Below are 57,671 nucleotides of genomic sequence, written 5' to 3' on the forward strand. Positions count from 1 at the left end.
ACGTTGTTTGACGAGTCGATTAATCAAAGCACCGTCTGCCTTGCCTTTAAGCTGTGGCATGACGACACCCATTACTTTCCCCATATCCGAAGGAGCAGAGGCACCCGTCTGCGCAATAGCTGCGTCGACGATTTCCTGTACTTCTTCCTCGGAAAGCTGTTTTGGCATATAAGCTTCGAGCACGACAATCTCTGCTTGAATTTTCTCGACGAGATCGTGACGACCAGCGCTTTCGAATTCTCGGAGGGAGTCGTTGCGCTGCTTCATTTCACGTGAAAGAATAGTTAATTCTTCCTCGTCCGTCAATTCTTGCTTACCGAGTTTGATCGTTTCATTTTGCAGCGATGATTTCACCATGCGAATCGTCGTAAGACGATCTTTTTCGCGAAGACGCATGGCATCTTTCATATCCGCTGTCAAACGCTCCTGAAGACTCATGAGGATACACCCTCTCTAACGTTAGAACTTCTTACGCTTACGCGCAGCCTCCGATTTAAGCTTACGTTTTACACTTGGCTTTTCGTAGTGTTTACGTTTACGAACTTCAGCAAGCGTACCATCTTTTGAAACACCACGTTTGAAGCGACGAAGTGCGTCTTCAAGTGATTCATTTTTACGTACACGAGTTTCCACTAGTTTTCCCTCCCTCCGATATTACCGACTAAAGGAAACGTGTCAGACACGTCATACAACATTATAGTAGGAATATACAATTTGGTCAACAGTTGATTCAAGCGACTTTTCTGTACCCTACGCTGTTCCTTTTTGTTCCTTTCTATCCTCTCATGGTTGCACCCTTTTGACAACAAAATCTAATCATTCCTGCATCAAAATTCAGAAACTTCTTTGTAAGCGTTATCATTAATTTTTAAAATGTTTTGTCAAAATGGGTGATGATGTGTCAAAATATAGACAATTATCAAAAAAAGGAGTGTGACATCACTTATGAAAGAAGCAAAGCGCATCATCTGGGGATTGATTCTCGGGGTGATCCTCGGAATCATTCTTGCAACCTTACCGGATAAGTCGATCTATGAGGGATTGAATAAATATGCTTTACAACCCATCGGGACGATTTTCCTAAACTTGATTAAGATGCTCGTCGTACCGATCGTCTTCTTCTCGATCACTCTTGGCGTCATGGGTCTTGGTAATCCAAAAGAGCTCGGTCGTGTCGGCGGAAAGGCAATCGGCTACTTCATGACGACGACGGCTGTCGCGATTGTCATTGCTCTCGGTTTGTCATTACTGATTAAACCGGGTACGTTCGGAACGTTTGCTACAAACAATCTGGAATATGATAGCGGGAACCTTCCTGACACAAGCTTGATCAATACAATTGTCGGTATGTTCCCGACGAACCCGATCACTTCGATGGCAGAAGGCAATATGTTGCAAATCATCGTCTTCAGTGTCTTTATCGGTTTTGGAATTACGTTCCTCGGTAAAAAGGTTTCGACGTTACGGACGTTCGTCGAACAAGGAAACGAATTGATGACGTACCTCATTACACTCGTCATGAAGATGGCACCACTTGGAGCATTTGCTTTGATTGCTTCAGCAGTTGGTTCACAAGGATTTGATTCGTTAAAAGCGATGGGACTTTACATGGGTGTCGTTATCTTATCCCTGTTCGTTCACTCCATATTGACGTACGGTTCGACTGTTTCACTGCTCGGAAAGATGAACCCCTTCTTCTTCTTTAAAAAGTTTGCACCCGTCATGCTGTTCGCTTTCTCGACGTCTTCGTCGAACGCAACGCTCCCTGTCGCGATGCAAACGGCTCAAAAAGAGTTGAAAGTACCACGCTCCGTGTCAAGTTTCGTCCAGCCACTCGGTGCGACAATCAATATGGATGGAACAGCAATCATGCAAGGGGTCGCGACCGTCTTCATCGCGCAAGTCTATGCTGTTGATTTAACACCAGGACAACTTGCAACTGTCGTCCTGACAGCCGTTCTTGCATCAGTCGGAACTGCCGGTGTACCAGGAGTCGGACTCGTCATGCTGACGATGGTTCTTCAATCGGTTAATCTACCGGTCGAAGGGATTGCTTTGATCATCGGTGTCGATCGTCTTCTTGATATGATGCGGACGGCAGTCAACATCACAGGTGACGCAGCATGTGCCGTCATCGTCTCGAAATCAGAAGAAGGTAATATTAAAGAAGAAGAGGAAACGGATGAGCGTTACGCTTAATTCGCGTTTCTCGCCTAACGAAAAGGACGTTCCGCCAATCGGCAGAACGTCCTTTTTCGATACGTTCAGTTATTTCGCTAAGACGAACGAGCTGAGTCCCTCAACACGAACCGTACCTGAAACAGTGCGGATCGCTTTTGTTCCTGCTTGTTTACCATCTACGAGAAGCTTCCATTTTCCTTTCGGTAGCTTCATGTCAACTACTGTTCGATTTGCATTGTGAATGACATATAAATCGTTCTTCTGTTGTGGCGCGTCGTCATCTAGTCGATACGCAACGACTTGTGCCGGCGCTGCTTCAAACGTCAAGTAACGACGGATATCTTTCGCTGTTGCTAAATGAAGCACTGGATTCTTCTTACGTAATGCAATTAATCCCGTCATATAATCGACGTCTTGTTGACGATCCATCTTCCGTTTCCAATCGAGCTGGTTGACAGAGTCCGGTGATTTATATGAGTTATGATCGCCGCCTTTTGTCCGCATGAAGTCCTGACCTGCATGGATGAACGTCGTCCCTTGTGACGTCAGCAAAATACTTGAAGCTAGACGGTGCATCTTCGTCTTCGTTGCATCATTATCCTGCGGATTCGTCAGGTTCAACTTATCCCATAACGTATGGTTGTCGTGTGCTTCAACGTAAGTGATGGCTTGATCCGGTTCTTGCGTAAATCCTTGGATGTCTTTATCGTAAGCAATCTCACCAACGATGCCGCGTTTAATCCGTTTTTCAAGACCATTCGCTCCATTAATGAAACCAGCATCTGAATCGACGAAGACACTACCTTTGAGTGCATCGCGCAAGTTGTCGTTGAAATGACCGATTCCTGGCATTTGCTTCGTGTTCGTCTGATTCGCCTTGTCAGTTTCCGGAAGTGGCGTACCAAGGCTCCATCCTTCTCCGAATACAAGAATCGACGGATCAATGCGTTTTGTCGCTTGTTTGACGGCATTCATCGTCTTGACGTCATGAATTCCCATCAAGTCAAAGCGGAAGCCGTCCCAGTGGTATTCTTTCGCCCAGTATGAAACGGAGTCCACGATCAGTTTGTGCATCATTTGACGCTCAGAAGCTGTATCGTTTCCGACACCAGTTCCGTTCGCTAAATCGCCGCCTTCCGTATAGCGGTAATAATAACCCGGTACGATTTTATCAAGATTTGATGCCTTGGCGTCAAACATGTGGTTGTAGACGACGTCCATGACGGCACGAAGTCCATTGTCATGGAGTCCTTGAATCATCTGCTTCATTTCTGTAATCCGGACTTTCGGATCATATGGATTTGTCGCGTACGATCCTTCTGGAGCGTTATAGTTCTTCGGATCGTAACCCCAGTTGTAGCTCTTAAGTGGATTCGTCTCATCGACGGACGCTGTGTTGAAGTCGTAGACTGGGATAAACTGAACATGCGTAATACCAAGTTCCTTTAAATGATCTAGTCCTGTCTTCGTTTTCGTTTTCTTGCCGTCCTTCGTCAAACGAGTACCTGATTCAATGACACCAAGATACTTCCCTTTTTGTCTGATGCCGGAATCGTAACCGGAGTTCTTCACATCAAACATTGATAAATCACGGACGTGGGATTCATAGATGATCGCGTCTGTTGCATGACGAAGTGGTATTTTTCCATTCGTCCAACGTTTTGGATTCGTCTCACGTAAGTCGACGACGACACCTTGATCTCCGTTAACAGCAACTGCAGTCGCATACGGATCAACGGCACGTGTCGATTCTTTTGCGTGTTTGACTTCGTATGTGTAACCGACACCGTCAAGGTCGCCCTTGACCGTCACTTGATACACACCACGATCCGTCCGTTTCATCTGAATTTCTCGAGTAATATCTTTTGTCGTAGCTGCTTGTTGTTTTGGTAAACGATATAGTTCAAGTTCAACAGCTTGCGCTGTCGGTGCCCAGACCTTGAATGTCGTCTTCGATTTCTGATAATCGACGCCAAGCTTGCCATCGTAGGCATATTTTTGGTCAAACGCTTTCGAACGCAGTACCTTCCCTGCTTCAAGAACTGCTTCTCCAAAAGCAGGATGCGTCACGCGGACGACTTTTGCTAGATCAATATCAGAAGCGACTTCGACTTTCGCCGTCTTGGCATCGATCGTTGTGACGACTGGATTCGTTAGACCTTCAAAGGTAAATGCCTTTAAATCTTCTTCTGTCATCGGTGTATTCGTTTTTAACGTCACCGTCCGGAAATCATCTGCTAAAAAGCTCGTAATTTTCGGTGTCCGATCGATTTCTGGTTTACTGTAGTACACTGTCTGGTCACCTTCGATCAACCAGATGTCTTTCGCACCTGCATAGAAGAAACGATCGGCTCCATCTTTTTCCGACCATCCCTCAAGATGAGGAATGACGCCTGCAAGACGTGCTTTCGTTGGGTTATCAAGCGTTACCTTGGCAAAGGCACCGAATTCATCCTGCTGATCGAATTCGAATCGTTTGCCATCTTGCGCTTCCGGCCAAGACCAGACGCCGTATTTGTCATAATCATTGTCATATCGATAATAGTGGATGTTCGTGTCGATTTTTTCAACATCTGCTCCATTGCTTGGATTGACCGTTGAGATGTCCTTACTTCCCGACTCGATCCAAATTTCGGCAACACCATTTTTAATCATGTCTTTCGTGATGAAGCGATCATTCTCAGATCCTCCATCCTTGTTCCAGTTATCATCTCGCACGATGAAGCCGACTTTTTCCGGCTGATCAACTGGAAATTCATAAGCTGCGACTTTGCCGTAAGCATCCTCGCCATTAAAGGCATGTGCTTTATTCGGAAAATAATCCGGGCCATTTGCCCATAACCACAGGTTCCAATCCTTCGTGGCATTCGAGTCTTCCTTGTAGTGAATGATGACCAATGTAGACTTTCCTTTTTCCAGTGCTTGACCGGATAAAGACAGTCCACTAAATATTAGTGCAAACGTTAGCGCAACGATACAAACGAGTCTTATGCGTTTCATACGATAGCCATCTCCTTTGTTATGTAATCGTTTTCATTCTGCATCCGTTTACAAGTCCTGTCAAAGCCTATTTGATGATTCAAAAGGAAAATAAGACTTTTGAACCAAAGTGATTCGATTGGATGGAGCACGACAAAAAAGAACTATCCGTGTGGTAGACAGTTCTTTTTTGTCGATTTTAAGAAGACGCGAGGATGGCGTGAAGTGTAGCTTTCATTTGTCGCATGGATTCATCCGATGCAAAGAAGTACCATACCCCATCGTTTGCGATGTAGCCTTCTCCGTCTAACTTTAATGGTTTCAGCTGTTTGAATCCCGGCTGATTTTCTTGAGCAAGTTGTGCCGCCACTTCAAAACCGATGTTCGTCGCGAAATTATGCTTCATGACATTCGTGATTTCTTCCATCTTGGTCAGTAAACGAGGTCCCGCCAGTTTAGCACCGACGGCTTCTAAAACTTGACGTTGTCGAATCTGTCTGCCCATATCGCCGAGTGGATCCTGTTTTCGCATACGTGCGTAACCACTCGCTTCTAGACCGGTCAAATGAATTTTGCCTTTCTCATACTCCTTTTGTAGACGGCGGTCGTTCCAGCTGAAGGCGGATGGATTATCCACTGTGACACCGCCAACAGCATCAACCAATTCAATCAAACCATCCATATTAATCTTAGCGTAATATGGAATATCGACATCAAACGTCTGTTCCACCGTTTCGACCGTCTCCTTCACTCCACCATAGGCATACGTATGATTGATCTTCGTCTTTTCACCCGTCGGTATTGTGACTTGCATGTCGCGTGGAATGGACAACGAAGTCGCTTGCTTCGTTTTCGGATTAAACGAGAGTAGCATGATCGCATCTGCCCGTCCCTTATCATTCTTACGCTCATCCACACCGATCAATAGGACATTGACTGGCTTCATCGATGCGAGCGGCTTTGCTTGTTTTCCATCCAACGGCTGTAAAAAGGAATGTGCCGTTTGTTGGATTTTTAAAAATGCCAGTCCCGTCGAAGCGCTAGCAACCAGGACGACCACGAGCAGAAGCGCACTGATGACGCGCCATATGATCGGAGGTCTTCGTTTATCGATGCGTGATTTCATACTCTGTTCTCCTTCACAATTTGTCCTCGTACGTCTTCATCAAACCAGCAATGTTCGAGTTGTGCAGAAACAGCACCGAATCGATTTGCTTTTGTTTGGCGAATCGGGAAACGTCAAATGATTTTGGAACGTATCGGATGTCCACGACTTCTAAGTTGGCACTTTTCGCAAGCAACGGTAACACAGGATTCGCAAACGAATCCTTTAAGACCAAGATCGTCGGACGATTTTGATTCGCCGCTGATTTCATTGACATGATACCATGATTTCCACGAAGGAATACCTCGTACCGATCGACGTAATCACCTTCTTGTTTGACGAATGATTCATCGATGACAGGACGTCCACATTTCCCTTCATAACAAACATCAATGCCGTTGAAGAACGCAGGATCATAGTAATCCAGACGATCACCTGACGCCGCATAGGAGAGCGTCGTTTTTCGAGCTAAAGATCCGTAGTAGGCATGTTGATCCTCTTTCCGCCACTTCGTCTCAGGTAACGCTGTTGACAGCCCTATCCCTTTTGTGATGACTCGGTAGGCTTCTGTTGCACCATCGATGTTCCAGTGATGATCCGTCTTGAAGTAGTCATTTAACTTCAGTTCCTGCAAAGAAAGATTGGTCATCCCCGCTGCTTTAAAGTCTCGTACCATTCCTTCATAACGTACACTCGCATTGGAAGCGACATAAGACGGAATTAGTTTGTCCCGTTCCGCGATGACGGTTTTAGACGGTGCTAATGCCATATAGACCGGACGATCGACTTCTTCAACGAATTGTTTGAAGGCTAGCGGAATTTTTACGTTTCCTGATGCACTCGGTTCAATCATATAATCGTTTTTTGCCGTATAAATGCCATTGCGAAACGGCTGTCGAAAAACATCTTTTGATAAAAGTGCCTGTATCTCGACGAACGTTCCTCGCAACAGTAACTGATCCGTGAAATAGGTCTCCATCTTGAGCATATCTTTCCCTGTGGCAATTCCTTCGACGGTCGGATCGACAGATTGGGCAAGTGTCCGGTTCTCAAGCTGGGACCGGACACGGTCTTCCCGGACAATCGTTCCGAGTCCGATCGCCAGTAACACAACAATGAAACTGATAATCGTCATCCACATCATGATTCGTTCGAAAGAAGGTTTTTTATTCGTATGCTGTTGCGTTTTCATCAATGGCTGTTCCATGGATAGACCTCCTTTTTAGAACCGGAAATAGATGAACGGATTAAACGTACTCGCAACGAGTGCCGATGTCGCAAGGAACAACATCAACATGGCGTACCCATACTGCATCGTCGTTCCGACTTTCCCGAGAGAGACGACGACACGTTCTCCGAGATATTTCGGAATCGGCGTCGCCGCGATACACGCGACAAACAACAGGACACCATTTTGAACGAGTTGGTAACCCGCCCGATCATCCCATAGCACATCGGGTACAAACATCGCTTGAATATACGTAACGGCTTCCGGGAACGTCTCTGAACGGAAGAATACCCAACCGACGAGCACGAGGACTAGCGTCCAGATTGTCGAGACGACTGGCATGCGCTCCAGCCATTTCCCGAGAAATGCTTTCTCAAGCATGATCCAAATTCCGTAATATGCACCCCAGGCGACGAATGTCCAACTCGCACCATGCCAAAGGCCTGTCAACATCCAGACGATCGCCAAATTTCGATATTGCCGCCACGGCGAAACGCGATTCCCTCCTAGCGGAATATAGACATAGTCGCGGAACCAAGAGCCGAGTGAGATATGCCAACGACGCCAAAATTCTGACACGGATTTTGAAATATACGGGTAGTTGAAGTTCTCTAGGAAATGGAATCCGAACATCAGTGCTAATCCGATCGCCATATCGCTATATCCAGAGAAATCAAAATAGATTTGTAAGGCATAAGCAATGATTCCAATCCATGCTAGTCCCATCGAAAGGTCTTTCATATTAAAGACAGCGTCTGCGACTTGACCACATCCGTTCGCAAGAATCAATTTTTTCGATAGTCCGATCGTAAAGCGACGAACACCCCGCGCAAAATCCGATACCGTCTCTTGACGCGATTCGATCTGACTTGCAATCGTGTTGTAGCGGACGATCGGACCTGCGACAAGTTGCGGGAAAAACGCTATATAAAGGGCAAGGTCGAGCGGATTCTTTTGCACCGCTTCCTTCCCTTTATAAATATCGATGACGTAACTCATCGCATGAAATGTATAAAAGGAAATCCCGAGCGGTAAGACGACTTCCGGAACGAACCAACTCAGTCCAAATGATTCATTAATGGAGCGGACGAAAAATCCGCTGTACTTAAACCAGCCGAGCAATCCGAGATTGACGGCGATCATGCTGAACATGATCCACTTCACTCCGACACGTTGCCGGTAAAAATCAACGAATAGGGCAAAGAAGTAATTGATTACGACGCTGAGTAGCATCAATAAGGCGAAGCGCGGCTCCCCGAACGCATAAAAGAACAGGCTGGCAACTAACAGCCAGCCGTTACGAAATGTCCGAGGTAACACGTAGTACACGAGCAGTACTGCCGGCAAGAACAAAAATAAAAAAATCGTCGAACTAAACAGCATAGGTTGCTTCCTCCTCTGCCTTGACGTATTGCGCAATCGCGAGTTCTCGGAGATGGACCCGGAAGTTCCCTTCGTTTAAGAACTTCCAGGCGATTTTGAAATAAGCCGCTCCTGGCACACGCTCCATCTCAATTTGGACGATCGTCTCATTCGTCAATGTCAGTTGCTCAGTCTCAGAGACCATCCGCTTCTTCTGTCCATACTGCATCTTGAATACTTGAACGACACATGGTTCCGCCACTTCAAAACGGCACGTCACTTGAATGATGTCCCCTGTCAGTTCAGCGTCTTTTCGATATAGTTTTGAAGGCGGATGTTGAAAGCCTTGATCGAACAACTGCAGATACAGTTTGTCAGTCGCTATGGCATCCTGAAAATCAAAACACACCCCCGGCGCTGCATCTTCGAGCAAAATCTTTTCCTGCGTACCGAATGGAAAGAACTGATAGCTCGCGACAGTCAGCTCCTTATTCATACCGGTACCTCACTCATGATCGCATCGACGATTCGCTCTGCTGCCTGTCCATCCCCATACGGGTTTGCGGCTTGCGCCATCGATTGATAGAAGACTTCGTCCGTCAATAATTGATGGCTCATCGCATAGATGCGTTCTGGATTCGTACCGACCAGTTTCAAGGTTCCTGCTTCGACACCTTCAGGTCGTTCCGTCGTCTCTCGTAAGACAAGAACGGGCACACCAAGTGAAGGCGCCTCTTCTTGAATCCCGCCTGAGTCTGTCAGGATGAATGAAGCGCGCGCTGCCAGGTTATGAAAATCAAAGACATCGAGTGGTTCAATCAACTGAATCCGCGGATGATGTTCCAAGCGAGCTGCCGCTTCTAGCACGACCGGATTCGGATGGACCGGATAAACGATTTCAATTTCCGGATGATCATTTGCCAATCGTTCAATCGCATCAAAAATCGTCGCCAGTTGTAAATGGTTCTCACGACGATGAACCGTCAGCAAGACGAGTTTTCGTCCAGACTTCTCAAGTCGCGTCAGCACAGGATGCGTATAGCTTGCAGAAACGGTCGTTTTGAGTGCATCAATGACCGTATTACCGGTTACGATGATTGGTGTCTGTTTATTCTCAGCACGTAAGTTCATCGCTGCTTGTTCGGTTGGAGCAAAATGATAATCCGCCAACACCCCTGTCAATTGACGGTTCATCTCTTCCGGAAACGGTGCATACTTTTCATATGTCCGTAGTCCTGCTTCGACATGACCGACTGGAATCTGTTGATAGAACGCCGCTAAAGAAGCAGCGAACGTCGTCGTCGTATCCCCATGGACAAGGACGAGATCCGGCTGTTCCTTTTCGAGGACTCGACGCATCGCATTGAGGATACGCGCCGTCATTTCCTCTAACGTTTGACGCGGACGCATCAAATCCAAGTCATGGTCCGGAGTGATTTGGAACAATTCAAGTACCTGATCAAGCATTTCCCGGTGTTGCGCCGTTACGACGACGATTGGTTCGACGTCTGGGCGATTTTCAAGTGCTTTTACGACAGGTGCCATCTTAATGGCTTCAGGTCGTGTTCCGAATACAAGCATGACACGTTTCATCTACTTCATCCCCTATCTCATTTCATGACGATCGTTCGATCGTCTCGCCTCTCATCTGTTGCTCAATGTCACCGATTCGACCGGTTCGTTTTTTCGCAACATAGTGAGTGGCTTGCTTTTTGGATAACTGTTTGTACCAATATAAATATTTGTTGTATTCTGCGAGTGTTTCATTCGTTGGACCAAATAAGCGCACTTCGCCGTATTCCAGCCAAAGAATCTTCGTACAGAAGCTTTTGACTTGATTCAAGGAATGGCTGACGAAAAAAATCGTTTTTCCTTGATCCCGGAATTCGCGCATCTTATCGAGACACTTCTCAGTGAATGTTTGATCGCCAACGGATAAGGCCTCATCGATGATCAAGATATCTGGATTGATATTGATCGAGATGGCAAAACCAAGACGTGCCCGCATCCCACTCGAATAGGTTTTGACTGGCTGATCGATGAACTCTCCGATATCCGCGAACTCTAGAATTTCTGGTGTGATCTCCTCGATTTGCCGTTTGGTCAGTCCCATCATCAATCCTTTGAGTTCGATGTTGTCGCGACCTGTCAGTTGACTGTTCAATCCACTCGAGATGGCAATCAGTGCTGATTTTCCTCCTAACGTGACCCGTCCATATGTAGGCGGTGTGACGTTAGCGAGTAAATGGGATAATGTTGATTTCCCACTACCGTTGATCCCTACAACACCAACGATTTCTCCCTCTTCAACAGAGAAGGAGACGTTTTTGAGCGCATAAAAGGATTTTCCACTCACTTTTCCAAATAGCACTTCCTTTAATTTATCGATTGGACGCTCATAGAGCATGTACCGTTTTGAAACGTTCTCAAACACGACGTGACTCATCGTCTTTCCTCCTATACATAATCAATGAAGTAGCGTCGGAAACGAATATGGACCGCTGCTCCGACGAGCAGGATACCAAGTGTCACACTCCAAAAATAAGCGCCATACCAGATGTGATCCATCAAGTAACCGGTTCCGATCAAGGCGGAGCGGTACCCCTCGATCAAATAGACGAGTGGATTCAACATCAATAGCATCTTGAACAGTGAATGCTCTGGTGGAATCCACATGATTGGCGTTAAATACATCAGCATCCTTATCGCGGATGTCACCATGTTCTGGACGTCTCGGATCATCGTGGCAAGAGCGGACAATAACAACGAGACGGCATAGAGAAAAATGACGCCAGCTGGAACGATGTAAAACAACTCGAGCGTATGCCAACCCGGGAAGTATCCGAAAGCACTTCCTAAAACGATCGTCAAGGCAATCATCGCAAGATGTCGATAAAATTGCGCCAAAATGACATATGCCGGAATCGTACTCAACGGAAAATGCATTTTGGAGACGAGCGCGACACGACCGTAAATCGACCGTGATCCACTTGGAATCGTACTTCCGATAAAGAACCAAGCAATCAATCCACTGACGAGCCAAAAGACGAACGGAATTCCGTCAACCGGATGTCCACCACGGATGCCAAAGCCAAAGACGACCCAGTATACCCCAATCTGAAGGAGTGGCGTCATGATTTCCCAGAACCAACCTAGATACTGCATGCTATACTGACTTTTTGTTTCATAGAGTGACAGCCGAAAGATCAGATACAGATGATCTTTCAGCTCCCCTCCAATCGTTCGTAACGCGTTCATATTGCTTTCGCATCCACTTCCGTCACGCGATGCGTATGCAAGTTACCGAAGTTGAGGACCTTGACCGCATCAAGTTCACGGACAATTCCTTTTGTATCGAAAAGTAACGGTGTCCGCATATAGTTTGCGAGACGACGTGAATCGAATTGTTTGAATTCATCGTGGTCGACTAAGACGAGTGCTAAATCAGCGCCTTGGATCGCTTCCAGCTCATCGACGAGTTCGAATCGTGTCGAGATCGAACGTTCGACGTGTGGATCACAGACAGCGACATCGAGTCCACGATCGAGCAATTGTTCAATGACTTCGACAGCTGGACTCTCGCGCATGTCGTCAACATTTCCTTTATACGTCACACCGAAGACGGCGATTTTCGGACGAACACGTGAACCGACGAGACGAGCTGCTTGTTCAGCGACGAATTGTGGCATCTGGACATTCGTTTGTCGTGCTGTATGAATGATACGTGCAAGCGATGGGGCTTTTGCGACGATGAAGTACGGATCGACTGCGAGACAGTGACCACCTACTCCCGGTCCCGGATGATGCAAGTTCACACGTGGGTGCATGTTCGCCATCTCGATGACGTCTAAGACGTTGATCTCAAGCTGATGACATACTTGCGTCAATTCATTCGCCAGTGCGATGTTGACATCACGGAACGTATTCTCCATCAATTTCGACATTTCTGCTGTTTTTGCATCGGTCCGAACGATTTCCCCTTGAACGAATGTTTCATAGACGGCTGCTCCTGCCTCTGCACATGCTGGCGTCAATCCTCCGACGATCCGATTGTTATGCACGAGCTCGTGTAAGATTTGCCCTGGTAAGACACGCTCTGGGCAATGAACGACATAGACGTCTTCACCAATCGTAAAGCCGACTTCTTCAATCAGTGGACGAACATGGTCATCCATTGTCCGAGGGGCAATCGTCGATTCAACGATGACGACGTTTCCTTTTTCAAGGAACGGTAACATGTTGTTGACCGCTGAAATAACATATTTCAAATCACATGATTTATACGTATCGTTCAAGTTCGGTGTCGGGACGGCGATTAAGAAGACATCGGCCCGTTCTGGCGTGAGTGTCGCCCGGAATTTTCCGCTTGCGACGACCCGTTTGATGACATCCTCGAGTCCTGGTTCTTCAATGTGAATCGTTCCTGTGTTGAGAAGATTGACGATTTGAGGATCGATGTCGACACCTACGACTTCCGTGCCGTGATCCGCGAACATCGCAGAAGAAGGTAATCCAATATATCCTAGTCCGATTGTACAAAGTTTCATTTTGTCATTCCTCCATCGAGTTAGTCATACTAGCCAACGAACAGTCTGTGGCTTGGCTGTATCTAGACCATAACGACATTTCCTTTGCATTCCAATGGTTCTAACCATCTCTTAAACCATTCTTCACAGAGCTTACATTTCCAGTGTTTTCTATTGTTTTTGTAAATCTTATGAAGCTTTCACGAATACTTCGTTGCCATTCGTATCAAACAAAACGACCCGTCAGGAATCCACCTTCATTCCACGTGGATTTCCCTTCGAGTCGTTGACTATTTTTCTTATTTTGTCCTAGATTCCATAAAAATCGAGTCATATACCGCTAACAATCGTCCTTTTTCTTGCTCCCAGTTGTATTGTCTCCTTGCTACGCTTGCTCGCTCTTGCATCGCCCGTCGCAAGTTCTCATCCTTCACGAGACGATTGACCGCTGCAGCAATGCTCTGTGGAGATTCAACATCAACGATTAATCCAATCCCTTCAGTTTCGACGACATGACGGATTTCCGGTAAATCAGCTGCGATGACAGGAATCAACGCCGCCATGTATTCGAATAGTTTATTCGAAGAAGCGGAATAATGATTGAAGCAGATGTTCTGAAGGACTTGAAAGCCGACCGTCGCTGCTGCCGTATAACTTGGTAATTCGGCAAGTGGAACCTTATCAATGAAGCGGATGCGAGATTTTTCCGATGATTGCGTAGCCAGTTGCATCAGCTTTCCTTTTAACTTTCCATCTCCAACGAAAATAAGTGTTCCTCGATCGATGAACGGCATTGCTTCAATGAGTCGCTCCAGTCCACGTCCTTCTTGGATCCCGCCTTGATACAACAAAATCGGCTCGTCTGGTGCGAGCGCTAACTCTTCGTGTAACGGTCGCGGTTGCGGAACAATCGGTTCGTAAAATGGATAATTGTGCAAGACGGATGGTCGGGTTCCATATAATTTTTGATGATAATCTGCACGCGTATCATTTTCAACGATGGTCTGATCGACGAATCGAAGCAACCAGCGTTCTAATTTCCCTTGCATGCTACCATAGCCTGTCCGATCGGTCTGGACTTCATGCGAGTCATAGACGATTTGTGCACCACGCGCCGCTCCAATCGCTTGTGGTAACGTATTGACATCGTTCGCATGCATGACATCATACTCATGCTTCCGCGCAGCACGCGTCATGCGTAGAATCCCGAAACTATTGTACAAGGCGTAACGGACAAAACGGCTTCGCATCAACAAGAAAAGTACGAGTCCGACTGGAATCAACCATGGTGCGACAAGTGCGCCGAGTAATCCGACAGCTAGCGTTAGTTTCTTTCGTTTTCGAAGGAATGACAACCCCTTCGCAAGAGGTGGCGTCCGGTTGATTCGAATGACACGAAATCCAGATACCAGATACTCGATTCCGGGTAACGTTCCGTCATTTAAGCAATATAGATCAACACGATGTCCTACTTCGACGAGAGCCGTACATTCTCGCAATACCCGCGCATCGTTCGTAAACGTGTTCCAGACGAACATTCCGATTCGTTTCATTCTGCCACCTCCACTTGTGCTCGTGTTTGTCGGATTGCCGCAAAGAGACGCTGTTCATTTCGTTCCCAGTCAAAGTGTTCTTGAACGTAAGCCACTCCGGCTTTTCCCATCGCTGCGCGTTTTTCTGGATTTCGCGACAACTCGAGAATATGATCGACGATCTCCTCTTTTTTACGCTTTACTGAGACGTAACCAGCTCCAGCCTCCTCGATAACATACGCAGCATGTCCCGATACCGCTCCAACGATCGCACATCCCATTGCCATATAATCAATGATCTTTCCAGGTGTGACCGTATCGAATGCTGTACTCTCAACAAGTGTCGCAAACGCAATGTCACTCTTTGCAAGTTGTTTTAATGCATCCCAGCGCGGCATCGCATCAAGGAATTCGATATTTGTCAATCCACGCTCCTTGACCAGCTTCTCAAACGTCTGCTTGTGGTAACCGTAACCAACGACTTGAAAACAGATATTTTGTTCCTTTTGAAGTGATTCTGCAACGTCAAGCAACAAGAAGACATCTTGAGCGAGACCGATGTTCCCTGTATAGACGACGCGGACTTGGTCTGATACTTTACGACGTTTGATCAACCATTCATTCTCCTCGATCGAGTTCGGGATGTAATGAATTTTTTCAGGAGCAATGCCCCGTCCTTCGATATATGATCGAAATCCTTCACTATTGATGACCAATTGATCAGCTTGCCGATACATCCACTTTTCAAGCCAGTAGAGTGGCGTGAGTAATAAACGCGATTTCGTGATTCCAACACCAATCAGTGACTCCGGCCATAAATCACGTACATCTAGAATCAAGGGAGCCCGTTTGACGTGTTTTGCGACAACACCAACGAGTCCCATGAAGATCGACGGAGTCGTCGCATAGATATAAGCGTACGTATTCGAATCATGACGTACTTCTTGGACAGCGAGTACGAACTGTTCAACGAATAAACGTAGACGTCGCCAGAGGTTCGTCGTCGCTCGAACATCTCGCGGCTGGATTCGTGTCACGTGTGCTGTATCAAGACTCGGTTCATCCCAAAACATCGAGTCTGTGTAAAGTTCTGCCGTTGGATAAAGTGGTTCTGATGTCAGAACGTGGACATCACTACCTGCCTGCTCGATCCGTTTAAAGATGTTTTTCATCCGGTTCGCAGCACTGCCGATTTCCGGATAGAAATTTTGACAAATCATAAGAACATTCATCGACGACTCCGGCGTTGTTTGAGTTGGCCCCTGAACTTCCAGTAGCGAACGACGAGTTTTCCGAGTTTTGACCGCGCGAGAGACCGGTATTTTAATTTCCATGATGCATTCGCCTCCAGCAATTCTAGATTTGATACTAGTGACCCTTCGAACCGATCGAGCAATACCGTATATTGTTCTTCGAGTACTTTATACTGCTCCAGTTGATTCTGGAGTTGCTGTTCACGTAGGAGGAGTTCTGCTTGCACGTCTTCGAGTTGATTTGTCTGCTCCTCTAGACTGCGAACTTTCTGCTCCTGATGCTGTTGCTTACGTTTTAAGTCAATGATAGTTGCAAGATGTAGTCGTTCCACTTCTTCAAACGCCTTCTCCAACCAGTCGACTTCCGATGGTTGAATCGATCGACCGGACTTTTGCTCTCTATAGACTTGAATCGTAATGCCGAGCCATTTATCGATTCTCTCTACCGTCTCGACTTTGCCAAACGGCGTCAATTGCTCAAGTAAACGATTTAAATAATAAGTTCGTTTATGGTCGGCATAGTCATTAACTCCAAACGGAACTGTAATGACAAGTCGTCCTTCTGGTGCGATAAAGGAGACGGCGCGTGCAATGAAGCGTTCCGGTTCTCCAATATGTTCCAGTACTTCTGTCATCAAAACCGTATCAAATTGAATATCAGATGCAAAAGCCATGATATTTGCTTCGTTAAACTCGATCTTTTCTTGTACGGACGCTGGTTCCTCGAGTAACGCTTGCTTTGCTTCAATAATTGCCTCCGGTAACACATCGATTCCAACGACATGTTTTCCTTCTCGTCCAAGTAAAATCGGAACGATTCCTCCTGAACAACCAATATCTAAAATGTTCTCCCCCTTAGCTTGGCGAACAACCCAGTGCACACGTGCACGTACTCTTTTACCAAAAGCGCCACCTAACTGATCATAATAGGCAGCTCGGATTTCGTCTTTTGGTCGTGCTGTTTTGATTGATGCCATCATTTCTGCACCTCCTCGAGTAATAAATGTTGAAGACGATCCGTCTTTTGTTGATCCGCAAGGTCCATGAATTGGCGAATCAACGGATTCGTTATCGTAATCGGTTCATAGAAGCCGATGATCGTGCGCAACAAGGCAACACTCGGTGCAAAATCCTTATCACTGCAGTAGCGCAACTTGACGAGATACCAATACTCAAAGAAGTGCTCGAATCGTGTGTCCTTGTATTCTTCCAGTACACCGTATCGAGCGAATTTTTCCGCACGTGCCCGTTCCCGGACGACACTTCGTTCGAAGAATTTCACCGTCAATGCATTGACTGTCGAACCCGCCACTGCCGCATAATAATAATGAATGACTCGATTGACGAGTAAGACACGCTTTGCACGTAACATCAACTCTTGGAAGAATAGCGAGTCCTGACCGACCGCACCGACGACTTGCTCCAATTGATGTTCAAGGAGAAACGTACGACGTACGACGAGTGCTTGAATGCTCTGGACAGCAAAGCGATGTTTCATCAAGAAAGCTTTCGGATCTTCACACGTCACGCGCCCTTGTTTGCGGATCGTTGGAAGAGCGATGATACTCGTCTTCTCAGCGAGTTTTTTCATATGTCCGACAGCAAAATCGAGTGTTGGATCTTCTTCTAGTTCTTGAAGCAACAAGGCATAACGATCACTAAGCACCTCGTTATCTGGATCAAGGAACGTCACATATTCAGCTCGTGCCATTTCCACCCCTTTATTACGCGGACGTGAAGCGCTTCCGCTTCCTCCAATCTCAAAAAAATAGGTTCTGACGTTCTCATGTCGTCGGGCAAGACGTTCCACGGCTTGTCGCGTCGCTAGATCCGTTGATCCATCATCTACGAGTAGAATCTCAGATTCTATAAATCGATCCATTCGTTTCAAACTTGCAAAACATTTATACGTGAGGTGTTTACCGTTATTGTAGATCGGTACGACGACTGACAATTGTGGCGATTGATCAGTCGGAACTACAGCTTGCTCATTCCATTCAAGCGTATCGAGTAGTAGCGTCTTCCCACTTAGTTCGTCTGCTTGGAACATATCAAACGCAATATCTGCCCGCCAGACGATCGTACCGTTTCGACTTCCGCTTTCTTCGTATAGTTGATATGGATGTTGACTCCCTTTTCGGACGATGCTCGCATCGCTATATTTAAAGCCATTGACGAGATCCTCCAAATAATACTCCCCGTATGATTCCTGTTCATCCATCCAAGCGACAAGATCGGCTTGATTGTAAAGTTGATCCGTCAACGCATCCGCTGAGATGATTTCGTCTGGTGTAATACTTTGACCTTCAATCGTCTGGCGAATTCCTTCTCCGTCTCTAGCAATGACAACAAGCAAACGACGTTTCTGTATCTCAGGTACTTGTCCAATCAAGGCTAAAATCTGATCCATCCGTTCAAAGACCGTGTGATTGGTCATGACAGCGCGAAGTCCTTCTGCCCTTAACCGTTCGATGTCTTCTTGTGATGTTCTTTCTAAAATTGCTGTTGCTTCCTGTGCATCGTGGACCGTAAAGATGTTCGGAAACTCATTATTGACTGCGATGCTATAATTCGACAGGATCAAATTTCCAAGTGCTTGCGATTCATAGACGCGACGAGCACACATCGTTTTACTGTATTTGATACTGTTCAGACTCAAGACCCAGTCATAACATTTACTGACTTGTTGTAAAGCATCATAAGGAATCGCTGGTGCAACCCGTGATTGATAACGTTCTGGAAATTGATACGCCAGTAAGTCGAGATGATAATTCCGATCCACGATATCGAGTTTGTGTGACGATTGCATCACACCATCAAACAGCATCTCCGTATCTTTGACCCGCTCGGGATATTTTGCCATCCAACTCCCAGCAAACAGAACCCCTTTCTTCCGACTGCGTGTCGCTCCAATCGGATTATGAATCAGTGGGTTGATTCCGAACGGCATCGCCATGATTCGATCATGCCCGCATAAGACACGATACTCAGGAATCATTGCTTCGTCTGAAGTTAATACGTAATCTGCAGCTTGCGCTACATCTTGAAAGCGTTCATAATTGCTTGGATCTTCGGTTGATTGAAAGACAACCGGGACTCCTTTCGCTTTGACTTCTTGCATCATCGAAAGTAAACGTTGTCGCTTTTTGGATTGTGGTGTCGCAATTCCTTTCCAATCGTCGTTCCGAAGTCCTTTCCAAGAAGAAACCACTAAAAATAGATCAATTGGTCGTTTGAAGACATCATCGAATGTATCTGAATTAACGTAATGGAGATGAACAGCATCTTCATAGTAGGCATACATGAATTCAGAACAAACAATGGCCATCTCGATTGGTCGTTTTTCATAATATCGTGTCGTCGTTCGTATCGGAATACGCGAGACATCTAACTGATCAAGTAATGATCTTTGGCTATTTTGTTGATAACGTGTCGCCGTATTTTTAGAAGTTCGAACAGTTGGAATACGAAGAACGTCCAACCCATGAAGTCGTTCGAGTGCTTCTGAACTTGCAGTCGTCTCGCTCCCGAGTCGCTTCTTCTCTTCGCGGACCCAGCTTAGTTGTTGCATGACTTGTCGTTTCCATTTTTGATCACTCACACGTAAACACCCTTCCTCTTTTCAACTCTTTCTTAGTTTACGGAAGCAGTTCAAAGGCTACTTGAAGGACTTACAAGGTTTTTGTAAAGACTTAGTGAAGCTTTTTTGGATTTTCCTTACATTCCATTTCAGTCAACCTGTATTTCCTAGGAAATCGACCAGTTTCGCTTTCTTGTTCGTGGAACTCATTTACGTTTTTCCAAAAACGAATGCTGTACACTCTCATTGTTTCGGAATTAAAAAACGGGGAAATGTTACTACGTACTGACAAAAGGAGATGACAGGACATGTTACATGAAAAAAACCATGATTTACCTGATGAAAAAGCAGACGTCGGTCTTCACCCAGATCCTGATCCAGCCGAGACATCGGATCCAGGGATCAAACCTGCGGAAACACAGCATCCGGATCCTGATCCGGATGAACTTGAACGCGATCGAAAAGATTCATGAATATCACGCCATAGAAAAAGAGGTTGCGGAATGATTCCGCAACCTCTTTTTCTATGCTTATTTGACTTTTACTAAGAGTTTTCCTGTATTTGATCCATCAAACAGTCCGAGGAAAGCATCTGGTACACGATCGAAACCTTCAAAAATTGTCTCTTCGTATTGTAATTTACCTTCACTGACCCATTGCCCCAGTTGTTCAGCAGCTTCTTTGAATCGTTTACCGTAGTCACCGACTAAGAAGCCTTGCATGCGTGCACGCGCAATGATTAATTTCGATTGAACGCGTGGACCGATGTCCTCTTGTGCATTATAGCCTGAAATGGCACCACAGACTGGTACACGCGCGAATGGATTGAGTCGATCCAGAACCGCATCACCGATCTCACCACCGACATTTTCAAAATAGACATCGATGCCGTCTGGACATGTCCGGTCTAACGCTTCCCGGATGTCTTCCGTTTTATAGTTAATGACTTCATCAAAGCCCAGGTCTGCTTTTAAGTGCTGTAACTTTTCATCACTTCCTGCAATCCCGACGACTCGTGCCCCTTTAATTTTCGCGATTTGACCGACGATCGAGCCGACAGCCCCTGCTGCTGCCGATACGACGACCGTTTCCCCTGGTTGTGGATTCCCGATATCAAGTAATCCGAAATATGCTGTCATTCCTGTCATTCCGAGAACACCGAGCGCCGTCGAGATTGGTGCGATCTGTTCATCGATTTTACGAACGGTTTTCGCATCGACGATCATCTTCGTTGCCCAATCGAGCATCCCGACGACGACATCACCTGACTTGAGCGCTTCACTTTTAGACGCGATGACACGTGCTACGACTCCTCCGTGAATCGGCTCATCAATCTCAAACGGTTGTGAATAAGAGCGTGCATCGTTCATACGCCCCCGCATATATGGATCCACCGAGATATAGAGTGACTCTAGTGCGACTTGCCCTTCTTGTAACTCTGCTAACTCAAATGATTCATAACGGAATGTTTCCCCTGTTGGCTTTCCGTTTGGTCGTGCCGCTAATACGATACGTTGTTCTGACATGATTCATGACCTCCTCATTCAATGTACTTCTTCACTGTAACAATTCCGTTTCTGAAAGACGAATCCTTTGCTTGTTTGGAATTTTCTAACTTTTTCTTGACGTCCTTCTGTTCTTACCGTAAGATAAAACACAATTCATAACTTTTATACTGTTATGCACAAAAGCGTTACATGAGGAGAGGACTTGTATGGAATCATCTATTTTGCGTCATCCACGTCAATTTGCAGTCCATGTTTTAAACGGACTCAGTATCGGAATTCTCGTCGCCCTTATTCCAGGAGCATTACTTGGTGAGCTTGCTAAGGCATTGTTGCCATACATTTCCGGTGCCCAACACGTTTTAGATGCCACAACACTCGCGATGCGACTTTTACCGATGGTGATTGGCGTTGCCGTAGCGATGCAATTTAAAATGACACCGATTGCCACCACGTCGATCGGCCTTGCGACTGTCGTCGGATCAGGCGTTGCGACTCGTGCAGATGCGACCTTCGTTTTCGTCGGTACAGGTGACGTCATTAATGCCGGACTGACGGCAGCTGTTGCTACAGCAATCGTCTTATTGATTGGTGAACGTTTCAAGACGTATACGGTCCTTGTCATGCCAACGATTTTGATTGTCGGTGCCGGTGGAATCGGTGTCCTGACGTATCCGTTCGTTACACGGATCACGGCAGCGATCGGACATGTCATCTCAGACTTTACGGCACTTCAACCCGTCTTGATGGGCATTCTGATTGCCGTCGCCTTTTCTGTTCTCATCGTCTCTCCACTTTCGACGGTCGGTATTGCAACGGCGATCAGTTTATCCGGAGTTGCTGCCGGAGCTGCGAATCTAGGTGTCTGTGCCGCCGGGTTCGGTCTTGCGATTGCCGGTTGGCAAGCGAATTCACGCGGAACATCAATCGCTCACTTTCTCGGTTCTCCTAAAATCCAGATGGCGAACTTCATCCGAAACCCATTGATGATCCTTCCTGTCATGTGTAGCGCTGCAATCCTCGGTGCACTAGCAGGTATGCTCGGTGTTCAAGGTACACCGTTTAGTGCCGGATTCGGAATGTCCGGTTTAATCGGCCCAATCAATGCGTTACACCTGATGTCAGGCGGCTGGACCATGTTTAATATGACATTCGTGCTAGGTCTTTTTATCGTCTTGCCTGTCATTCTCTGTTTATTGTTCCACTTACTCTTTCGAAAGTTCCGTCCATGGATGAGTCCAGAACCATACCGACTCGATTTCGAGTAAGTGCATCTTGATTAATTTTAACTACTAAAAAGCCAAGTCGACCGTCTGAAGAAACAACGTGTCTAGCTTGGCTTTTTACTTATTTATTTTTCGATCACCGATAACAATTCGAGCGGTGTCTCAATGACATAATCTGCCGAATCCCATTCGGCTTGCGTACCAAAACCATATTGACACAAGACGACCGGCATATCCTCCTTACGAGCCGCTTCAACATCAGAAGACCGATCCCCAATCATCCAGTAAGATCCTTCTCCAAACTCCTCCAGGTGAGCGCGTAAGATATCCGCTTTTTCTTTTCCATTGACCGACTCCAAACATTTCGGACTCGTGAAGAACGAGCGAATTTCCTGACTATCAAGTACAAGGTTTAGATAGTGGTTACCACAATTACTTGCGGTCGAGACTGTATGTCCCGCTGAAACAAGAGCTTGCAATAATGATCGAATTCCGTCAAATAAGACATTCTGTTCAGCCATCGTTTCTTCTAAATGTCCATGTCTCTTTTTTCGAATTAAACGAATATCTTCTTCTGAAGCTTCTGGAATCGCTTTGCGCCAAAAGGCACTTCCTGCAAGACCATAGCTTGCTTGTACACTTGCTTGCGAAGGTTTTGGAAGATGCGGCATATCATCCATCGCCCGATGAATCGCTTCTGTCATTTGTTCCGTTGAGTCAATCAATGTACCGTCAATATCGAATAAGATAATTGCCATGCTGCCACTCCTTTTACATCTCTTTTTTTGCTTTTCTTTTTTTCTGGATCAAGTAGATTACAGTAATGAGCACCCCTAGTCCAATCCAGAATACAGGATGATTGAGGTGATGCAGTTTTCGCCATTCATGACCAACGGCTTTCCCACCCCAAATGAAGATCGCCGACCAAAGAAAGAAGGAAATCGTCGTCACGACTGTAAAGGTCCAGCGCGAGACACCCGTCAGACCTGCTCCAATCGCAAAACCGATCCGCCACATCGGAGACAGAAGTAAAATATAGCGTCCCTTCGTCTCCATTTGTGTTTGAAACTGAAGCATTTTTGTTTCTGAAATCCGAAACCATTTGAACAAACGATTCAATAACCGTTCACTCCCGAACTGACCAATCGTAAAGAAGAGGTTTTGGCTAATAACGAAGCTAAGCACAGCGAGGAACAACATGAATAAGAGATTCGCTTGTGCGGTATGCACAAGATACCCTGCATACGCCAGTGGTACTTCGCTCGGTATAAAAGGAAACATGAGTGTCATCATGATCCCAATATATCCGTATGATTCCATCCAGTGATGTCCCACTTTCGCCCTCCTCTCTCTTTACCAACTATTTCTAGTGTATCGAAATTTCAAGAGGGCGTACAGGAAACGGCTCTTTTTACATACAAAAGAGCGACTTCATATTAGAAGCCGCTCTAACTGTTATTTAAATGCGAAATTAATACGCATCTTCACTTTGTAATGGTTGCGTGCGACGCTTTTGTTGCTCATCTTGCCAGTCGCTGAAACGAGTCAATTCTTCAAAAACTGTCTTTGTGACGAAAAGAATGACAGCAATATCGTCCGCAAATCCGAATCCGAGTACGAAATCAGGTACAAGGTCAATCGGTGATACGAGATAAATGAGCGCACCAATCATTTTTAAGATCGTCGTACGACGAATATTACGGTATTCACCTGATTGATACGCGCGAATCATATCGACGAATAATGTGAGTGGAGAGAAGACAACGGACAAACGAGAGTTACCGTTCACCTTCGCAGTTGCTCGTTGTAACAACGAATTCGTCTTTTTCGGACGATCGATATAATCCTTTGCTTCTTCAGCATACTGATGTTCTTGTTTTTCTAATTGTTGATTCGAAAATTTCATGGCTTATTATCCCCCATTCTAAAATAACTTCAACGCTTTTATCTTTCCCTGATCCTACGGATGATAATCCTGTCAGGTTTCAGGACAAGACAGAACGGTAAAAAAGGGAGAGAAGTGCTACAGAAAGGATGATTTTTATGAACCATGTCAATCAAACCGTTATCATTACCGGAGCTGCGAATGGGATTGGTGCGGAACTCGCACGAACCTATGCCGCTCAAGGCGCAAACGTCGTTCTCGCCGATATCGATCAGATGACCGGAGACGAACTAGTTCAACAAATTGAAGAAGATGGAGGCACCGCCTACTTCTATCACCTCGATATCCAACACGAAAAAGACGTGCAACTGTTGATTGAAAAAGCGATTGAACATACTGGTCGCATTGATATCGTCATCAACAATGCCGGCATCATGATTCGAAAACCATTACTCGAACTATCGCTTGAAGAATGGGATCGGGTTCATCATACGAATCTGCGCAGTATTTTCCTGACGACGAAAGCAGCAACCCCCTATTTGAAACAAAGTAAAACTGGTGGTCGGATTGTCAACCTTGCTTCGACCCGTGCCTTCATGTCAGAACCCCACACGGAATCCTACGCCTCGACGAAAGGCGGCATTTTTGCATTGACGCATGCACTCGCTGTCTCACTCGGAGAAGATGGTATTCTTGTCAACGCAATCGCACCTGGATGGATCGAAACCGGTGACTATCAAGAGCTGTCACCTGAAGACCATAGTCAACATCCAGCCGGTCGCGTCGGAAAACCAAGTGATGTCGCGCGTGCCGCTCTTTATTTGACGCATCCAGATAACGACTTCTTGACGGGAGAAACACTCGTCCTAGACGGCGGTATGACACGAAAGATGATTTACGAAGAATGATACATGAAGAGTGCCTGATTTAGGCACTCTATTATTATTTTCATTCACAAAACTTTTCTAGTACCTTTTTTAAACATTTATAAACACTCTCTTTATATGATGTTACAAAAATATATCTCCTGACATCATTCAGAAATTAATAAATTCTACTTCTAAATTTCCTTATGTACCAACGGTTTTTAAATGTGATTTTATTTTCTCATTATTATTTTCATAAATTCTTCATACTTTCCGCTAGCTTCTCTTGCATTTTTTTAAAAGAATTGTAAAGTTGAATTTCCGGTTTTCTTGTTAGAGTGGGAAAGGTAACACTTCACAAGGGAAAGGAATGACGCTTACTTTATGAAACGACCTTTCGGAAAGTCACTTGGGCTATCACTCATGACACTTACTTTACTCGCCAGTCCGCTCATGACGACGACTCCCGTCGATGCGGCAAGTTCATATAAAGAGAAGCAACAACAAAACCAACAACAACAATCGAAACAACGTGACGCGTTGTCTCAAAAAAATAATCAATTATCTAAAGCACAGCAACAAGTGTATGCACTCGATCAACAAATCAATGGACTGACATTACAAGTCGTGGAGAATCAAAAGAAGATCGACGAAAACACAAAACAAATTGCTCGTCTCGAAGATAAAATCGAGAAGTTACAAAAGAAAATCAAGAAACAAGAAAAAATGCTCGGTGATCGTCTGGCCGTTCGTCAGTCTAAAGCCGATAACGCTCCCCTACTCGAAGCCGTGTTCGGAGCAAAAGATGTTGGTGATATGATCAGCCGCTTCAATGCCTTCAATACGATTGCGGAAAGCGATGCTTCTTTATTAAAAGATTACGAATCAAACAAAAAAGAACTGGCAGCTGCGAAAGAAGAATTGAAACAGACACGTCAAGACTTGATTGAAGATCGTAATGTTTTAAAAAAGAAACAACGTGAACTCAAAGAAGAAAAACAAAAACGAACATCGCTATTGAAACGTCTGACATCGCAAAAGAAAAAAATCGAATCTAACATCCTCAGCCTGAAAGAGGCATCGGCCCAACTGAAGGCACAGGAAGAAGCAGAAAAAGCTGCAGCACGTGCCGCAGCAGCAGAAAAGGCAGCAGCCGCAAAAGCTGCCAAACAATCGGCAGCGCCAGCATCTGTTAGTAAAGCCAGTACAAAAGTCATCTCAAAAGCAAAAGGTAAGTTCATCAAACCTGCTCAAGGCTCCGTCTCTCAAGGAATGGGTGCAGCAAGCGGAAGTAATGGTTACGCGTATCATAACGGAACGGACTTTGCTGGACCACTCAATTCGCCAATCGTTGCTTCAGCGAGCGGGACAGTTATTTTAGCAAGTTCAGGTGGACCTTACGGCAACCACGTCTATATCTCTCATAACATCGACGGAAAAACGTATACGACTGTGTATGCACATATGAATGCCTTGAACGTGAAACAAGGACAACAAGTCAAACAAGGACAACAAATTGGTGTGCTTGGAAGTACCGGTAACTCGACAGGTCCGCACTTGCATTTCGAAATCCATGATGGTGGGTATCAGTATGATGCAAACGGACGGACGAATGAGCTCGATCCAGAAAGTTTCTTCTAAATCGATTCAAGAAAAAGTGCACTTCTTCTCTTCCCGAGAAGGAGTGCACTTTTTGTGTGTTCATTAAATTTTGAATTGATGCGTTTGACCGTCAAGCGACGCCGTCGTCGACTCAAGTTCTTGCATCAATTGATGAATCTGCTCAAAAGATGCTTGTTGATCACGCATCGAAGCTGCAACCTCTTCATTTCCAGCTGCGAGTTCTTCCATGACACCACTAACTGTACTGACTTGACCAACGACATGACGTGCCTGTTGTTTCGAGTGCACAAGTTGCTTTGTTACATAATCGAGTGTTTCCGTCACACTCGCTACTTTTTGACGCGTTTCACCAAAAGCTTGCTGGACGTGCGTAAAATTCTCAACCTGATTCGTCTGTTCTCGCTCTGCTTGAACGAGTGCTTCTTGTAAAATTGCACCATCCTGGCGAATCGAACGGACAAGCGAGAAGATTGAACGCGTCGCTTCATGTGTCTCATCTGCTAACTTTTTAACTTCACTCGCAACGACAGCAAATCCACGACCAGCTTCCCCAGCCCGTGCCGCTTCGATCGCCGCATTAAGTGACAATAAATTCGTCTGCGCGGAGACTCCAGCGACGAGTTGCGCCATCTGCTCAATTTGTTGCGTCTGCTCTAAGAAACCTTCCAGTTTCTGACCGAGTTCGCGATTTTGTTCAGTAGACGCCCGTAATGATGCAGCCTGTTGTTCCATAACGGAACTACTTTGAACCATTACTTGATCGGCTGCCTGTCCTTCTGCATAAGCGGTTTGAGCACGTTGTTCACTCTCTTCAAAGAGCTGTTGCATATCAGACATCGTACTGACCGTCGTCTGGATGTCATCCGACACTGTTTGTGTCCCACTTGCCATCTCGTTGATTGCATGTGTCATGTTACCCGATACTTCAACGATATTCGCGTTCTCTGTCGTCGCTTCCGTACTCATCTGACGAATCGTATTCGACGAACGACTGATCGTTCCGATGACTTCGTGTAACGTTCCTTGCATTTGTGCAACAGCTGTCTCAAGTCGACCAATCTCATCTTTTCGACCAGAAACAACTAGTTCTTGCGACAAGTCTCCGTCTGAAATTTGCTCAGCAGTTCGAACGACACGGCTGATCGGTCGCGTGATACTGCGTGCGAAGTACCAGTTATACAGCGCGAGACCAACCAATAAGACGAATGTCGCAATGAGGACGGTTCGTGTTAGATTCAATGTTTCGTCTTTTGCTTCACGTTGTAAGACATCGTAAAATTCTCCGTTTTTCGTGTGTAATGTATATAGATCACTGAGAACCCCTTCAATCTGTGCAGCGTGCGAGCGAATCTCAATCGGATTCATCGCATCCGTCAGTTCCGTTCGTTTCGCCGCAAGCGTCTTGTATTTCATATCTGCTCGGTTCAACTCTTCTTGGAATGCCGGAATCAAATACGTCTTCTGTAACTCGTTTAATGCCTGTTCGTTCTTTTTACTCAGTGCCTGTACCTGCTCCGATTGACTCTCAGACGGTTGGCTGGCTAATCGATTCCATGCTGCCTGTTCGTATAAGAGCTTCGTTTCAAGCTCTGAGATCTCAACGAGCTGTTTCCCGTAGTCTTCGTTGTAAGACTGAATTTGACGGAGTTGGAATAACGTCCATCCCATCAAGATGACGACACTCAAAATCGTCACTAACGTTGAAAGTAAAAATCGTTTCCGTAACGTCATTGGATCGTCACCTTACCTTCGAGCACATCTTGCTGCAGCTGCTCTAATTTTTTTAGTTCTTCGTCCGTAAAGTTCGTGTTTCGAATCGGAGCTAATTGAATCGCTCCTTCTTTGACGCCAAGGACGACTTGTCCTGCTTGTAGCCCTTTCGAAGCCACATCTTGTCCAATTTTCGTAATAGCAAGATCAACTTGTTTTAGCATCGATGTCATGACAGCGTCAGGCGCAATCGGTGTCTGATCGCTGTCAACACCAATCGCTTTTTTCCCTTTTGTTTGTGCTGCCTCAAGAACTCCGCTGCCTGTCAACCCCGCTGCAGCGAACAATACATCTGCCTTTTTCTGCATCATCTCATTCGCAATCGTCCGTCCCTTTTCAGGTGCTGCAAAGTCTTCTGCATATTCGACGAGTACTTTTGTTTTCGGATTGACGGCTTTAGCGCCAGCTATGTATCCTTTTTCGAATTTTTCGATTAGAGGTGACTTCATTCCACCGACGAAACCAATCGTATTCGTCTTCGTTTGAATCCCTGCAGCAGCACCGGCTAAATAACTTCCTTCATCTTCTTTGAACGTTACCGAAAGGACGTTCGGTAACGTTGAAACAGCATCAATCAAGGCAAATTGTTGCTTCGGATATTTTTTTGCAACCGTTTCAAGATCCGTTTGTCCCATGAATCCAAGCCCGACGATCACGGTCGGCTTCTTCTTTGCTAACGCTTCAAATGCTGCTTTATAGGTCTTCGTTTCATTCAATTCTCGATAATCGATCGACCAACCTTCCTTCTCGCGTAATAACGCCATACCACTCATTGCCGCATCACTGAACGATTGATCCCCAAGACCAACGTCAGACAAGACAACCGCCATTTCCTTTCGTTCCTTGACTGCCCGTTCTGGCTCATCAATGACACTACCACACCCTGCAAGGCTAAGTGTCGATGCCAATATGATTCCACTCCATCGTTTCATCTATTCCACACCCTTCCGACATTCTACATCTGATTATCGGAAGCGATGTCTGACTTCTTAATACAAAATTTAAATTCAGAATAATCCCATAAAAAAACATGCCCCTCTAAAAAAGAGGGACATGTCAGATATTCTTAGTAGTCGCTATCAGACGTACCGCCTGTAACGATTGCGATTCCTGCTGATGCACCAATGCGTGATGCACCTGCATCGATCATTGCTTTTGCACCTTCGAAGTCGCGAACACCACCAGATGCTTTAACGCCGATGTCAGGACCGACTGTCTCACGCATGAGACGGATGTCTTCAACTGTTGCACCACCAGTTGAGAAACCAGTCGATGTCTTCACGAAGTTAGCACCTGCTTTAACTGAAAGTTCAGCAGCTGTTTTGATTTCTTCTTTTGTAAGAAGGCAGTTTTCGAAGATGACTTTAACGAGTGTACCGTTTGCCGCTTCGACAACCGCACGAATGTCACGCTCAACTAACTCAAGATCGCCATCTTTTAATGCGCCGATATTCAAAACCATATCGATTTCTGTTGCACCGTTTTGAATCGCATCCTTTGTTTCGAATGCTTTCACTTCTGGCGTGTTTGCGCCAAGCGGGAATCCGATGACTGTACATACTTTGACATCATCATCTGATTTTAAGAGTTCTGCTGCTAACGCGACGTATGTTGGGTTAACACAGACGCTTGCAAATTTGTATTCTAATGCTTCTTTACAGAGTGTTTCGATCTGAGCACGTGATGTTTCTGGCTTTAGTGCCGTGTGGTCGATCATTCCTGCTAAATTCATGTTTGTTGTCCTCCTTAAGGGTATCCCCTTAGACTCTGTTTTTATTCTATCACGCAAGAGGTCAGACTTCTATCTTTTTACGCGACTTTTCGAAGCTGTTTTTTCCGAATCCAGACACCATTGAGCGTAAAGACAATCGCAGCTGTCCAAATACATGTAAACGCCACCATGTGTGTTTTAGTAAAGGGTTCGTGATAAAGCAATACGCCGAGCCCAAGCGATAAAGTCGGTGCGACGAATTGTAGGAATCCAACCCATGTGAATGGAATCCGCTGTGCCCCAAATCCGAATAAAAGCAACGGCACCGCCGTTACGATACCGGTCAAAATCAGTCCAGTCGTCGTTCCGATCGATTCGGTCATCGAGGACGTTCCCTGTACTTGCCAATAACTAAGGAAAATCAAGGCAAGCGGAAGCGGCGCCATCGTCTCAAGCGTCAAACTGACCGTTGATTCGAGCGGACGACGCTTTTTGACGACGCCGTAAAAACCGAAGCTTAAGGCAAGCGCAATTGAGATCCATGGAAATTCGCCGTAGCCAATCGTTAAAATTAGAACACCAATTGTCGCAAGGACAATCGATAGCCATTCAATCCGCGAGAGTTTTTCATGAAAGAAGAAGACACCAAAAACGATACTAACAAGTGGATTGATATAGTAGCCAAGTGATGCTTCGACAATGAATTGATGATTGACGGCCCAAATGTAAATGAACCAATTCAGACTGATGATCAGTCCGTTTAAGAAAAAGAGTCGACGCGTGAACGGATCGCGCAGTGCCGTCTTCCACTTTCCAAGCGCTTTTTGAAATGATAATAAGATGAGCAAAAATAAAAATGACCAGATAATCCGGTGTGCCAGTATCTCTTCACTCGGTACGTTAGCGAGCATCTTCCAGTAGAGCGGTAAGAGTCCCCAAATGATATACGCGACAAGTGTCGCAAAAAATCCCGGTAGATTCACGTAATCCCTTCTTTCGTTATGACACTTTCTTCATCCGCATCTTCCCTGCCGATAAACCGCTGATTGTAAATAAAGCAACAGCAATCCAGATGAACAGGAAGGCGATGAAGTGAATCGTCGTGAAGACGTCATTAAATAGATAAATTCCAAGGAGTAGCGTTAACGTCGGTGCAATGTACTGTAGAATTCCGACATAGACGAACGGGATTTTCGGCATCCCGTATCCGAATAACATTAATTGGACTGCTGTTGCGATTCCGAGCATGATGATCGCAAGTAACGCACTCGTTGGAATCGTTAGCGGTTGACTATCTGTCACACCAAGCGTCAAGAGAGCGAATGGTAGCGTGACGAGCGTCTCTAAAAATAGTCCAGATAATGGTTCCGCTGCCGCCTTTTTTTTCAGTACACCGTAAAACGCAAACGAAATGGCGAGCGAAAAGGCGATGATCGGAAATTGTCCGTAACCGAGCGTTAAAATCATCACACCGATTACCGCTGATAAAATCGCGATGATTTGCGGACGCGTCAGACGCTCCTTAAAAAAGATCAAGCCGAACAAGACACTGACGAGCGGATTGATATAATACCCGAGTGACGACTCAACGATATAGCCTTCCCCGATGGCATATAAATAGAGCGACCAGTTCCCACCTAATACAAGTCCTGCCGCAAGCACGGTATAACGTTGGCGTTTGTTTTGCCACAGTTGACGAACAAATCGAAACTTCTTCGTCAGTCGTAGTAACAGCGTCACGAAAATGAACGCACTTAAAATCCGGATTGAAACGACCGTCCATGCTGGAATACCAGCAGCAAATACTTTGTAGATCGGCAACAGTCCACCAATCACGTAGGCGACGAATGTCGCACTCATTCCCCGTTTATCCACGGTCATCCCCCTTATGTAAGAAGAAAGCCGCCGAGTGGCGACTTTCATTGAACCTTATTGCCCGTCAAGCGTCGTAAACAATTCGCGTAGTTCCTCTTCCGTCAAATCACGCCAAGAACCGATCGGTAAATCGCCAAGCTCGATGTTCATGATCCGGACGCGTTGGAGACGCTTGACCCGGTAGCCGAACTCTTTACACATACGGCGAATCTGACGATTCAATCCTTGCGTCAAGATGATCCGGAACGTCCGTGTTTCTAGCGGCTCAACAATACACTCCTTCGTTGTCGTACCGAGAATGTCAACACCACTCGCCATGCCTTGAATGAACGTATCCGTAATCGGTGCATCGACGGTTACGATATATTCTTTATCGTGATTGTTTTCTGCTCGTAAGATCCGGTTAACGACATCACCATCGTTCGTCAAAAGAATCAAGCCGTCTGAATCTTTATCGAGACGACCAATCGGGAAAATCCGCTTCGGATGATTGACGAAATCGATGATATTTCCTTCAATATCAAGCTCCGTCGTACACGTGATGCCGACTGGTTTATTTAAGACGATGTAGACGGGCTTTGGTTTTGTCTGGAGCGGCTGACCATCAATTTCAACGACGTCCGTTTCTTCAGCTTGCGAGCCGAGTTCTGCTTTCAGACCGTTGATCGTCACACGACCTGCATCGACCAGTTTATCGGCAGCACGCCTTGAGCAAAAGCCTGTCTCGCTAATGAATTTGTTGATTCGCATGAATGATATCCTCTTTCCTTAATTGAACTGTATTCAGTGTAGCGCATTCCTGAAATGAAAACAAAAAAAGTGGCAAAGAAAACCAGAGGTTCCCTTTGCCCTTTCGATTAGACTGCAGCGTCTTTTAATGTCTGCATGATTCGAACGAATTGACCATCGTTCATCGGATAGCCCGCTTTCGTGATTTTAACACGAACGAGTTGCCCAATCATCGACTCATCGCCTTCGATTGCGACACGCAGATAGTTATCTGTGTAACCGACAAGACGACCGCCTGCTTCTTCCGAAAATTCTTCCGGAATGATTTCAAGCAGTTCCCCTTCGTATTTCGAGGCATATTCCTTCGCGAGTTGATCCGATAAGGCAATCAAACGCGCGACGCGCTCTTCCTTGATTGATTCCTCGACTTGATCGTCCATCATCGCAGCTGGTGTCCCTGTTCGTTTCGAGTACGGGAAAACATGCAACTCACTGAACTTATGATCGTTGATGAAGTTGAACGTTTCCATGAACTCTTCTTCCGTTTCACCTGGGAAACCGACGATGACATCTGACGTGATCGCACAGTCAGGTAGGACTTCTTTCAGACGCGTAATCCGTTCTCCGAACTCCGCCATCGTATACTTCCGGCGCATCCGGCGCAGGACCGTATCAGATGCGGACTGAATCGGAACGTGCAAGTGACGAACGACGATCGGTGAATCCTTCAAGACATCGAGGACCTCATCCGTGATTTGACTCGCTTCGATCGACGAAATCCGCAAACGTTCGAGTCCATTGACAGATTCAAGTGCTTTCAGTAATTTCGCTAAGTTGTAGTCTTTCAAGTCCTCTCCGTATCCACCTGTATGGATTCCCGTTAAGACGATTTCTTTATAACCCGCATCAACGAGCTGTTGTGCTTGCTTCAAGACATCTTCTGGTTGACGAGAGCGCATGAGACCACGCGCCCATGGAATGATACAGAATGTACAGAAATTGTTACAACCTTCTTGAATTTTCAGAGAAGCTCGTGTCCGGTCCGTAAAGGCCGGTACATCCAATTCTTCATAGACTTTTGCTTTCATGATGTTTCCGACCGCATTGATTGGCATGCGTTCTTCACGGAATTGTTCGATGTATCCAATCATTTTATGCCGATCTTGAGTTCCGACGACGACATCGACGCCAGGAATCGCCATGATTTCAGCAGGAGATGTTTGGGCATAACAGCCCGTTACGCAGATGACACTATCCGGATTTTGGCGAATCGCCCGTCGGATGACTTGACGACTTTTCTTATCTCCGGTATTCGTAACCGTACATGTATTGACGACATAAACGTCCGCATGATCTGCAAAATCAACGCGTGCGTAGCCAGCGTCCTTGAACAGTTGCCAGACAGCTTCTGTTTCGTAGTGGTTGACTTTACAGCCAAGCGTTTGAAAGGCAACAGTTGCCATTTCGTTCACCCTTTCAATTCAAAATGATACGAGACGGCGGAAAGGACATAAAATGGTGCCGTTTCCGTCCGTAAGATGCGGCGCCCTAGAGCGGCTTGTTTAAAACCAGCTTCCGCTAAACGTGCGATTTCTGCTTCCGCGAACCCACCTTCAGGTCCGATGACAACAAGAAGAGAATCTCCTTCTTGTAGCCTAGCAAGCGTCGTAGCGAGAACAGAAGCCTCCCCTTGTTTCGCTGATTCTTCATAGGCAACCAGACAAGCCGTGTAGTTCGATGCATCCTGTAAGACTTCATCATACGTCACGAAGTCGACCGTCGGCAAGTGGGCACGGTACGATTGTTCCGCTGCTTCCTTGACGATTTTTTCGAGTCGTTCAATCTTTTTCGGAACCTTCTTCTGATCCCATTTCGAGACGGAACGATCAGCTTCGAAAATCCGCAAATGATGGATTCCGAGTTCTGTTGCTTTTTGCGCAACGAGTTCGATTTTATCGCCTTTTGGTAATCCATGGGCAATCGTCACACGAATCGGTAGCTCCGTCTCGATCGGTAGAGTCTCTTCGATCCGGGCAGAAGCCGCCTGTTTATCGAGTGCTTCAAGGCGGCACCGGTAAAGACCTGTTCCATCAAGCACGAGAATCTCTCCGCCGACTTCCATCCGCATGACGTTTTTCATATGATGTGCGTCGTCTTTTGGGAGATGAAAGACATCTCCCTGACGCACCGAGGGCTCGACGAAATACCGTTGCATGCGTTTACGCCTCCCGTTTTGCGATGATCGCGACCCAGTCTTCAAGCTTCGTCGTCTCGACGATCGTAAAGCCTGCTTCTTGCATTGCTTGGACGACCATATCTTTCTTCTGACTGATGATACCGGAAGCGATGAAATGTCCACCTGGTAACGTCAATGTATAGGCATCCTTAACGAAGAGGAGAATGACTTCCGCTAAGATGTTTGCGACGATCAACTCGACGGGTTCACTCAATTCCTTCATCAAGTCTCCTTGACGGACCGTGATTTGCTCACTGACTTTATTCAAGGCGACGTTTTCCGTCGCTGATTTGACAGCGACTTCGTCTAAATCGAGTGCAAAGACATCTTTTGCGCCTAGCTTCGCTGCAGCGATTGCTAAGACACCTGATCCCGTTCCGACATCGACGACACGGTCTTGCTCTTGCAAGTAGTTTTCAATCGCTTGAATACAGAGCACCGTCGTCGGGTGTGTTCCTGTTCCGAACGCCATGCCTGGATCGAGTTCGATGATCTTTTCATCCGGTTGTGGTGTGTAGTCTTCCCACATCGGAACGACCGTCAAATGGCGGCTGATCTTGACTGGCTTATAAAATTGTTTCCACGAGTGTGCCCAGTCTTCTTCATCTACTTGAGTCAGCGTGACAGCACCCGTGCCAATCGACAGACCGAAGTTCGTCAACTGTTGGATGTCATGTTCGATGCCTTTGATTGTGTCCGTCAAATCGCTGCTTTCTGCAAGATACGCCTTCACGAGTACACCTTGTGTCGGATACTCGTCTCGTTTCGTCTCATCCCAAATTTCACCGAAGTTATCCTCGCGGTGGGACATCATCTCGAAATCTTCGACGTCCTCGATGACGACTCCGCTTGCTCCCGCTTCATGTAAGATGTTCGAAACTGCTTCGATGGCTTCTTGTGTCGTATGGACACAGATCTCTGACCATTTCATTTCTTGTCACGCTCCTCTGTAGTGATCACCCTGTGAAGAATGTCTTGATTCGGCTGAAGACACCTTCGTGTTGCTCTTCGACACCTTTTTCATCGCTAATTTCATTGAATTCGCGTAGTAGTTCTTTTTGACGTTCCGTCAGGTTCTTCGGCGTGATGACAACGACGTTGACGTATTGATCGCCATGATGACCGGACCGGACATTCGGCATCCCTTTTCCGCGGAGACGGAATCGTGAACCTGTCTGTGTTCCGGCTGGAATCTTCAAGCTGACCTTACCGTGAACGGTCGGCACTTCAATCTCATCACCGAGTGTTGCTTGCGCGAATGTAAGTGGCATATCCATGACGATATGATCGTCGACGCGTTCGAACAGTTCGTGTGCTGCGACACGGACGACGACATACAGGTCACCTGCTGGTCCACCGTTGACGCCGGCTTCCCCTTTACCTGCTAAGCGGATTTGTTGCCCATTGTCGATCCCTGCTGGAATTTTGACACGGACATCTTTGTTTTTACGGACGCGACCGGCTCCACGACATGTTTCACATGGCTCCTTGACGATTTGTCCACGGCCATGACATGTCGAACACGTTGTTTGGTTGACAACACGACCGAACATTGTGTTTTGTTCGACGTTGATATGCCCCGAACCACCGCATCGTTTACATGTTTCCGGATGTGTTCCTGGTTTAGCACCCGAACCGTGACATGTGCCGCAATCTTCTTCGACTGGGATCGTGATTGTCTTCTCGACACCTGTGACCGATTCCATGAAGTCGATTTCTTCGACATATTGTAAATCCTGCCCTTTACGTGGGGCATTTGGATCTTGACGACGTCCGCCACCGAAGAACATGTCGAAGATGTCTCCGAATCCTTCAGCTCCACTGAATCCACCGCCACCTTGTGATGGATCTTGGTGACCGAATTGGTCGTAACGTGCTCGTTTATTGTCATCGGATAACACTTCATACGCTTCCGATAGTTCCTTAAATTTCGCATCCGCATCTGCTTCCTTATTGACGTCCGGGTGGTACGTCCGAGCAAGCTTACGGTACGCGCGTTTGATTTCCGCTGATGAGGCATCGCGCGCGACGCCTAGTACTTCATAATAATCGCGTTTTTCCACGTGCAGTCTTCCTCTCTCTATTCCGATTCATTTCATACTGTTTGATTTTACCGAACTTCGTGCGACATGGAAAGAGCCAAAGCGCGGATACGCTTTGGCTCTCTCTAGCGCCCGAAAAATCGGTCGGATGAATTACTTGTTGTCTTTTTCGTCGACTTCTTCGAACTCTGCGTCCATGACGTTGTCGTCTTGTCCACCAGCTTGTGCGCCTTCAGCGCCGGCTTGTTGCTGTGCCATGTTCTCGTAGACTTTTTGTGTCAACTCTTGAACGACTGTCGACAATTCGTCTTTTGCAGCACGGATTGCTTCGATGTCTGTTCCTTCGAGAGCTTTTGTTACTTTTTCTTTTGCTGCTTCTGCTTTTTCTTTATCAGCATCAGCGACTTGCTCACCAAGATCTTTGATCGCTTTGTCTGTTGCGAAGACGAGTTGGTCTGCTTCGTTGCGTAATTCAACTTCTTCTTTACGCTTGTTGTCTGCATCTGCGTTAGCTTCTGCATCTTTGACCATTTGCTCGATGTCCGCTTCAGTCAAACCGCTTGATGATTGGATCGTGATTGACTGTTCTTTGTTTGTTCCGAGATCTTTTGCAGAAACGTTAACGATACCGTTCGCATCGATGTCGAATTTAACTTCGATTTGTGGCACGCCACGTGGTGCTGGTGGAATGTCCGTCAATTGGAAGCGACCGAGCGTTTTGTTATCTGCTGCCATCGGACGTTCCCCTTGGAGGACGTGGATATCAACAGCTGGTTGGCTGTCTGCTGCAGTTGAGAAGACTTGTGATTTTGAAGTTGGGATCGTCGTGTTACGGTCGATCAATTTCGTCATCACGCCACCCATTGTCTCGATACCGAGTGAAAGTGGAGTTACGTCGAGAAGAACGACGTCTTTAACATCCCCTGTCAATACGCCACCTTGAACCGCTGCACCGAGGGCAACGACTTCATCCGGGTTAACCCCTTTGAACGATTCTTTGCCAGTGAAGTCTTGGATTGCTTTTTGAACTGCAGGAATACGAGTTGAACCACCAACGAGGATGATTTTATCGATTTTGTCTGGTGTCAGACCTGCATCGTTCATAGCACGGCGTGTTGGTTCCATCGTACGTTCAACGAGATCTGCTGTGAGATCATCGAATTTCGCACGTGAAAGTGTCATTTCCAAGTGAAGTGGACCTGATGCACCAGCTGTGATGAACGGAAGGCTGATTTGTGTTGAAGAAACACCTGAAAGGTCTTTTTTCGCTTTTTCAGCTGCATCTTTCAAACGTTGAAGCGCCATTTTGTCTTGAGCAAGATCGATGCCGTTTTCTTTTTTGAATTCTGCAACGAGATGATCGATGATTTTTTGGTCGAAATCATCTCCACCAAGACGGCTGTCACCAGCAGTTGAAACAACTTCAAAGACTCCGTCACCAAGTTCGAGGATCGATACGTCGAACGTACCGCCACCAAGGTCATAGATGAGGATTGTGTGATCTTCGCCTTTTTCGAGACCGTATGCAAGTGCTGCCGCTGTAGGCTCGTTGATGATCCGTTTTACATCAAGACCAGCAATCGTACCAGCGTCTTTAGTCGCTTGGCGTTCTGCATCGTTGAAGTAAGCTGGTACTGTGATGACAGCTTCTGTGACTTTTTCACCGAGGTAGTCTTCCGCTTGTGCTTTTAATTTTTGAAGGATGATCGCAGAGACTTCTTGTGGCGTGTAGTCTTTGCCTTCGACTTCTACTTTATAGTCTGTACCCATATGACGTTTGATCGACATGATCGTGTTCGGGTTTGTGATTGCTTGACGTTTTGCAACTTCCCCTACTTGACGCTCGCCATTTTTGAACGCGACGACAGATGGTGTCGTACGGTTTCCTTCTGCGTTAGCGATGACGACAGGTTCGCCACCTTCCATTACTGCAACACATGAGTTCGTTGTACCTAAGTCAATACCAATGATTTTTGCCATGATTTATTTCCTCGCTTTCAATGATTGGAATATTTAAGTGCATACTTGCTGATTACTCAGCTACTTTAACCATACTTGGACGAATTACACGATCGTGCAATTTGTACCCTTTTTGGAATTCAGCAGTGACGATACCTGATTCGTGTTCTTCACTTGCTTCTTGAACGACTGCTTGGTGCAGGTTCGGATCAAACGCTTCTCCGACGGCAGAAATCTCAACGACACCTTCGTTTTGAAGTGTTTCAACGAGTTGACGTTTTACCATTTCAACGCCAGCTAAGACGGATTTCGTCTCATCGTTTTCTGTCTCGATTTGAAGTGCGCGGTCTAAGTTATCGACGAGCGGCAATAGCTTTTCGACGATCGCTTGTGAGGAATACTTCGCACGGTTCTCCGCTTCGACGCGGTTGCGACGTTTGAAGTTCTCAAAATCTGCACGGAGGCGTAACTCTGAAGCTTTTGCTTCTGCGAGTTGTGCTTCGAAGTTTGGCTTCTCGTCTTCGACGAGATCCGCCTGAATGACTTCTTCTTCTGTGACTTCGACTGTGTCAGTCGGCTCTGTCACGTTTTCATCTTGTTGGAGGTTTTGATTCTGTTCTTTTTCTTCCACTCTGAATCGAGCCCCTTTCTATATTCAATCCAAATTGTTCTTATGCAATTCGGCTTGGAATGCTTGGAGTAAATGGATAATCGAGTTGATTCCCCGATTGTAATCCATCCGTTTTGGTCCAATCAATGCAAGTGTTCCGATTGAGACACCATCAACCGAATAGTGAGCTCGGATGACGCTACAATCTTTTAATGCATCGACGTTGTTCTCGCTACCGATTGTAATCAAGATTTGATTATCAAGATTTGGTCGTAGGAAATCGAGAACGGCTTCTTGCTGTTCGATCAACTCGAGCACCGGTCGTAGTTTTGCAACGTCCTGAAATTCGGGCTGATCGAACATGTTGGCTTTTCCACCGAGATAGATGAACGGTCGCTCCTCTTGATCCGTCAAGACGAGATCAAGTGCTTTTGAGAGCAAGACCGTCTGTTCAGAGTGCTCTGAACGGAATCGGCGGATTTCCTCAAGCAATCGACTACGTAAGGCTGAGAGCGGCGTACCGCGTAACGTCTGATTCAGACGTTCCATCAACCGGCTCGCTGCTTCTTGAGACAATGCTTGATTCAATTGCAACGTCTTGTGCTCGACATGTCCCGTCTCGGTGACGAGAACGATGACGACACGACCTTCTGCAAGAGGAATCAATTCCAGATGATGCAGACGTTGCCCTTCTTCTTTTGGACCAAGTACAAGCGTCGTGTAATGGGTTAAATCGCTCAACAGGTCTGCTGTGTGCCGAATCAACCGATCATTCTCATTCACGGAATGGGCAAAGAGTGATTTCAATGCCTGCGCTTCTTTTGGTGTGATGCTTTCCGGACGAATCAGATGGTCGACATAAAAACGGTATCCGAGTTCGGAAGGAATCCGACCTGCGGAAGTGTGTGGCTTTTCAATCAGACCCATCTCTTCGAGGTCCGCCATCTCGTTACGAATGGTCGCGGAACTGAACGTCACGTCGTCTCGTTTCGAGAGCGTCCGTGAGCCGACGGGTTGAGCAGTCTTGATGTAATCATCGACGATTGCACGTAAAATCAACAATTGACGATCCGTCAGCACCTTCTTCACCACCTTATTTTGTTAGCACTCACTTTTAACGAGTGCTAATTACATCTTTTACTATAAGGAATTGTCCGTCCGATGTCAACCGAATTGCATGACCCTTTGAACAGTTTCCCATTCTACGATACAGTGAAACAAAGAACAGAAAGGATGAATCGGATGATTGAATTATTGGCAATGGCAGGAGTCTTTGTCTGGCTGTTCATCGCGGTCATCGGAACGACTGCTTATTTTTTAAGGAAGTCGAAAAAATGAGAAAAGCGGTGTTCCACATTTGGGAAACACCGCTTCTCTCATTTTCGTTGATTTCAGATATTTTTAAATCATTGTACTTGCGCTTCACCAATAAACTCCGCAAAGACCTCGTTCGCTAACGGAATGCCAGCAGGCGTCAAACGGATATGTGTCTCCGTTTGTTCAACAAGACCGTTTGGCAACAACCGTTTCATGACGTCACCAAAAACATCTTTAAACGCTACTCCATACTTCTCCTGGAAACGTTCGAGCGATACGCCGTCCTTCATTCGAAGACCGAGGAACATCTCTTCTTCCATCCGCTCGACGTTCGTCAACGGCGTCTCTTTTCGAACAGGTAAACCTTCCGCTTTGATATAGTGCGGAATCGGCGCGATGTTCGCACGACGCGTCTGGTTAATATAGCTGTGTGAGCCTGCACCAAATCCATAGTACTCATCGTTTTCCCAGTAGACGCGATTATGGCGACTTTCTTTTCCAACTTCCGCGAAGTTCGAGATCTCATACTGCGCATATCCGCCTGCTTCGATCGTTTCAATCATCACTTGATACATCTCCGCCTCGAGATCTTGCGTCGGCAGTGGTAATTTTCCTTTTCGCTCTTGAATCGCAAAGACCGTATGCGGTTCTAAGATCAATGAATACGATGAGATATGCGTAATCGGCAATTGAAGTGCCCGCGTGACGTCGTAGCGGACCTGATCGAGCGTCTGATTCGGTAACCCGAACATCAAGTCGACGGAGATGTTATCAAACCGTTTCGCTGCTGCGTCGAGCGTCTGCGCGACTTTTGCTTCCCGGTGCGTCCGACCGATGCGTTCGAGCAACCCGTCATCAAACGACTGGACACCAAAACTGACGCGGTTGACACCACCCGCCTTCATGATATCGAGTTTCTCTTCTGATACACCATCCGGATTCGACTCGACCGTGTACTCTAAATCATCACCTGTTAGGGGCAACAAATGCTTCTGGATGATTTCCATCAGCCGTTGCATCTGCGGTTCATTCAAAGCGGTCGGTGTGCCGCCACCGATGAAAATCGTCTCGAGATGATTTGTCGGATATTGTTTCAGCGTCAGTTCGATTTCGCGTTCGAGTGCATCGAGGTATTCATCGACGGGCTGATTCTTTAAAAAGACTTTATTGAAATCACAGTAATAACAAATATGTTCACAAAAAGGGATGTGGACATATGCGGCGCGTATTCCCATTTCGCCTCATCCTTTCTCTATAAAAACCAAAAAGGGGACGCAAGCGCCCCCCACCTGTTTAATCTTCGTCCATGGATAGAACGGACATGAAGGCTTCTTGCGGTACCTCTACTGAGCCTACCATCTTCATGCGTTTCTTACCTTCTTTTTGCTTCTCGAGCAACTTACGTTTCCGAGAGATATCTCCCCCGTAACATTTCGCAAGAACGTTCTTCCGTAATGCTTTAATCGTCGAACGCGCGACGATTTTCGTTCCGACCGCTGCTTGGATCGGCACTTCGAACTGCATTCGTGGAATTAATTCCTTCAACTTATCAACGATGACTTTCCCACGTTCGTATGCAAAGTCACGGTGAACGATGAAGCTGAGCGCATCGACGTTCTCGTTGTTGAGGAGGATGTCCATCTTGACGAGACGCGACTGTTGATAGCCAATCAATTCATAGTCAAGTGACGCATACCCTTTCGTACTCGATTTCAACTGATCGAAGAAGTCGTAGACGATCTCAGATAACGGTAACTCATACGTGATTTTGACACGCGTCGTATCGATGTATTGCATATCGACGAATGTTCCGCGTTTCTTCTGGCACAACTCCATGATCGCACCAACGTAATCATTCGGTGTCATGACAGCAGCCTTAACGAACGGCTCTTCGATGAATTCAACTTTTTGCTGATCCGGCATCTTCGATGGGTTATCGACGTGCAAGACTTCACCTGCTGTCGTTGTCACGTGATAGATAACAGACGGTGCCGTCGTGATCATATCGATGTTGAACTCACGTTCGATCCGTTCTTGGATAATCTCCATGTGGAGCATCCCGAGGAATCCACAACGGAATCCGAATCCGAGTGCTTGTGATGTCTCTGGTTCGAATTCAAGCGCAGCGTCACTGAGTTGTAGTTTTTCAAGCGCTTCTCGTAAATCGTTGTACTTCGCAGCATCGATTGGGTAGAGTCCACAGTACACCATCGGATTCATTTTCCGGTAACCCGGCAATGCTTCAGTAGCCGGCTGTTTCGCAAGCGTGATCGTATCCCCGACACGTACATCGCCAACCGTTTTGATCGAAGCCGACAACGTTCCAACATCACCGACCGTCAATTCTTTCTGACGTAACGGTTTTGGTGTTGCGACAGCGAGTTCAAGGACTTCAAAATCCTTACCTGTCGACATCATCCGGATCTTATCGCCAACCTTAACTGTTCCGTTGACGACTCGAATCGAGGCAACGACACCACGGTAAGCATCGTAGTAAGAGTCGAAGATCAATGCTTCAAGCGGTGCAGACGGATCACCCGTCGGAGCTGGCACTTTCTCAACAATTTGTTCCAAAATTTCTTCGATTCCGATTCCGGCTTTCGCGGATGTCGGAACGGCTTCAGACGCATCGAGCCCGATGACATCTTCGATTTCTTGACGGACGCGTTCAACGTCTGCAGAAGGCAAATCGATTTTGTTGATGATTGGAAGGATTTCGAGATCGTTGTCGAGTGCTAAGTAAACGTTCGCAAGCGTCTGCGCTTCGATCCCTTGCGCCGCATCGACGACGAGGACAGCCCCTTCACAAGCTGCAAGTGAACGCGAAACTTCGTATGTGAAGTCGACGTGTCCCGGTGTATCAATGAGATGAAGAATGTAGTCTTCCCCATCTTTTGCTGTATACTTCAATTGAACAGCATTCAGTTTAATCGTGATTCCACGCTCACGTTCGAGATCCATGGCATCAAGTGTCTGGTCTTTCATTTCGCGCGAAGTCAACGCGCCAGTTTTTTCTAAAATTCGGTCAGCGAGTGTCGACTTCCCGTGATCGATATGGGCAATGATCGAGAAGTTACGAATACTCTTCTGCCGCTTTAAACGGTCTTCATTCGTCATGTTTAGAGTCACCTTACCTTATTTTCAAACGTACATACGGTTCATTATAACAAAAAGCGCTTCACTGTACTATCTCGTTTTGTTTTACCCGAAAAACAAAATGTGAAGATTCCCTAGACGTCGTATTGCTTTTAAGAAAAACGTTTGCTACAATTGTGTTTGTTCTGTTGAACGATAACTGCAGATATGCGAATATAAATCTCGAATGAGTTTTATTGGAGGTGAATCATCCATGGCTAACATTAAATCAGCAATCAAACGCGTTAAAACAGCTGAAAAACGCCGCGTCGCTAACGTACAACGTAAATCGGCAATGCGTTCAGCGATTAAAGCAGTCGAAACTTTCGCAGCTGAAGGTAACAAAGACCAAGCGGTCCTTGCTTTCGCTACAGCTTCTAAAAAAATCGACAAAGCTGCTGCTAAAGGTCTCATCCACAGCAACAAAGCTGGTCGTGACAAATCACGTCTCGCTAAACTCGTAAACGCACTTTAATTCTTTCCGAAGAATACGGTGATGGATCGCCACTAGGAGGTATCTCCGGTGGCGATTTTTTATATGATCTGAAATGGCGGAAGAAGGAATCGTTCGATACGATTCTCTCTTCCGCCATTTGTCATATTAGTTGTCATTCAGGCGATCAATCATTACATAATGAAGACCAATCCCTTCGATCATGAAAGGTTCACCAACGCGCACAAGTCCAAGACGCTCATAAAAAGGAAGTGCTGTGACACGAGCGTTGCACCACCACGCAGTGACTCGTCTCTCCTGTAATACCCGACGGGCTTCTTCAATCAATGCCCGCCCGTACCCTTCACCACGCACTTGTTCACTCGACGCCATTCCACGGAGTTGATACGTCGCTCCTGGTGCTTGCTCATGTGATTGTTCAGAAAAGCTACCAATCGCGACAACTTGATGCTCTTTTATTCCACCAAGATGAAATGTTGAGGCAAGCGTATCGTCTGGGTAAATACACGCTTCACGCGGTTGATGGGGACGCAACACTTCATGCCGTAGAGGGATGACCTCTTTCGCCGTAATGATTTGAACTTTCATGATCGATTTCCTCCTCTTATAACGTCGCTAAACGAACAATCAACGCATCAAATAAAATCTTCTTATCACCGCGTCCTGTTTTCATGCCTTCATCCGTCGTCGTAATGGCAACGAGGGCTTGCTCGAGCTGTGCAAATGTAAACCGCTTTGCAGACTGCAATGCCAATTTGATCGCATACGGATGAGCACCGACTTTCGATGCGATTTGCCGTTCCCCGTACCCTTGTTCCGCTAATCGTTTCGACAACAGCATCATACGGTATTGACGTGCCATCAGCCCAAGAAGTGCCAACACTTCCTGTCCTTGTTTTTCAAGGTCACGAATCAAACGGATTGCCGGTTCGAGTTGACGCTTCATCAAGTAGTCCGTTAATTGAAAGACATTGTCCTCTAACGTCCGTGGAACAAGCAAATCGACATCCTCGATTTCAATCGTTGGTCGATCCCCCGCAAATAACATTAACTTCTCCAGTTCATGCGCTAATGTACCCCACATCTCAGCAGTCAGGAAAATGAGCCGCTCAATCGCCGGACGTTCCATCCGGTACCCTTTATCATTGACCGCATCTAGGACAAAGCGGAACAGCTCTTCGGTCGTCGGCTTTTTCGCCTCAAGCACCGTCGCGCGCTCCTTCAATCGTTTAACGACGGTTTTTCGTTCATCGAGCTTTTCTGCTTCGACGATCAAGACAACGACCGCATAATCTGCTGGTTGCATGACATAGTCCGCTAGGCGTTCGAGATTATGTTGCTTTTTATCTTTTACACCGGTCAGAAACGTTGCTGGTTTTGCAACGACGACACGGTAGTCACTCAAAAATGGCACGGTCTCCGCTTCATCAAGTACTGCATCGAGCGGTTGGTCGTTCAAATCAATTTTCATATAGTCAAACCGCTCTCCGTCCGGTAGAGCCGCTTTTACGATTTCACGTTCCCATTCTTCTAACAAATGTCGTTCGGTTCCATATAATAAGTATAAATTCGCTAATTTTCCGTTGACGAGCCAAGGAGTTTTCATCATTCCCACCACATTTCACAGTTTGTTCTTAACTTCATCATAGATAATCCTCTTTTATTCCGCTATACTAGAAGCGGAATCTATTAAGGGGGAATGCAGCATGGCACATTCAGTACGCCCACCAAGTGAAAACGCGTTCGAGAACGATATTCAATCAAAACGCAACGATGCGCTCGACTCTGCCGTTGGTTTTGGTGCATCATTCGGCTTCTTCGCAGTCTTGTTCATCATCGGTGTCGCAATCAAGTTCTTAAGTCTATAATCAGTAAAACAGCAACCTTGGGGGGTTGCTGTTTTTTTATTTTATCATAGGTTCACAGCCCGCTGAAGAACAAGTTATACTCCCGTCTTGATCCGTCCGAAAGACGATTCGTTCTGTTCCGATGCGCTCGAGTACGTCCGGATGTGGATGACCATACCGATTTTTTCGTCCGACCGACAAAATGACGGTCTTCGGATTCGACTTTCGCAAGAGTTCTTCGCCGGTTGACGTGTTTGAACCATGATGACCCGCTTTTAGAATATCGATTGGGCCAACTCTCAACTCGTCCTCTAGTGCCACTCCGGCATCACCTGTCAATAAGACACGTTGCTCTGCAATCTTCGCCAATAACACGACGGAGCGGTCGTTTTCTTCTTCCTCTCGCCCAGTCGGTGCAAGTACTTGTAACCAAGGGCGAATCATGTCCCCACTTTTGATGAATTGGACGTTTGTTCCTGTCGCTTCGATTGAGTGAATTAACGTACGCCGTTTGTCATCCGTATTATCATATGCACCTAAATACACTGTTTTTACACGAACTTGACGAAGTAAACCTAGTAGTCCACCCACATGATCATGATCAGCATGCGTCACGACGAGTCCATCGATTTCGGCTTCCCCTCGTGTGAACAAAAACGGAGCGACGATATGACTACCTGGATCGAACGGACGAAGCAGCGGATGTGTCGTCTGCTGATAAACACCACCAGTATCCACTACGAACGTCTCTCCTGCTTTTTCAAGTACGACACTGTCACCTTGACCGACATCTAAAAACGTAATTTGTTCAGGGGCGCGCCATTCTGTATAGCCCCATGCCGACAGCAAAAGGGTGAGCGGAATGACATGTCCCCACCATCTTCGCTCAGCGATGAACCAAGCAAGACCAGTTCCAGCAACGATACACGTCAAGATGATAGGAGAAAGTGCCGGAACTGCAACTACCGCCAACGGTAAGTGTTCAGCCAGTCGTAACGCTTGATCCATCCACTGAATCGCATGTTGATGCACTGTTTGAAACGTCGAGCTAATTGGTAAAAACGGAATCATCGCAAGAATGAACGATCCCGGTAGAATCACCCATTCAATCCAGCCACCAATCAACAAGTTCAACAACGGGGACCAGATTGAAACCGTCGTTTGCTCGATGCCCTGTAAAAATAATAGTGTCCCAAACTGTGCCCAAGCACTGATAAGTAACTAGTTCCAAGGACGACGAACCGAACCCATTAGTCGTCTCGATAGCACAAGAAACAGCGTCAATCCAACTGTCAATTGAAACCCGATATCATAGATCACAGTCGGTTGAATCGCTAATTGAAAAGCCGCGACTCTCGCAATGACCTCCACCGGATCTAACGGTTTGTGGAAGCGACGGCCAAGTAGCAGAATCATCGCAACAAGAACGGCTCGCGTGACCGGAGGACTCCACTCCGTCAACCATCCATAAATCGGCAGTAAGATAAGAACGGCATCCAGTCGTTTTTCTTTTGTCATTCTGATTTTTCGTAAGACATACAGCAGACTGAAAATCAAAAAGGCGATATGTGATCCTGAGATCACGATTGCATGCAATAAGCCAAATTTCTTAAACCGTTCGAGCGTCACTTGATCCATTAATCGATCCTCACCGAAAACAAGCGCTTCGACGTAGAATGCTTGTTTTTGTGATAACAGTCCTTCAACCCGCGTTAACCAAGCTTCACGCACCCGTCTTCCTTCAGCCGCATAACCTGGTGTCGGATGACAAGATTCAAACGAACGAACTTCCCACTTTCCACCGTAACGATGCGTATGCATGAATTGCTGTTCGTCAAAGCCTCCCGCATTCGATTGTTGGCGGATATCGAGCGATTCGGTCTTTACGCGACAGGAGTGACCGATTCGTTCATATCCTGTCTCATCTTCTGCGACCATCGCTGTCAAAAGGACGGGTTGATTGTTACTCTCTGCCTCATAACGGATACGATCTCCGTTGCGCTTTCCCGATAGAATATCAACTGAAGAAACGTCATGCGGTTCAGGTGACAAATGTCCCATTCCGATGAATAGGAAGCTCAATATGAGCAGAAAGAAGAGACGACCAATCGAAAAAGACCACGACTTTAAGACAGCGAACAGCATCAGCGTTACTAACCACCAAATCGATTCTTTGATAGCGACAACGAGTAAGAAAACAAATAGCGCGTGAAGCGGCATCAGTAGACAATCAGGTAGGATTTAAGCGACTCTAACGTCTTTTCCCCGAATCCCTTTACCTCTCCAAGTGATTCGTACGTCGCAAATCCTCCCTTCTCCTCACGATAAGCTAATATCGCTTCCGCTTTAGCAGGACCAATCCCCGGAACTTCCATCAATTGCTCTGCTGTTGCCGCATTAAGATCAATCACTCCTTTAGGTACCTCTGCTTTTGAGCGTTTCGTTGGTTTTGGCTGATCTTTCCCTTTTTTTACTGGCACGATGACTTCTTGTCCATCGATCAGGCGTGCTGCAAGATTCATTTGTCGAATATCGGCTTTTTCCGTCGTCTTTGCTTTTTCGATTGCATCTTTCACTCGGTCACCCAAATGGAATTGATAGGGTCCAGGTGCTTCTACCGCTCCTTTTACGTCGACCATGATGAGTTTATCGCGCATCGAGGTGTCTTTTTCTGCTGGCTCTGCTTTTGCCTCTTGTTGTTTATCCGTTAGAGATGGTTGATCGACCATTGCTTCTTTCGAACAAGACGGTAATGGTACGAACAATAGAATGATAAGTAGCAGGACGACGACGAGACCTGCAATCTGTTGCAAACGTGGAACGGTCAAGACGAATCCCTCCCTTTCCCACGACTCTAACAGTCCCCCACCTGCTTTAGGAAACGAAGGAATACACACTATCTACTCTTTGCATCACGATCCTGCATCGTTATATCGGATAAAAGTCATGTCATCCATGCCGTTACTTTGAATTAGCATCTGTTTCATGACAAAAATCCGCCTTCTTCAAGCAACACGAATGTGTATCGCTTAAAAAAGACGGATGAGATCACTTTTACATTTTTTCAGCAACGAAGAAAATCCGCTCGGCTGTCTCGGAAGGAGCGTCCGGTCCAAAGTCACCTGTGACAGCGAGCACTCGGAACCCGGCTTCGCGTAACCATGTCACGTATTGTGCCGGAGGATACGTCCGCTGATGATGTGTTTCATCGACACGCTCATAGCGACCATCTTCTTCCTCGATGAAGAACGTCAGTTCATGGACGACAGAAAGAGGGGTCTCCCCTGGATCCGCGAACCAGATGTACGAACTTTGTTCCGCATGCGTCGCGTACGTCTTCCCGTTGAACAATGTCTCCATTTTGTAAGGAGAATGTGTATCGAATAAGAGACGTCCACCCTCTTTAAGAATGGCTGCTACGTGTGTAAACGTCTGTTTGACATCCTCTTCTGTCTGAAGATAGTTCAAGGAGTCGCATAAGATCGTTACGGCATCAACAGATGTCGGTAGTTCGATTTCGCGCATGTCTTGCGCCCAGAATTGAATGTTCAATCCTTCTTCTATCGCTTTTTCTTGCGCGACTTCGAGCATTTCTTCCGATAAATCGATTCCGAGCACCTCATAATGCTCTGCTAGCGCAAGCGTCGCCGTACCCGTTCCACAACCGATATCAGCAATTGTACTTCCAGTCGGAACATATGCTTTAACCCAGTCGACCCATTGATCGTATGGGACGTCCTGCATCAATTCATCGTAGATGTAGGCGAACTGTTCGTATGCCATTAGTTGACCTCGACTTCAACCTTTGGAGCATCTGCCCAGAGTTTTTCAAGGTTGTAGTAATCACGATCGTCGCGGTGGAAGACGTGAACGACGACGTTTTCAAGATCCGCTAGTACCCAACGTGCTGCATCGAATCCTTCAAGGCGTTTAATTGGTAGATTATTTTCGTGCGCGATTTCTTTGAGTTCACGTGCGATTGCTTGTACTTGTTTTTCTGAATTTCCTTCACAGATGACGAAGTAGTCCGCAACAGGTGAGATGCTCGACATATTTAGGACGACGATATCTTCAGCACGCTTATCGTCGATGGCATTTACGATTAATTGTAATTCTTGTTCGACTGTCATAGGACGGTCCCCTTTCGTTTGGCCGCGACGAAGGCATTATAGGTCTCAATCGTTCGCGGAAAGATGATAGCTTGTTTTGTACATAAAAAATGAATCGTTTGACTGAGCGTCGCGATGACAGCGTCCGTCAAATCCTGCTCTGCTACTTCGCGAAGCACTTCGACACCGGGATAACTGCGATTTGGTTCAATCGCATCCGCGACGAAGATGATTTGATCCAGCAACGGCATACCAGGTGCACCCGTCGTATGATTTGCGATGGCCTGATAGATCACGTCCGAATCCAAACCGAGTTCTCGACGGACTAGCTCCGCGCCCACTGGCGCATGAAGCAATTCGTCATCATAATCGAGTAAGATTCGTTGATTCAATGCAACAGCAATCGAACGCATCTCATCCGTATCGCGGTATTTCGCATAATCATGGAGCATGGCAGCAAGTGCCGCCTCTTCTTCATCGACACCATATTTGAGAGCCAAATGTCGTGCTGTTTCGACGACACCTAACGTGTGCACATACCGCCGCTCAGGCAACGTGTTCTCGATGATTTGACGTGCTTCTTCAAGGCGCATATAACTTCCACTCCTCAATCCGTTGTCGAACGGCTTCCGGTACAAGGTAACGAATGCTCCGTCCTCGTGCAACCCGTTGCCGGATATCCGTTGAAGAAATTTCTAGCAATGGCATATCAACCGTTTTTACATGGGCACCCCGCGGAATCAGATACTGACTTCCAGGTCGAGCAACTGCACCAAAGACGACTTCCTCGTATAACCGTTCGGCTTGATACCACGTATCGAGACTAACAAGTGAATCCGCCCCAACTAGAAACAGAAACTCATGCTCTGGGTATCGTTGCTTCAATGCACGAATCGTATCATACGTATAGGAAGGCTCTTCTCGTTCAAACTCGATTGCTGAGACGGAAAAAGTTGGATTTAATGCAATCGCTTCTTCTACAAGGCGTAGACGCTTCGATCCTTCTGTGACAGTACGTTGTTTATGCGGTGGCACATTCGCTGGTACGAACCAGACCTCTTCAAGTTCGAGTTGTTCCTGCGCTTGTTCGGCAATCAGGAGATGACCGATATGCGGAGGATCGAACGTTCCGCCCATCAGTCCGATTTTCATCGTGGCAATTCGAGCGTCTTGTTCTCTTTTGATTCTTTATATAGAACGATGACTTTTCCGATGACTTGAACGAGTTCAGCATTCGTTCCTGCAACGAGTTCTTGTGCAACATCTTTCGGTGCATCTGCGCAGTTTTGTAATACTTGTACTTTTAAGAGTTCCCGTTTTTCAAGCGCATCCATCAAATCAGCACACATCGCTTCTCCGACTCCATTTTTACCGACTTGGAAAATCGGATTTAAATCGTGAGCTGTCGCGCGTAAAAAACGTTTTTGTTTACCTGTTAACATGATTAAAATTCCTCCAATTGCTTTCGTATCACCTGCTCGCCAAGTGCGAGGTCAGGCGCTTTGCCGGTGAAGCGTTCAAATGCTTCAGCCGCTTGTAAGACGAACATCGGGACGCCGTCAAGTGTGTCGAGACCTTTTTCAGTCGCTTCACGCAATAGACGGGTCGGCGTCGGTCGATAAATAATATCACAAATCAAGGCGTGCGTCTCGGTCAATTCGATCGGGCGTGCTTCGACATGTGGCGCCATCCCAACAGAAGTCGTATTAATGATGACGTCGTAACTTGTTAAATCAAGAGTTTGTTGCCAAGGCAGAACATGTGCTCCAAATTCAGTGGCAACTGCCTCTGAGCGTTCCTGTGTCCGATTCGTGATCGTCACATCTCCAGGCAACGCAGCAATGATGCCTCGCGCTGCACCACCCGCACCAAGGACAAGTGTCTTTTTAAATGACGGACGACGCACCGTTAACGCGCGGACGAATCCAATCCCATCCGTATTCGCACCAATCAACTGCCCGTCTTTGCGGTACACCGTATTCACGGCTCCTGCTTTTTGAGCTGCCGGCTCCAATCGATCCAGATACGGGATGATGGCTGTCTTATGCGGGATCGTCACATTGATTCCATCTAACTGACGCGTGCGTAATTTCGTAATGATCTGCGGCAATTCCTGCTCCGTTACATCGATGAGGTCATAACAGCCGAAAAGCCCAGCCGCTTCCAGCCAAGCTGTATGCAGCTCAGGCGAAAGTGAATGGGCAATCGGATGACCGATGACGGCAAAGCGCATCAGACGAGCGCCTCACGTAAAGATACAGCGACACCTTTCGGGGCATAAGCAGCAACACGTCCACCTTTTCCATGAACCGCAACCCAGCCGAGTCCACTGAAGACGATATCCGTCTTCATGTTGTCACGGAGACTGAATTCATGACGAACGAGCGGCGGTAACATCTCACGCGTCTTTTCGTTCGGTGGAGATAATAGCTCACCATTATGGTTTGCATATAAATCGTCTGCTTTTTCAAGCTTCGTCCGGTGAACTTTCAATTCGTTCGACATGTAGATGACGAATGAACGCTTGTTCCCTTCCATATAGTCCAATCGTGCAAGACCTCCAAAGAAGAGGGTCTGTTGCGGATGGATTTGGAAGACTTGCGGCTTGATCTCTTTTTTCGGTGTGATCAACTTCAAGTCTTTTGCATCAACGTAGTGAGCCATCTGATGATGATTGATGATTCCCGGCGTATCATACAGATTACAGTTATCGTCGAGTGGGATATCGATCAAATCAAGTGTCGTTCCCGGGAAGTGACTGACCGTGATGACAGCTTCATCCTCTTCACCAAAACGTTTGATGACTTGGTTGATTAATGTCGATTTTCCGACGTTCGTACAACCGACGACATAGACATCGCGCCCTTTGCGATAATAATCGATTTTTTCAGCGAGTTCATCAACACCATGACCTTTTTTCGCACTGATCAGATGAACGTCGACTGGACGTAATCCAAGTTCCTTCGATGCTTGACGCATCCAGTTCATGAGACGGTTCGGGTTCAATGACTTCGGCAATAAATCGGCTTTGTTCCCGACGAGTAAGACGTCATTTTTTCCGACGAACCGATGTAATCCCGGTAACCAACTTCCATTAAAATCGAAGATATCAACGATTTTAACGACAAGAGCATCTTTTTGACCAATTCCGTCTAAAATTTTAACGAAATCATCGTCCGATAACGATACATCTTGGATTTGATTATAATGCTTCAATTTAAAGCAACGTTGGCAAATGACCATTTCACGATCAAGTGCAGATTTAGGTGCGTATCCTGGTGCTTTTGTGTCTTCCGTTTGAATGGCGACACCACAACCAGCGCAGTGGATTTCTTCGATCATATTATGTTGAGCCGCATGCGGGAACGTTCTCCCTTCTCTTTTCACCGTAGCGCCCTGCTCGCTACTCCAAGAGCGTAACTTCCGACCTCTCGCCGTACGTGTTGCGACTGCTGCCTTCCCTTTCATCTACCGATCTGACAGGGTTATTGTTGCTTATCCTGACGAAGTGTTTCGATCGGATGTTCCAGCGCTGAAGGATCTTCTTTGACGCGTTGTGTCAACTTATAGATTCCTTTGCGTTTCATCCGGCGGAAAATGACACGTTCCATCAGGCGATTGAATTTCGTGACGACACCGTCCGTCTTGACGACGGGTTGAACATGGATGACTTCGATTCCAACGGAGTTTGCACCGAGTACATCCGTGAAGAGTTGGTCTCCTAAAAAGACGACTTCTTTCGCGTGATACCCGAATTCCGTTAGGGCTCGCTTAAACCCGATAGGTAACGGTTTTCGAGCCGGCGCAATATAGTGCAATCCGAGTGGATCCGCGAACTTCTTAACGCGGTCTCCATTGTTGTTCGATACGATGATGACGTCGAAACCATATTGATTATTTACCATATCCAGCCAAGCAACCAATTCGTCTGGAGCATCTGCGATATTCCATGCGACGAGCGTATTATCAAGATCGGTCAAAATAGCTTTGACACCGTTTCGTTTGAGCATTTCAAGGTCGATATCGTAGATCGAAGCCACGAAATGTTTCGGATAAAGTCGTTTGAACAAGAATAAAACCTCCAGATAATGGTCTAGCTCTATAGTTAAGTTTAAGAAACAGTTATGTTCTTATCGTTCGATTATAGCACAATCAGGTAGTAAGAGCGACGCACAAAAGAAAACGGAAGGCGGACCTCCCGTTTTCTTAATAATAGCGAATCCATAGATAGAGTTGCGATAAAATCAACGTCACGATCGTAATCGGTGCTCCGTAAATTAAAAAGCGCATGTAGGTGAATTTTTCGCCTTGTCGTGTTGCAAGACCAGCAACGATGACGTTCGCTGACGCACCGATGAGTGTCCCGTTCCCTCCAAGACATGCCCCAAGCGCGAGCGACCACCATAAGACATCCACTTTCGCATCCGCAGGGGATAATCCAATTCCAGCAGCGACATCATTGATAAGTGGAATCATCGTCGCGACGAACGGAATGTTATCGATTGTCGCACTGGCAATCCCTGACAACCACAGGACAGCAGTCGCCGTCGTCTGAATGTCTCCTCCTGTCAAATCAATCGTTTTTTCAGCGAGATAGCGGATGATGCCTGCTTCTTGAATCCCACCGACGAGCACGAACAATCCCGCGAAGAAGAAAATCGTCGTCCATTCGACGCGAGCAAAGATGCCCTCGAGCTGGTGATCGTTCTCAATTGTTAGTAACATGAGGATCGTTGCTCCAAGAATCGCGATGGCCGGTGCTTCGAGATGGAGCCCGATTCGATCAAATATCGGGTGCAATACGAACAGTGCAATCGTACTAACGAGAACGATACTACTCCGTGTGACAAGCTTTCGACTGACAATGTAACTATTTTCATCGATTTCCATCAATTTTTGTCGATCTTCCGCTTCGACGTGCAGTTGCTTCCGGAAGACGAAGTAGAGAATGCCGATCGTCACGACCGTAATGATCAGAATGATTGGTGCGAGATTCAATAAGAAGGCGTTGAACGTCAAGTGCGGATTCGCTGCTCCAATCATGATATTCGGTGGATCTCCAATCAAAGTGGCTGTTCCACCGATGTTCGCGAATAGAACTTCCGCCAGCAAAAACGGAAACGGTGCGATCTTAAGTATTTTCGTAATCGAAAACGTAATCGGAACGATCAGTAAAACGGTCGTGACGTTATCAAGAAAAGCTGATCCGAGAGCTGTCAATGCGGACAATAAAATCAGTACCTTAATCGGATCGCCTTTAGTCGTTTTAGCTGCTCGGATTGCGATGTATTCGAACAGTCCAGATTGGTTGGCAATCGTGACAAGGATCATCATCCCAATCAATAAGACGATTGTTCCCCATTCAATGTATTCAAACAATGCGGTCTCAAGATCGACAATACCGATGATAACCATCGCGAGCGCCCCGAGTAAAGCAACGATCGCTCGACTTACTTTTTCACTAATGATGAAGCCATAGGTCACTAAAAAAATGATAAGCGCAATATACGTTTGGACCTGCGTGCTTCCGATTTCTGCTAATGCCAATGCCGGCATGATTCATTCCTCCTAAACGTAAGGAGACGCCCAGAACGGGCGTCTCGCTTTCATGAATGCCATTGTCCGAGGCGTTGCCCCATCAAAACTGGTCCAATCGCTTGGGTATCTAACGTCAATGCATCTTTCGGACAAATCAGAACAACCGTTGAACCGAATGAGAAATAACCGAACTCGTCACCTCGTCGAAGGTCCTTTGCTTCGTTCGTCCGCACGATTGAGTTGACGTTCAGTGCACCAACCATGACATGTTCTAAAGCGTGTTTTCCTTGAACGATACGCGTCACACGACGATAGTTCCGTGTCAATGGACGAAGTGCATGCGTTAAACCAATTTCATTCACCGGTGCTGAATCGCGACCGAGTGTATAACTCGTCCGAACCGTCCCATCCATTGGCACATGGACACGATGATAGTTTTGCGGACTTAGATAAAAGATCATCACACGTCCCCCGACGTATTGCTGTGCTTCATGATGGGAACCGAGTAATTCTGACACCGTATACGATTGTCCTTTAACAGTGAAGCGACTATCAGCAGTCAAATCGTCAACGACGGATAACACACCGTCACAAGGACTAACGAATGCGCCTTCTGCTTGATCAATCGGTCGCATTTCTGATTTGACATGACGAATGAAAACATCATGTAAACTCGAATACTCCTCTAGATTCCGAGTCGCTTCCGCCATATTTAAATCATATGCTTGAACGAATGGACGGATGAACGGACGACTGATCCCACTCATCGCAAAACGTTTCAGTTGTTTGGCAACGAACGGGTGTCCATTTAATTCGAACACACGAGAGTAGAACCACTTTTTAATCATTAAGATCACCGGATGATTCTTCTTTTGAATCCTCGACTTGTTTTCCAGCAAAGAACTCTTTATAGCTGTCTTCCGTTTGCTCACCTGCTACTCGTCCGACTTCCTTACCATCCTTGAAATGAACAACAGTAGGTGTTCCTTCGATGCCAAATGTATCCCAAGCCGATTGTTCAACAGCAAGGTCAATCTGTTCGAACGGAATATCTTGTTTTTCACCGAGGGGTACGAGATATGGTTTTACTTTTTCACAATGGACACAACCTGTTTGATAGAAATACGTATAAAATTCATCACCGGATTTCACTTTATCCGCGACTTGTGTAGCCGTTAAATTGCCATTCTTTGATGCAGAATCCTCTCGGTCCGTGAAGACCAGAAGTAATCCTCCAACCAATACAATCAAGGCGATGACTCCCGCTGTAATCCAATTCGCCTTAGATTGCGGTTTTTTCGTGTTTTTACGTTTCGATTGCTTTGACACGTCTATCCCTCCGTCATTCTGGTATTAGCCATTTTTTCTGAACCATTATAGCATGACCATTCGCAAGAATCGTATCGATTTGCAAAGCGTCATCAATCAGTAACAGATCGGCTCGTTCTCCGACCGCTATCTGACCACCTGACACACCATAAGCATCTG

Annotated in this window: 56 protein-coding genes and 2 pseudogenes (2 of these 58 running past the window's edge); 7 read left to right on the top strand and 51 right to left on the bottom strand. The window is 46.4% G+C overall.

Annotated elements, in window-relative coordinates; genetic code table 11:
- Positions 1–438, bottom strand: partial view of a GatB/YqeY domain-containing protein gene (locus ACV3PA_RS14395; RefSeq protein WP_035409225.1) — the 5' portion only. 9 nt of this gene lie to the left of the window's left edge; the window shows 438 of its 447 coding nt (coding positions 1–438); its start codon is at positions 436–438; its stop codon lies beyond the left edge, outside the window.
- Between the two features lie 21 nt (positions 439–459).
- Positions 460–633, bottom strand: a complete 174-nt coding sequence (gene rpsU / locus ACV3PA_RS14400) for a 30S ribosomal protein S21 (protein ID WP_012369719.1) — start codon at positions 631–633, stop codon at positions 460–462.
- Between the two features lie 312 nt (positions 634–945).
- On the opposite strand from rpsU, the gene ACV3PA_RS14405 reads away from it, so the two are divergent.
- On the top strand, positions 946–2,199 hold the full coding sequence (locus tag ACV3PA_RS14405) for a dicarboxylate/amino acid:cation symporter (protein ID WP_053452738.1): 1,254 nt from the start codon (positions 946–948) through the stop codon (positions 2,197–2,199).
- Positions 2,200–2,268: 69 nt separating this feature from the next.
- Here ACV3PA_RS14405 and pulA read toward each other — a convergent pair whose 3' ends face one another.
- The 13 genes and pseudogenes from pulA to ACV3PA_RS14470 all read right to left on the bottom strand — a co-directional run bounded on the left by pulA (position 2,269) and on the right by ACV3PA_RS14470 (position 19,767).
- Positions 2,269–5,181 (bottom strand): type I pullulanase, encoded by a 2,913-nt coding sequence (gene pulA / locus ACV3PA_RS14410; protein WP_456125122.1) that lies wholly within the window; start codon positions 5,179–5,181, stop codon positions 2,269–2,271.
- A gap of 178 nt (positions 5,182–5,359) precedes the next feature.
- The gene (locus tag ACV3PA_RS14415; protein WP_053452736.1) at positions 5,360–6,286 is read right to left on the bottom strand and encodes an LCP family protein; all 927 of its coding nucleotides are present in this window, start codon (positions 6,284–6,286) and stop codon (positions 5,360–5,362) included.
- A gap of 13 nt (positions 6,287–6,299) precedes the next feature.
- On the bottom strand, positions 6,300–7,472 hold the full coding sequence (locus ACV3PA_RS14420; RefSeq protein WP_053452735.1) for a DHHW family protein: 1,173 nt from the start codon (positions 7,470–7,472) through the stop codon (positions 6,300–6,302).
- A 15-nt stretch (positions 7,473–7,487) separates the two neighbouring features.
- Positions 7,488–8,876: an MBOAT family O-acyltransferase gene (locus ACV3PA_RS14425; RefSeq protein ID WP_456125123.1), complete on the bottom strand. Its 1,389-nt coding sequence runs from the start codon at positions 8,874–8,876 to the stop codon at positions 7,488–7,490.
- Positions 8,866–9,351, bottom strand: coding sequence for a hypothetical protein (locus ACV3PA_RS14430; protein WP_456125124.1), 486 nt, complete (start codon positions 9,349–9,351; stop codon positions 8,866–8,868). The genes ACV3PA_RS14425 and ACV3PA_RS14430 overlap by 11 nt, the downstream gene beginning before the upstream one ends.
- Positions 9,348–10,448: a non-hydrolyzing UDP-N-acetylglucosamine 2-epimerase gene (gene wecB / locus ACV3PA_RS14435; RefSeq protein ID WP_456125125.1), complete on the bottom strand. Its 1,101-nt coding sequence runs from the start codon at positions 10,446–10,448 to the stop codon at positions 9,348–9,350. Before wecB ends, ACV3PA_RS14430 begins: the two co-directional genes overlap by 4 nt.
- Positions 10,449–10,560: 112 nt before the next feature.
- Positions 10,561–11,301: pseudogene (tagH, locus tag ACV3PA_RS14440) on the bottom strand (teichoic acids export ABC transporter ATP-binding subunit TagH); the annotation flags it as partial.
- An 11-nt stretch (positions 11,302–11,312) separates the two neighbouring features.
- Positions 11,313–12,113 (bottom strand): ABC transporter permease, encoded by an 801-nt coding sequence (locus tag ACV3PA_RS14445; protein ID WP_035409242.1) that lies wholly within the window; start codon positions 12,111–12,113, stop codon positions 11,313–11,315.
- Complete coding sequence (locus ACV3PA_RS14450; RefSeq protein WP_456125126.1) at positions 12,110–13,402, bottom strand: nucleotide sugar dehydrogenase; 1,293 nt, start codon at positions 13,400–13,402, stop codon at positions 12,110–12,112. Before ACV3PA_RS14450 ends, ACV3PA_RS14445 begins: the two co-directional genes overlap by 4 nt.
- Before the next feature lie 278 nt (positions 13,403–13,680).
- On the bottom strand, positions 13,681–14,934 hold the full coding sequence (locus ACV3PA_RS14455; RefSeq protein WP_456125127.1) for a glycosyltransferase: 1,254 nt from the start codon (positions 14,932–14,934) through the stop codon (positions 13,681–13,683).
- Positions 14,931–16,133, bottom strand: coding sequence for a glycosyltransferase family 4 protein (locus ACV3PA_RS14460; RefSeq protein WP_456125128.1), 1,203 nt, complete (start codon positions 16,131–16,133; stop codon positions 14,931–14,933). The genes ACV3PA_RS14455 and ACV3PA_RS14460 overlap by 4 nt, the downstream gene beginning before the upstream one ends.
- Positions 16,134–16,141: 8 nt before the next feature.
- The gene (locus ACV3PA_RS14465; RefSeq protein WP_053452726.1) at positions 16,142–17,146 is read right to left on the bottom strand and encodes a class I SAM-dependent methyltransferase; all 1,005 of its coding nucleotides are present in this window, start codon (positions 17,144–17,146) and stop codon (positions 16,142–16,144) included.
- Positions 17,143–19,767 (bottom strand): glycosyltransferase, encoded by a 2,625-nt coding sequence (locus ACV3PA_RS14470; protein WP_456125129.1) that lies wholly within the window; start codon positions 19,765–19,767, stop codon positions 17,143–17,145. Before ACV3PA_RS14470 ends, ACV3PA_RS14465 begins: the two co-directional genes overlap by 4 nt.
- A 287-nt stretch (positions 19,768–20,054) precedes the next feature.
- Between ACV3PA_RS14470 and ACV3PA_RS14475 the strand changes: the two genes are divergently transcribed.
- Complete coding sequence (locus ACV3PA_RS14475; RefSeq protein ID WP_200904890.1) at positions 20,055–20,219, top strand: hypothetical protein; 165 nt, start codon at positions 20,055–20,057, stop codon at positions 20,217–20,219.
- Positions 20,220–20,276: 57 nt separating this feature from the next.
- On the opposite strand, the gene ACV3PA_RS14480 is transcribed toward ACV3PA_RS14475, so the two are convergent.
- Positions 20,277–21,272 carry an NADP-dependent oxidoreductase gene (locus ACV3PA_RS14480; RefSeq protein WP_053452724.1) on the bottom strand — a complete coding sequence of 332 codons (996 nt, stop codon included), beginning with the start codon at positions 21,270–21,272 and terminating at the stop codon, positions 20,277–20,279.
- A 188-nt stretch (positions 21,273–21,460) separates the two neighbouring features.
- On the opposite strand from ACV3PA_RS14480, the gene ACV3PA_RS14485 reads away from it, so the two are divergent.
- Positions 21,461–22,519 (top strand): PTS sugar transporter subunit IIC, encoded by a 1,059-nt coding sequence (locus ACV3PA_RS14485; protein ID WP_053452723.1) that lies wholly within the window; start codon positions 21,461–21,463, stop codon positions 22,517–22,519.
- A gap of 83 nt (positions 22,520–22,602) precedes the next feature.
- Here ACV3PA_RS14485 and ACV3PA_RS14490 read toward each other — a convergent pair whose 3' ends face one another.
- The 3 genes from ACV3PA_RS14490 to ACV3PA_RS14500 all read right to left on the bottom strand — a co-directional run bounded on the left by ACV3PA_RS14490 (position 22,603) and on the right by ACV3PA_RS14500 (position 24,383).
- Positions 22,603–23,235, bottom strand: coding sequence for an HAD family hydrolase (locus ACV3PA_RS14490; protein WP_053452722.1), 633 nt, complete (start codon positions 23,233–23,235; stop codon positions 22,603–22,605).
- Positions 23,236–23,248: 13 nt separating this feature from the next.
- Positions 23,249–23,812: a DedA family protein gene (locus tag ACV3PA_RS14495; RefSeq protein ID WP_235504838.1), complete on the bottom strand. Its 564-nt coding sequence runs from the start codon at positions 23,810–23,812 to the stop codon at positions 23,249–23,251.
- Positions 23,813–23,948: 136 nt separating this feature from the next.
- Positions 23,949–24,383 carry a YkvA family protein gene (locus tag ACV3PA_RS14500; RefSeq protein ID WP_456125130.1) on the bottom strand — a complete coding sequence of 145 codons (435 nt, stop codon included), beginning with the start codon at positions 24,381–24,383 and terminating at the stop codon, positions 23,949–23,951.
- A 137-nt stretch (positions 24,384–24,520) separates the two neighbouring features.
- Between ACV3PA_RS14500 and ACV3PA_RS14505 the strand changes: the two genes are divergently transcribed.
- Both ACV3PA_RS14505 and ACV3PA_RS14510 read left to right on the top strand, forming a co-directional pair.
- Positions 24,521–25,270: an SDR family NAD(P)-dependent oxidoreductase gene (locus tag ACV3PA_RS14505; RefSeq protein WP_053452720.1), complete on the top strand. Its 750-nt coding sequence runs from the start codon at positions 24,521–24,523 to the stop codon at positions 25,268–25,270.
- Positions 25,271–25,612: 342 nt separating this feature from the next.
- A complete protein-coding gene (locus ACV3PA_RS14510) occupies positions 25,613–26,869 on the top strand; it encodes a murein hydrolase activator EnvC family protein (RefSeq protein WP_456125131.1) in 1,257 nt (418 codons plus the stop codon).
- 63 nt (positions 26,870–26,932) lie between these two features.
- Here the strand turns inward: ACV3PA_RS14510 and ACV3PA_RS14515 are convergent, their stop codons facing one another.
- From ACV3PA_RS14515 to lepA, 15 genes are all read right to left on the bottom strand, one after another.
- On the bottom strand, positions 26,933–28,582 hold the full coding sequence (locus ACV3PA_RS14515; protein WP_053452718.1) for a methyl-accepting chemotaxis protein: 1,650 nt from the start codon (positions 28,580–28,582) through the stop codon (positions 26,933–26,935).
- A complete protein-coding gene (locus tag ACV3PA_RS14520; RefSeq protein ID WP_053452717.1) occupies positions 28,579–29,553 on the bottom strand; it encodes a BMP family lipoprotein in 975 nt (324 codons plus the stop codon). The genes ACV3PA_RS14515 and ACV3PA_RS14520 overlap by 4 nt, the downstream gene beginning before the upstream one ends.
- Before the next feature lie 134 nt (positions 29,554–29,687).
- The gene (gene deoC, locus ACV3PA_RS14525; RefSeq protein WP_023467449.1) at positions 29,688–30,353 is read right to left on the bottom strand and encodes a deoxyribose-phosphate aldolase; all 666 of its coding nucleotides are present in this window, start codon (positions 30,351–30,353) and stop codon (positions 29,688–29,690) included.
- A 77-nt stretch (positions 30,354–30,430) separates the two neighbouring features.
- Positions 30,431–31,315: an EamA family transporter RarD gene (gene rarD, locus ACV3PA_RS14530; protein WP_053452716.1), complete on the bottom strand. Its 885-nt coding sequence runs from the start codon at positions 31,313–31,315 to the stop codon at positions 30,431–30,433.
- A 16-nt stretch (positions 31,316–31,331) separates the two neighbouring features.
- On the bottom strand, positions 31,332–32,207 hold the full coding sequence (rarD, locus tag ACV3PA_RS14535) for an EamA family transporter RarD (protein WP_053452715.1): 876 nt from the start codon (positions 32,205–32,207) through the stop codon (positions 31,332–31,334).
- Between the two features lie 54 nt (positions 32,208–32,261).
- Positions 32,262–32,957 (bottom strand): 23S rRNA pseudouridine(2604) synthase RluF, encoded by a 696-nt coding sequence (gene rluF, locus ACV3PA_RS14540; RefSeq protein WP_456125132.1) that lies wholly within the window; start codon positions 32,955–32,957, stop codon positions 32,262–32,264.
- 107 nt (positions 32,958–33,064) lie between these two features.
- Positions 33,065–34,399, bottom strand: a complete 1,335-nt coding sequence (gene mtaB / locus ACV3PA_RS14545) for a tRNA (N(6)-L-threonylcarbamoyladenosine(37)-C(2))-methylthiotransferase MtaB (RefSeq protein ID WP_023467445.1) — start codon at positions 34,397–34,399, stop codon at positions 33,065–33,067.
- Between the two features lie 5 nt (positions 34,400–34,404).
- Positions 34,405–35,151, bottom strand: coding sequence for a 16S rRNA (uracil(1498)-N(3))-methyltransferase (locus ACV3PA_RS14550; protein ID WP_053452713.1), 747 nt, complete (start codon positions 35,149–35,151; stop codon positions 34,405–34,407).
- A gap of 4 nt (positions 35,152–35,155) precedes the next feature.
- Complete coding sequence (gene prmA, locus ACV3PA_RS14555; RefSeq protein WP_053452712.1) at positions 35,156–36,103, bottom strand: 50S ribosomal protein L11 methyltransferase; 948 nt, start codon at positions 36,101–36,103, stop codon at positions 35,156–35,158.
- Between the two features lie 25 nt (positions 36,104–36,128).
- Positions 36,129–37,235, bottom strand: coding sequence for a molecular chaperone DnaJ (dnaJ, locus tag ACV3PA_RS14560; protein WP_023467442.1), 1,107 nt, complete (start codon positions 37,233–37,235; stop codon positions 36,129–36,131).
- Between the two features lie 132 nt (positions 37,236–37,367).
- Entirely contained in the window at positions 37,368–39,194 is a 1,827-nt protein-coding gene (gene dnaK, locus ACV3PA_RS14565; protein WP_053452711.1) for a molecular chaperone DnaK, read from the bottom strand.
- 52 nt (positions 39,195–39,246) lie between these two features.
- Complete coding sequence (gene grpE / locus ACV3PA_RS14570; protein WP_456125133.1) at positions 39,247–39,804, bottom strand: nucleotide exchange factor GrpE; 558 nt, start codon at positions 39,802–39,804, stop codon at positions 39,247–39,249.
- Positions 39,805–39,828: 24 nt separating this feature from the next.
- Positions 39,829–40,863, bottom strand: coding sequence for a heat-inducible transcriptional repressor HrcA (hrcA, locus tag ACV3PA_RS14575; RefSeq protein WP_053452709.1), 1,035 nt, complete (start codon positions 40,861–40,863; stop codon positions 39,829–39,831).
- Between the two features lie 326 nt (positions 40,864–41,189).
- Entirely contained in the window at positions 41,190–42,335 is a 1,146-nt protein-coding gene (hemW, locus tag ACV3PA_RS14580) for a radical SAM family heme chaperone HemW (protein ID WP_053452708.1), read from the bottom strand.
- Positions 42,336–42,393: 58 nt separating this feature from the next.
- Positions 42,394–44,217 (bottom strand): translation elongation factor 4, encoded by a 1,824-nt coding sequence (gene lepA, locus ACV3PA_RS14585; RefSeq protein WP_053452707.1) that lies wholly within the window; start codon positions 44,215–44,217, stop codon positions 42,394–42,396.
- A gap of 232 nt (positions 44,218–44,449) precedes the next feature.
- Here lepA and rpsT point away from each other — a divergent pair, with 232 nt between their 5' ends.
- Positions 44,450–44,710 carry a 30S ribosomal protein S20 gene (gene rpsT, locus ACV3PA_RS14590; protein ID WP_023467434.1) on the top strand — a complete coding sequence of 87 codons (261 nt, stop codon included), beginning with the start codon at positions 44,450–44,452 and terminating at the stop codon, positions 44,708–44,710.
- Between the two features lie 126 nt (positions 44,711–44,836).
- On the opposite strand, the gene ACV3PA_RS14595 is transcribed toward rpsT, so the two are convergent.
- On the bottom strand, positions 44,837–45,277 hold the full coding sequence (locus ACV3PA_RS14595; protein WP_053452706.1) for a GNAT family N-acetyltransferase: 441 nt from the start codon (positions 45,275–45,277) through the stop codon (positions 44,837–44,839).
- 16 nt (positions 45,278–45,293) lie between these two features.
- A complete protein-coding gene (gene holA, locus ACV3PA_RS14600; protein WP_456125134.1) occupies positions 45,294–46,295 on the bottom strand; it encodes a DNA polymerase III subunit delta in 1,002 nt (333 codons plus the stop codon).
- Positions 46,296–46,395: 100 nt separating this feature from the next.
- Between holA and ACV3PA_RS14605 the strand changes: the two genes are divergently transcribed.
- The gene (locus ACV3PA_RS14605; RefSeq protein WP_023467431.1) at positions 46,396–46,557 is read left to right on the top strand and encodes a YqzM family protein; all 162 of its coding nucleotides are present in this window, start codon (positions 46,396–46,398) and stop codon (positions 46,555–46,557) included.
- Between the two features lie 36 nt (positions 46,558–46,593).
- Here ACV3PA_RS14605 and ACV3PA_RS14610 read toward each other — a convergent pair whose 3' ends face one another.
- The 15 genes and pseudogenes from ACV3PA_RS14610 to iadA all read right to left on the bottom strand — a co-directional run.
- Positions 46,594–46,980 carry a ComEC/Rec2 family competence protein gene (locus ACV3PA_RS14610; protein ID WP_456125981.1) on the bottom strand — a complete coding sequence of 129 codons (387 nt, stop codon included), beginning with the start codon at positions 46,978–46,980 and terminating at the stop codon, positions 46,594–46,596.
- A gap of 108 nt (positions 46,981–47,088) precedes the next feature.
- Positions 47,089–48,756, bottom strand: a pseudogene (locus ACV3PA_RS14615) (ComEC/Rec2 family competence protein); the annotation flags it as partial.
- Entirely contained in the window at positions 48,756–49,364 is a 609-nt protein-coding gene (locus ACV3PA_RS14620) for a helix-hairpin-helix domain-containing protein (RefSeq protein ID WP_053452703.1), read from the bottom strand. The pseudogene ACV3PA_RS14615 and the gene ACV3PA_RS14620, both read right to left, overlap by 1 nt.
- 226 nt (positions 49,365–49,590) lie before the next feature.
- Positions 49,591–50,319 carry a class I SAM-dependent DNA methyltransferase gene (locus tag ACV3PA_RS14625; protein ID WP_456125135.1) on the bottom strand — a complete coding sequence of 243 codons (729 nt, stop codon included), beginning with the start codon at positions 50,317–50,319 and terminating at the stop codon, positions 49,591–49,593.
- Positions 50,319–50,666 carry a ribosome silencing factor gene (gene rsfS, locus ACV3PA_RS14630; RefSeq protein ID WP_053452701.1) on the bottom strand — a complete coding sequence of 116 codons (348 nt, stop codon included), beginning with the start codon at positions 50,664–50,666 and terminating at the stop codon, positions 50,319–50,321. Before rsfS ends, ACV3PA_RS14625 begins: the two co-directional genes overlap by 1 nt.
- The gene (gene yqeK / locus ACV3PA_RS14635; RefSeq protein ID WP_456125136.1) at positions 50,663–51,238 is read right to left on the bottom strand and encodes a bis(5'-nucleosyl)-tetraphosphatase (symmetrical) YqeK; all 576 of its coding nucleotides are present in this window, start codon (positions 51,236–51,238) and stop codon (positions 50,663–50,665) included. Before yqeK ends, rsfS begins: the two co-directional genes overlap by 4 nt.
- Positions 51,228–51,797, bottom strand: a complete 570-nt coding sequence (gene nadD / locus ACV3PA_RS14640; RefSeq protein ID WP_053452699.1) for a nicotinate-nucleotide adenylyltransferase — start codon at positions 51,795–51,797, stop codon at positions 51,228–51,230. The genes yqeK and nadD overlap by 11 nt, the downstream gene beginning before the upstream one ends.
- Positions 51,794–52,087, bottom strand: coding sequence for a ribosome assembly RNA-binding protein YhbY (yhbY, locus tag ACV3PA_RS14645; protein WP_023467424.1), 294 nt, complete (start codon positions 52,085–52,087; stop codon positions 51,794–51,796). The genes nadD and yhbY overlap by 4 nt, the downstream gene beginning before the upstream one ends.
- 2 nt (positions 52,088–52,089) lie before the next feature.
- On the bottom strand, positions 52,090–52,878 hold the full coding sequence (gene aroE, locus ACV3PA_RS14650) for a shikimate dehydrogenase (RefSeq protein WP_456125137.1): 789 nt from the start codon (positions 52,876–52,878) through the stop codon (positions 52,090–52,092).
- Positions 52,878–53,987 carry a ribosome biogenesis GTPase YqeH gene (gene yqeH / locus ACV3PA_RS14655; protein ID WP_023467421.1) on the bottom strand — a complete coding sequence of 370 codons (1,110 nt, stop codon included), beginning with the start codon at positions 53,985–53,987 and terminating at the stop codon, positions 52,878–52,880. The genes aroE and yqeH overlap by 1 nt, the downstream gene beginning before the upstream one ends.
- Positions 53,988–54,130: 143 nt before the next feature.
- Positions 54,131–54,715 carry a YqeG family HAD IIIA-type phosphatase gene (locus ACV3PA_RS14660; RefSeq protein WP_023467420.1) on the bottom strand — a complete coding sequence of 195 codons (585 nt, stop codon included), beginning with the start codon at positions 54,713–54,715 and terminating at the stop codon, positions 54,131–54,133.
- A 136-nt stretch (positions 54,716–54,851) separates the two neighbouring features.
- Positions 54,852–56,201, bottom strand: coding sequence for an ArsB/NhaD family transporter (locus tag ACV3PA_RS14665; protein WP_053452697.1), 1,350 nt, complete (start codon positions 56,199–56,201; stop codon positions 54,852–54,854).
- Between the two features lie 50 nt (positions 56,202–56,251).
- Entirely contained in the window at positions 56,252–57,031 is a 780-nt protein-coding gene (locus ACV3PA_RS14670; protein ID WP_456125982.1) for a phosphatidylserine decarboxylase, read from the bottom strand.
- Positions 57,024–57,512 (bottom strand): thioredoxin family protein, encoded by a 489-nt coding sequence (locus ACV3PA_RS14675; protein ID WP_053452696.1) that lies wholly within the window; start codon positions 57,510–57,512, stop codon positions 57,024–57,026. Before ACV3PA_RS14675 ends, ACV3PA_RS14670 begins: the two co-directional genes overlap by 8 nt.
- Before the next feature lie 13 nt (positions 57,513–57,525).
- Positions 57,526–57,671, bottom strand: the 3' portion of a protein-coding gene (gene iadA, locus ACV3PA_RS14680; protein WP_456125138.1) for a beta-aspartyl-peptidase. Its footprint extends 988 nt past the window's final position; the window shows 146 of its 1,134 coding nt (coding positions 989–1,134); its start codon lies off the right edge, out of view — the gene reads right to left on this strand; it ends in the stop codon at positions 57,526–57,528.

Source organism: Exiguobacterium sp. EA-TM-5 (assembly GCF_053878415.1).

What these genes read in the sequence shown, in the direction of transcription:
- ACV3PA_RS14405 (WP_053452738.1), top strand. Translation starts at nt 946, where the DNA reads ATGAAAGAAGCAAAGCGCATCATCTGGGGATTGATTCTCGGGGTGATC.
- pulA (WP_456125122.1), bottom strand. Translation starts at nt 5,181, where the DNA reads ATGAAACGCATAAGACTCGTTTGTATCGTTGCGCTAACGTTTGCACTA.
- ACV3PA_RS14415 (WP_053452736.1), bottom strand. Translation starts at nt 6,286, where the DNA reads ATGAAATCACGCATCGATAAACGAAGACCTCCGATCATATGGCGCGTC.
- ACV3PA_RS14420 (WP_053452735.1), bottom strand. Translation starts at nt 7,472, where the DNA reads ATGGAACAGCCATTGATGAAAACGCAACAGCATACGAATAAAAAACCT.
- ACV3PA_RS14425 (WP_456125123.1), bottom strand. Translation starts at nt 8,876, where the DNA reads ATGCTGTTTAGTTCGACGATTTTTTTATTTTTGTTCTTGCCGGCAGTA.
- ACV3PA_RS14430 (WP_456125124.1), bottom strand. Translation starts at nt 9,351, where the DNA reads ATGAATAAGGAGCTGACTGTCGCGAGCTATCAGTTCTTTCCATTCGGT.
- wecB (WP_456125125.1), bottom strand. Translation starts at nt 10,448, where the DNA reads ATGAAACGTGTCATGCTTGTATTCGGAACACGACCTGAAGCCATTAAG.
- ACV3PA_RS14445 (WP_035409242.1), bottom strand. Translation starts at nt 12,113, where the DNA reads ATGAACGCGTTACGAACGATTGGAGGGGAGCTGAAAGATCATCTGTAT.
- ACV3PA_RS14450 (WP_456125126.1), bottom strand. Translation starts at nt 13,402, where the DNA reads ATGAAACTTTGTACAATCGGACTAGGATATATTGGATTACCTTCTTCT.
- ACV3PA_RS14455 (WP_456125127.1), bottom strand. Translation starts at nt 14,934, where the DNA reads ATGAAACGAATCGGAATGTTCGTCTGGAACACGTTTACGAACGATGCG.
- ACV3PA_RS14460 (WP_456125128.1), bottom strand. Translation starts at nt 16,133, where the DNA reads ATGATTTGTCAAAATTTCTATCCGGAAATCGGCAGTGCTGCGAACCGG.
- ACV3PA_RS14465 (WP_053452726.1), bottom strand. Translation starts at nt 17,146, where the DNA reads ATGATGGCATCAATCAAAACAGCACGACCAAAAGACGAAATCCGAGCT.
- ACV3PA_RS14475 (WP_200904890.1), top strand. Translation starts at nt 20,055, where the DNA reads ATGTTACATGAAAAAAACCATGATTTACCTGATGAAAAAGCAGACGTC.
- ACV3PA_RS14480 (WP_053452724.1), bottom strand. Translation starts at nt 21,272, where the DNA reads ATGTCAGAACAACGTATCGTATTAGCGGCACGACCAAACGGAAAGCCA.
- ACV3PA_RS14485 (WP_053452723.1), top strand. Translation starts at nt 21,461, where the DNA reads ATGGAATCATCTATTTTGCGTCATCCACGTCAATTTGCAGTCCATGTT.
- ACV3PA_RS14490 (WP_053452722.1), bottom strand. Translation starts at nt 23,235, where the DNA reads ATGGCAATTATCTTATTCGATATTGACGGTACATTGATTGACTCAACG.
- ACV3PA_RS14500 (WP_456125130.1), bottom strand. Translation starts at nt 24,383, where the DNA reads ATGAAATTTTCGAATCAACAATTAGAAAAACAAGAACATCAGTATGCT.
- ACV3PA_RS14505 (WP_053452720.1), top strand. Translation starts at nt 24,521, where the DNA reads ATGAACCATGTCAATCAAACCGTTATCATTACCGGAGCTGCGAATGGG.
- ACV3PA_RS14510 (WP_456125131.1), top strand. Translation starts at nt 25,613, where the DNA reads ATGAAACGACCTTTCGGAAAGTCACTTGGGCTATCACTCATGACACTT.
- ACV3PA_RS14515 (WP_053452718.1), bottom strand. Translation starts at nt 28,582, where the DNA reads ATGACGTTACGGAAACGATTTTTACTTTCAACGTTAGTGACGATTTTG.
- ACV3PA_RS14520 (WP_053452717.1), bottom strand. Translation starts at nt 29,553, where the DNA reads ATGAAACGATGGAGTGGAATCATATTGGCATCGACACTTAGCCTTGCA.
- deoC (WP_023467449.1), bottom strand. Translation starts at nt 30,353, where the DNA reads ATGAATTTAGCAGGAATGATCGACCACACGGCACTAAAGCCAGAAACA.
- rluF (WP_456125132.1), bottom strand. Translation starts at nt 32,957, where the DNA reads ATGCGAATCAACAAATTCATTAGCGAGACAGGCTTTTGCTCAAGGCGT.
- mtaB (WP_023467445.1), bottom strand. Translation starts at nt 34,399, where the DNA reads ATGGCAACTGTTGCCTTTCAAACGCTTGGCTGTAAAGTCAACCACTAC.
- ACV3PA_RS14550 (WP_053452713.1), bottom strand. Translation starts at nt 35,151, where the DNA reads ATGCAACGGTATTTCGTCGAGCCCTCGGTGCGTCAGGGAGATGTCTTT.
- prmA (WP_053452712.1), bottom strand. Translation starts at nt 36,103, where the DNA reads ATGAAATGGTCAGAGATCTGTGTCCATACGACACAAGAAGCCATCGAA.
- dnaK (WP_053452711.1), bottom strand. Translation starts at nt 39,194, where the DNA reads ATGGCAAAAATCATTGGTATTGACTTAGGTACAACGAACTCATGTGTT.
- hemW (WP_053452708.1), bottom strand. Translation starts at nt 42,335, where the DNA reads ATGGGAATACGCGCCGCATATGTCCACATCCCTTTTTGTGAACATATT.
- lepA (WP_053452707.1), bottom strand. Translation starts at nt 44,217, where the DNA reads ATGACGAATGAAGACCGTTTAAAGCGGCAGAAGAGTATTCGTAACTTC.
- rpsT (WP_023467434.1), top strand. Translation starts at nt 44,450, where the DNA reads ATGGCTAACATTAAATCAGCAATCAAACGCGTTAAAACAGCTGAAAAA.
- ACV3PA_RS14595 (WP_053452706.1), bottom strand. Translation starts at nt 45,277, where the DNA reads ATGAAAGTTCAAATCATTACGGCGAAAGAGGTCATCCCTCTACGGCAT.
- holA (WP_456125134.1), bottom strand. Translation starts at nt 46,295, where the DNA reads ATGAAAACTCCTTGGCTCGTCAACGGAAAATTAGCGAATTTATACTTA.
- ACV3PA_RS14605 (WP_023467431.1), top strand. Translation starts at nt 46,396, where the DNA reads ATGGCACATTCAGTACGCCCACCAAGTGAAAACGCGTTCGAGAACGAT.
- ACV3PA_RS14610 (WP_456125981.1), bottom strand. Translation starts at nt 46,980, where the DNA reads ATGATTCGCCCTTGGTTACAAGTACTTGCACCGACTGGGCGAGAGGAA.
- ACV3PA_RS14625 (WP_456125135.1), bottom strand. Translation starts at nt 50,319, where the DNA reads ATGGCATACGAACAGTTCGCCTACATCTACGATGAATTGATGCAGGAC.
- rsfS (WP_053452701.1), bottom strand. Translation starts at nt 50,666, where the DNA reads ATGACAGTCGAACAAGAATTACAATTAATCGTAAATGCCATCGACGAT.
- yqeK (WP_456125136.1), bottom strand. Translation starts at nt 51,238, where the DNA reads ATGCGCCTTGAAGAAGCACGTCAAATCATCGAGAACACGTTGCCTGAG.
- nadD (WP_053452699.1), bottom strand. Translation starts at nt 51,797, where the DNA reads ATGAAAATCGGACTGATGGGCGGAACGTTCGATCCTCCGCATATCGGT.
- yhbY (WP_023467424.1), bottom strand. Translation starts at nt 52,087, where the DNA reads ATGTTAACAGGTAAACAAAAACGTTTTTTACGCGCGACAGCTCACGAT.
- aroE (WP_456125137.1), bottom strand. Translation starts at nt 52,878, where the DNA reads ATGCGCTTTGCCGTCATCGGTCATCCGATTGCCCATTCACTTTCGCCT.
- yqeH (WP_023467421.1), bottom strand. Translation starts at nt 53,987, where the DNA reads ATGATCGAAGAAATCCACTGCGCTGGTTGTGGTGTCGCCATTCAAACG.
- ACV3PA_RS14665 (WP_053452697.1), bottom strand. Translation starts at nt 56,201, where the DNA reads ATGCCGGCATTGGCATTAGCAGAAATCGGAAGCACGCAGGTCCAAACG.
- ACV3PA_RS14670 (WP_456125982.1), bottom strand. Translation starts at nt 57,031, where the DNA reads ATGATTAAAAAGTGGTTCTACTCTCGTGTGTTCGAATTAAATGGACAC.